The 55,678-nt window shown below is 53.4% G+C and carries 59 protein-coding genes and 1 other RNA gene (2 of these 60 cut by a window edge); 28 read left to right on the top strand and 32 right to left on the bottom strand.

The window, feature by feature from the left end:
- The 11 genes from murG to ligA form a co-directional block, all read left to right on the top strand.
- A protein-coding gene (gene murG / locus ACP9M6_RS11855) for an undecaprenyldiphospho-muramoylpentapeptide beta-N-acetylglucosaminyltransferase (protein WP_427451355.1) crosses the window boundary here: on the top strand, positions 1-496 show its final stretch. Its footprint begins 584 nt before the window's first position; 496 of the gene's 1,080 nt are visible here — the last part of the coding sequence; its start codon lies beyond the left edge, outside the window; it ends in the stop codon at positions 494-496.
- 7 nt (positions 497-503) lie between these two features.
- On the top strand, positions 504-1,934 hold the full coding sequence (gene murC, locus ACP9M6_RS11850) for a UDP-N-acetylmuramate--L-alanine ligase (protein WP_427451354.1): 1,431 nt from the start codon (positions 504-506) through the stop codon (positions 1,932-1,934).
- Positions 1,931-2,830 carry a UDP-N-acetylmuramate dehydrogenase gene (gene murB / locus ACP9M6_RS11845; protein WP_427451353.1) on the top strand — a complete coding sequence of 300 codons (900 nt, stop codon included), beginning with the start codon at positions 1,931-1,933 and terminating at the stop codon, positions 2,828-2,830. Before murC ends, murB begins: the two co-directional genes overlap by 4 nt.
- On the top strand, positions 2,824-3,759 hold the full coding sequence (locus tag ACP9M6_RS11840; RefSeq protein ID WP_427451351.1) for a D-alanine--D-alanine ligase: 936 nt from the start codon (positions 2,824-2,826) through the stop codon (positions 3,757-3,759). Before murB ends, ACP9M6_RS11840 begins: the two co-directional genes overlap by 7 nt.
- Positions 3,747-4,634, top strand: a complete 888-nt coding sequence (locus ACP9M6_RS11835) for a cell division protein FtsQ/DivIB (RefSeq protein WP_427451349.1) — start codon at positions 3,747-3,749, stop codon at positions 4,632-4,634. The genes ACP9M6_RS11840 and ACP9M6_RS11835 overlap by 13 nt, the downstream gene beginning before the upstream one ends.
- Before the next feature lie 2 nt (positions 4,635-4,636).
- Positions 4,637-5,908, top strand: coding sequence for a cell division protein FtsA (gene ftsA / locus ACP9M6_RS11830; protein WP_427451348.1), 1,272 nt, complete (start codon positions 4,637-4,639; stop codon positions 5,906-5,908).
- A 97-nt stretch (positions 5,909-6,005) separates the two neighbouring features.
- A complete protein-coding gene (gene ftsZ / locus ACP9M6_RS11825) occupies positions 6,006-7,442 on the top strand; it encodes a cell division protein FtsZ (RefSeq protein WP_427451346.1) in 1,437 nt (478 codons plus the stop codon).
- Between the two features lie 187 nt (positions 7,443-7,629).
- Positions 7,630-8,586, top strand: coding sequence for a UDP-3-O-acyl-N-acetylglucosamine deacetylase (gene lpxC / locus ACP9M6_RS11820; RefSeq protein ID WP_427451344.1), 957 nt, complete (start codon positions 7,630-7,632; stop codon positions 8,584-8,586).
- 109 nt (positions 8,587-8,695) lie between these two features.
- Positions 8,696-9,541, top strand: coding sequence for an outer membrane protein assembly factor BamD (locus tag ACP9M6_RS11815; protein WP_427451342.1), 846 nt, complete (start codon positions 8,696-8,698; stop codon positions 9,539-9,541).
- A gap of 3 nt (positions 9,542-9,544) precedes the next feature.
- A complete protein-coding gene (recN, locus tag ACP9M6_RS11810; protein WP_427451340.1) occupies positions 9,545-11,221 on the top strand; it encodes a DNA repair protein RecN in 1,677 nt (558 codons plus the stop codon).
- The gene (ligA, locus tag ACP9M6_RS11805) at positions 11,218-13,278 is read left to right on the top strand and encodes an NAD-dependent DNA ligase LigA (protein WP_427451339.1); all 2,061 of its coding nucleotides are present in this window, start codon (positions 11,218-11,220) and stop codon (positions 13,276-13,278) included. Before recN ends, ligA begins: the two co-directional genes overlap by 4 nt.
- Here ligA and ACP9M6_RS11800 read toward each other — a convergent pair.
- Positions 13,275-13,532, bottom strand: coding sequence for a putative quinol monooxygenase (locus ACP9M6_RS11800; RefSeq protein WP_427451337.1), 258 nt, complete (start codon positions 13,530-13,532; stop codon positions 13,275-13,277). The genes ligA and ACP9M6_RS11800 overlap by 4 nt on opposite strands.
- Before the next feature lie 3 nt (positions 13,533-13,535).
- Complete coding sequence (locus tag ACP9M6_RS11795) at positions 13,536-15,365, bottom strand: aminopeptidase P family protein (protein ID WP_427451335.1); 1,830 nt, start codon at positions 15,363-15,365, stop codon at positions 13,536-13,538.
- Between the two features lie 272 nt (positions 15,366-15,637).
- Between ACP9M6_RS11795 and ACP9M6_RS11790 the strand changes: the two genes are divergently transcribed.
- Positions 15,638-15,778, top strand: a complete 141-nt coding sequence (locus tag ACP9M6_RS11790; RefSeq protein ID WP_427451333.1) for a hypothetical protein — start codon at positions 15,638-15,640, stop codon at positions 15,776-15,778.
- 52 nt (positions 15,779-15,830) lie between these two features.
- Here ACP9M6_RS11790 and ACP9M6_RS11785 read toward each other — a convergent pair whose 3' ends face one another.
- Genes ACP9M6_RS11785 through ACP9M6_RS11775 form a run of 3 tightly spaced genes read right to left on the bottom strand, consistent with a single transcriptional unit; the run spans position 15,831 to position 20,518 of the window.
- Positions 15,831-16,706 (bottom strand): 50S ribosomal protein L11 methyltransferase, encoded by an 876-nt coding sequence (locus tag ACP9M6_RS11785; RefSeq protein ID WP_427451332.1) that lies wholly within the window; start codon positions 16,704-16,706, stop codon positions 15,831-15,833.
- Positions 16,703-18,154 (bottom strand): hypothetical protein, encoded by a 1,452-nt coding sequence (locus ACP9M6_RS11780; protein ID WP_427451330.1) that lies wholly within the window; start codon positions 18,152-18,154, stop codon positions 16,703-16,705. The genes ACP9M6_RS11785 and ACP9M6_RS11780 overlap by 4 nt, the downstream gene beginning before the upstream one ends.
- 9 nt (positions 18,155-18,163) lie before the next feature.
- The gene (locus ACP9M6_RS11775) at positions 18,164-20,518 is read right to left on the bottom strand and encodes an ATP-dependent helicase (protein WP_427451328.1); all 2,355 of its coding nucleotides are present in this window, start codon (positions 20,516-20,518) and stop codon (positions 18,164-18,166) included.
- A gap of 139 nt (positions 20,519-20,657) precedes the next feature.
- Here ACP9M6_RS11775 and ACP9M6_RS11770 point away from each other — a divergent pair, with 139 nt between their 5' ends.
- The gene (locus ACP9M6_RS11770) at positions 20,658-20,975 is read left to right on the top strand and encodes a hypothetical protein (protein ID WP_427451326.1); all 318 of its coding nucleotides are present in this window, start codon (positions 20,658-20,660) and stop codon (positions 20,973-20,975) included.
- Here ACP9M6_RS11770 and rarD read toward each other — a convergent pair.
- Positions 20,932-21,852, bottom strand: coding sequence for an EamA family transporter RarD (gene rarD / locus ACP9M6_RS11765; protein WP_427451324.1), 921 nt, complete (start codon positions 21,850-21,852; stop codon positions 20,932-20,934). The two genes, ACP9M6_RS11770 and rarD, sit on opposite strands and share 44 nt — an antisense overlap.
- A gap of 172 nt (positions 21,853-22,024) precedes the next feature.
- On the opposite strand from rarD, the gene rpsD reads away from it, so the two are divergent.
- Positions 22,025-22,645, top strand: a complete 621-nt coding sequence (rpsD, locus tag ACP9M6_RS11760; protein WP_427451323.1) for a 30S ribosomal protein S4 — start codon at positions 22,025-22,027, stop codon at positions 22,643-22,645.
- Positions 22,646-22,912: 267 nt separating this feature from the next.
- Here rpsD and ACP9M6_RS11755 read toward each other — a convergent pair whose 3' ends face one another.
- The 7 genes from ACP9M6_RS11755 to purC form a co-directional block, all read right to left on the bottom strand.
- Entirely contained in the window at positions 22,913-23,524 is a 612-nt protein-coding gene (locus ACP9M6_RS11755) for a hypothetical protein (protein WP_427451321.1), read from the bottom strand.
- 85 nt (positions 23,525-23,609) lie between these two features.
- Positions 23,610-23,936 (bottom strand): Grx4 family monothiol glutaredoxin, encoded by a 327-nt coding sequence (gene grxD, locus ACP9M6_RS11750; RefSeq protein WP_427451319.1) that lies wholly within the window; start codon positions 23,934-23,936, stop codon positions 23,610-23,612.
- A gap of 60 nt (positions 23,937-23,996) precedes the next feature.
- A complete protein-coding gene (locus tag ACP9M6_RS11745) occupies positions 23,997-24,236 on the bottom strand; it encodes a BolA family protein (protein ID WP_427451317.1) in 240 nt (79 codons plus the stop codon).
- The gene (gene purL / locus ACP9M6_RS11740; protein ID WP_427451315.1) at positions 24,236-26,446 is read right to left on the bottom strand and encodes a phosphoribosylformylglycinamidine synthase subunit PurL; all 2,211 of its coding nucleotides are present in this window, start codon (positions 26,444-26,446) and stop codon (positions 24,236-24,238) included. Before purL ends, ACP9M6_RS11745 begins: the two co-directional genes overlap by 1 nt.
- Complete coding sequence (gene purQ / locus ACP9M6_RS11735; protein ID WP_427451313.1) at positions 26,446-27,108, bottom strand: phosphoribosylformylglycinamidine synthase subunit PurQ; 663 nt, start codon at positions 27,106-27,108, stop codon at positions 26,446-26,448. Before purQ ends, purL begins: the two co-directional genes overlap by 1 nt.
- Positions 27,108-27,350, bottom strand: a complete 243-nt coding sequence (purS, locus tag ACP9M6_RS11730; RefSeq protein WP_427451311.1) for a phosphoribosylformylglycinamidine synthase subunit PurS — start codon at positions 27,348-27,350, stop codon at positions 27,108-27,110. Before purS ends, purQ begins: the two co-directional genes overlap by 1 nt.
- An 11-nt stretch (positions 27,351-27,361) precedes the next feature.
- Positions 27,362-28,150, bottom strand: a complete 789-nt coding sequence (gene purC / locus ACP9M6_RS11725; RefSeq protein ID WP_427454786.1) for a phosphoribosylaminoimidazolesuccinocarboxamide synthase — start codon at positions 28,148-28,150, stop codon at positions 27,362-27,364.
- Between the two features lie 181 nt (positions 28,151-28,331).
- Between purC and ACP9M6_RS11720 the strand changes: the two genes are divergently transcribed.
- Positions 28,332-28,652, top strand: a complete 321-nt coding sequence (locus ACP9M6_RS11720; RefSeq protein ID WP_427451309.1) for a DUF1476 domain-containing protein — start codon at positions 28,332-28,334, stop codon at positions 28,650-28,652.
- Between the two features lie 100 nt (positions 28,653-28,752).
- Here the strand turns inward: ACP9M6_RS11720 and ACP9M6_RS11715 are convergent, their stop codons facing one another.
- The 7 genes from ACP9M6_RS11715 to map form a co-directional block, all read right to left on the bottom strand.
- Entirely contained in the window at positions 28,753-30,207 is a 1,455-nt protein-coding gene (locus ACP9M6_RS11715; RefSeq protein WP_427451308.1) for a hypothetical protein, read from the bottom strand.
- Positions 30,208-30,318: 111 nt separating this feature from the next.
- Positions 30,319-30,783 (bottom strand): thioredoxin family protein, encoded by a 465-nt coding sequence (locus tag ACP9M6_RS11710; protein WP_427451307.1) that lies wholly within the window; start codon positions 30,781-30,783, stop codon positions 30,319-30,321.
- A gap of 137 nt (positions 30,784-30,920) precedes the next feature.
- Entirely contained in the window at positions 30,921-31,406 is a 486-nt protein-coding gene (locus ACP9M6_RS11705; protein ID WP_427451306.1) for a hypothetical protein, read from the bottom strand.
- Positions 31,407-31,726: 320 nt separating this feature from the next.
- Entirely contained in the window at positions 31,727-33,055 is a 1,329-nt protein-coding gene (purB, locus tag ACP9M6_RS11700; RefSeq protein WP_427451305.1) for an adenylosuccinate lyase, read from the bottom strand.
- Between the two features lie 78 nt (positions 33,056-33,133).
- On the bottom strand, positions 33,134-34,630 hold the full coding sequence (locus ACP9M6_RS11695; protein WP_427451303.1) for a spinster family MFS transporter: 1,497 nt from the start codon (positions 34,628-34,630) through the stop codon (positions 33,134-33,136).
- Positions 34,631-34,703: 73 nt separating this feature from the next.
- Entirely contained in the window at positions 34,704-35,384 is a 681-nt protein-coding gene (radC, locus tag ACP9M6_RS11690) for a RadC family protein (protein ID WP_427451301.1), read from the bottom strand.
- 3 nt (positions 35,385-35,387) lie between these two features.
- On the bottom strand, positions 35,388-36,209 hold the full coding sequence (gene map / locus ACP9M6_RS11685) for a type I methionyl aminopeptidase (RefSeq protein WP_427451299.1): 822 nt from the start codon (positions 36,207-36,209) through the stop codon (positions 35,388-35,390).
- A 144-nt stretch (positions 36,210-36,353) separates the two neighbouring features.
- Between map and ACP9M6_RS11680 the strand changes: the two genes are divergently transcribed.
- Positions 36,354-37,886, top strand: a complete 1,533-nt coding sequence (locus ACP9M6_RS11680; protein WP_427451297.1) for a L,D-transpeptidase family protein — start codon at positions 36,354-36,356, stop codon at positions 37,884-37,886.
- A gap of 26 nt (positions 37,887-37,912) precedes the next feature.
- On the top strand, positions 37,913-38,851 hold the full coding sequence (locus tag ACP9M6_RS11675; protein ID WP_427451295.1) for a D-Ala-D-Ala carboxypeptidase family metallohydrolase: 939 nt from the start codon (positions 37,913-37,915) through the stop codon (positions 38,849-38,851).
- Between the two features lie 10 nt (positions 38,852-38,861).
- On the opposite strand, the gene ACP9M6_RS11670 is transcribed toward ACP9M6_RS11675, so the two are convergent.
- From ACP9M6_RS11670 to ACP9M6_RS11640, 7 genes are all read right to left on the bottom strand, one after another.
- The gene (locus ACP9M6_RS11670) at positions 38,862-39,260 is read right to left on the bottom strand and encodes an acyl-CoA thioesterase (RefSeq protein WP_427451294.1); all 399 of its coding nucleotides are present in this window, start codon (positions 39,258-39,260) and stop codon (positions 38,862-38,864) included.
- A gap of 68 nt (positions 39,261-39,328) precedes the next feature.
- Entirely contained in the window at positions 39,329-39,559 is a 231-nt protein-coding gene (locus ACP9M6_RS11665; RefSeq protein ID WP_427451293.1) for a ribbon-helix-helix domain-containing protein, read from the bottom strand.
- Positions 39,559-39,789 (bottom strand): hypothetical protein, encoded by a 231-nt coding sequence (locus ACP9M6_RS11660; RefSeq protein ID WP_427451291.1) that lies wholly within the window; start codon positions 39,787-39,789, stop codon positions 39,559-39,561. The genes ACP9M6_RS11665 and ACP9M6_RS11660 overlap by 1 nt, the downstream gene beginning before the upstream one ends.
- Positions 39,790-39,915: 126 nt before the next feature.
- Positions 39,916-40,113 carry a DUF4169 family protein gene (locus tag ACP9M6_RS11655; protein ID WP_427451290.1) on the bottom strand — a complete coding sequence of 66 codons (198 nt, stop codon included), beginning with the start codon at positions 40,111-40,113 and terminating at the stop codon, positions 39,916-39,918.
- Positions 40,113-41,504, bottom strand: coding sequence for a class II fumarate hydratase (fumC, locus tag ACP9M6_RS11650; protein WP_427451289.1), 1,392 nt, complete (start codon positions 41,502-41,504; stop codon positions 40,113-40,115). Before fumC ends, ACP9M6_RS11655 begins: the two co-directional genes overlap by 1 nt.
- Positions 41,485-41,760, bottom strand: coding sequence for a hypothetical protein (locus ACP9M6_RS11645; protein ID WP_427451287.1), 276 nt, complete (start codon positions 41,758-41,760; stop codon positions 41,485-41,487). Before ACP9M6_RS11645 ends, fumC begins: the two co-directional genes overlap by 20 nt.
- 3 nt (positions 41,761-41,763) lie before the next feature.
- Entirely contained in the window at positions 41,764-42,336 is a 573-nt protein-coding gene (locus tag ACP9M6_RS11640; protein WP_427451285.1) for an SspB family protein, read from the bottom strand.
- A 99-nt stretch (positions 42,337-42,435) separates the two neighbouring features.
- Here ACP9M6_RS11640 and ACP9M6_RS11635 point away from each other — a divergent pair, with 99 nt between their 5' ends.
- Together ACP9M6_RS11635 and ACP9M6_RS11630 are read left to right on the top strand one after the other, a co-directional pair.
- The gene (locus ACP9M6_RS11635) at positions 42,436-43,824 is read left to right on the top strand and encodes a cytochrome P450 (RefSeq protein ID WP_427451283.1); all 1,389 of its coding nucleotides are present in this window, start codon (positions 42,436-42,438) and stop codon (positions 43,822-43,824) included.
- A gap of 86 nt (positions 43,825-43,910) precedes the next feature.
- Positions 43,911-44,207 carry a hypothetical protein gene (locus ACP9M6_RS11630; protein WP_427451281.1) on the top strand — a complete coding sequence of 99 codons (297 nt, stop codon included), beginning with the start codon at positions 43,911-43,913 and terminating at the stop codon, positions 44,205-44,207.
- A gap of 6 nt (positions 44,208-44,213) precedes the next feature.
- Here the strand turns inward: ACP9M6_RS11630 and ssrA are convergent.
- Positions 44,214-44,586, bottom strand: a transfer-messenger RNA (tmRNA) gene (gene ssrA / locus ACP9M6_RS11625).
- A 250-nt stretch (positions 44,587-44,836) separates the two neighbouring features.
- On the opposite strand from ssrA, the gene ACP9M6_RS11620 reads away from it, so the two are divergent.
- The 5 genes from ACP9M6_RS11620 (at position 44,837) to ACP9M6_RS11600 (ending at position 49,760) form a co-directional block, all read left to right on the top strand.
- Positions 44,837-45,736, top strand: coding sequence for a M20/M25/M40 family metallo-hydrolase (locus ACP9M6_RS11620; protein ID WP_427451280.1), 900 nt, complete (start codon positions 44,837-44,839; stop codon positions 45,734-45,736).
- Positions 45,733-46,884, top strand: a complete 1,152-nt coding sequence (locus tag ACP9M6_RS11615; RefSeq protein ID WP_427451278.1) for a hypothetical protein — start codon at positions 45,733-45,735, stop codon at positions 46,882-46,884. The genes ACP9M6_RS11620 and ACP9M6_RS11615 overlap by 4 nt, the downstream gene beginning before the upstream one ends.
- 12 nt (positions 46,885-46,896) lie before the next feature.
- Positions 46,897-48,021, top strand: a complete 1,125-nt coding sequence (locus ACP9M6_RS11610) for a M14 family metallopeptidase (protein WP_427451276.1) — start codon at positions 46,897-46,899, stop codon at positions 48,019-48,021.
- A gap of 213 nt (positions 48,022-48,234) precedes the next feature.
- Positions 48,235-49,029 carry a thymidylate synthase gene (locus tag ACP9M6_RS11605; RefSeq protein ID WP_427451274.1) on the top strand — a complete coding sequence of 265 codons (795 nt, stop codon included), beginning with the start codon at positions 48,235-48,237 and terminating at the stop codon, positions 49,027-49,029.
- Entirely contained in the window at positions 49,026-49,760 is a 735-nt protein-coding gene (locus tag ACP9M6_RS11600; RefSeq protein WP_427451273.1) for a hypothetical protein, read from the top strand. The genes ACP9M6_RS11605 and ACP9M6_RS11600 overlap by 4 nt, the downstream gene beginning before the upstream one ends.
- Positions 49,761-49,774: 14 nt before the next feature.
- On the opposite strand, the gene ACP9M6_RS11595 is transcribed toward ACP9M6_RS11600, so the two are convergent.
- Positions 49,775-50,107: a zinc ribbon domain-containing protein YjdM gene (locus ACP9M6_RS11595; protein ID WP_427451271.1), complete on the bottom strand. Its 333-nt coding sequence runs from the start codon at positions 50,105-50,107 to the stop codon at positions 49,775-49,777.
- A gap of 81 nt (positions 50,108-50,188) precedes the next feature.
- Between ACP9M6_RS11595 and ACP9M6_RS11590 the strand changes: the two genes are divergently transcribed.
- The gene (locus ACP9M6_RS11590) at positions 50,189-51,568 is read left to right on the top strand and encodes an amidohydrolase (protein ID WP_427451270.1); all 1,380 of its coding nucleotides are present in this window, start codon (positions 50,189-50,191) and stop codon (positions 51,566-51,568) included.
- Here ACP9M6_RS11590 and ACP9M6_RS11585 read toward each other — a convergent pair.
- From ACP9M6_RS11585 to ACP9M6_RS11575, 3 genes are read right to left on the bottom strand one after another with little or no spacing between them, the layout of a single operon-like run.
- The gene (locus tag ACP9M6_RS11585; protein WP_427451268.1) at positions 51,513-52,253 is read right to left on the bottom strand and encodes a glycosyltransferase; all 741 of its coding nucleotides are present in this window, start codon (positions 52,251-52,253) and stop codon (positions 51,513-51,515) included. The genes ACP9M6_RS11590 and ACP9M6_RS11585 overlap by 56 nt on opposite strands.
- Positions 52,253-52,906, bottom strand: a complete 654-nt coding sequence (locus ACP9M6_RS11580) for an SRPBCC family protein (RefSeq protein ID WP_427451267.1) — start codon at positions 52,904-52,906, stop codon at positions 52,253-52,255. The genes ACP9M6_RS11585 and ACP9M6_RS11580 overlap by 1 nt, the downstream gene beginning before the upstream one ends.
- A gap of 17 nt (positions 52,907-52,923) precedes the next feature.
- Positions 52,924-53,490 (bottom strand): hypothetical protein, encoded by a 567-nt coding sequence (locus tag ACP9M6_RS11575; RefSeq protein WP_427451265.1) that lies wholly within the window; start codon positions 53,488-53,490, stop codon positions 52,924-52,926.
- 30 nt (positions 53,491-53,520) lie between these two features.
- Here ACP9M6_RS11575 and ACP9M6_RS11570 point away from each other — a divergent pair, with 30 nt between their 5' ends.
- The 3 genes in view from ACP9M6_RS11570 to hflC are tightly spaced (at most 60 nt apart) and all read left to right on the top strand, a layout consistent with a single transcriptional unit that may run on beyond the window.
- Positions 53,521-54,060: a dihydrofolate reductase gene (locus ACP9M6_RS11570; RefSeq protein WP_427451263.1), complete on the top strand. Its 540-nt coding sequence runs from the start codon at positions 53,521-53,523 to the stop codon at positions 54,058-54,060.
- A gap of 60 nt (positions 54,061-54,120) precedes the next feature.
- On the top strand, positions 54,121-55,245 hold the full coding sequence (hflK, locus tag ACP9M6_RS11565) for an FtsH protease activity modulator HflK (RefSeq protein WP_427451261.1): 1,125 nt from the start codon (positions 54,121-54,123) through the stop codon (positions 55,243-55,245).
- Positions 55,245-55,678, top strand: the 5' end (the start) of a protein-coding gene (gene hflC, locus ACP9M6_RS11560) for a protease modulator HflC (RefSeq protein WP_427451259.1). Its footprint extends 466 nt past the window's final position; only the first 434 of its 900 coding nucleotides appear in the window; the start codon lies at positions 55,245-55,247; the stop codon falls past the right edge of the window. Before hflK ends, hflC begins: the two co-directional genes overlap by 1 nt.

Raw genomic sequence — 55,678 nt, 5'->3', positions numbered from 1 at the left:
TTTGTCAAAAGTGTTACCGAAAGCTATTTGTTCTCTCCCGATTGAATTGAGAGAGCAGTTGCATGTAACTCAACAAGTCACATCTGACGAGATACTGAACGCCCGACGCGCGTATAATACTTTTTGGGTTTCTTATAACTGCGAAACCTTCTTCTCCAACATCGAAACCCACCTCGCCGCCGCGCATTTTGTTATTGCACGGGCAGGCGCATCTTCCGTTTCGGAAATCGCGCTAATGGGAAAACCGTCCCTCCTTATCCCGCTCGCCATTGCGATGGATGATCATCAGACCGCCAATGCAAGGTCACTGGAGCGCCTTGGCGCTGCCGATATTCTGCCCGAATCGGAGTTTACGCCAAAGGCTGTCACCGATATTTTGCAGGACCGATTAAATGATTCGAACTGGCTTAACTCCGCCGCCGCTTCTGCCCGTACCCTCGGGCGTCCGAATGCGGCCCACGATCTTGCACAGCTGGTCATCCGCGCCGTCAATTAGGACTAAAATGCCCGATACAAATTTGAAGCAGGCGGCTCTGGCCACCAAGGTCCCATTCGATCTCGGCCCGATACATTTTGTCGGCATTGGCGGCATTGGTATGTCCGGCATCGCGGAGGTCATGCTCAATTTGGGCTATCAGGTTCAGGGCTCTGATGCGCGGGAGAGTATCAATACGGAACGGCTCAAACGGCTCGGCGCGACGATTTTCATCGGCCAGAAAGCCGAACAGGTTCACGGGGCAGGGGCAATTGTCATGTCCTCTGCTATCAAAGCCGATAATCCCGAATTGATGGAAGCCCGCGCCCGCGCCATTCCCGTTGTGCGACGGGCCGAAATGCTGGCCGAGTTAATGCGCCTGAAGTGGACCGTTGCTGTCGGCGGCACGCATGGCAAGACGACGACGACGACGATGATTGCTGCGCTGCTGGAAGGCGGCGATCTCGACCCGACTGTTATCAATGGAGGGATCATCAACGCCTATGCATCCAATGCGAAATTGGGATTGGGCGATTGGATGGTAGTCGAGGCGGATGAGAGTGACGGGACGTTCCTGAAACTGCTCCCCACCGTGGCCGTCGTGACAAATATCGACCCCGAACATATGGAACATTACGGCGAGTTCGACACACTCCGCGCTGCCTTTGATCAATTCGTTGAGAATCTCCCATTCTACGGGTTTGCCGTTCTCTGCATTGACCATCCCGAAGTACAGGCGCTCGTCTCGCGTATCAGTGACCGTCGTGTTATCACTTATGGGTTCAACCCACAGGCAGATGTCCGCGCAGAGAATTTGCGCTTGGAAGCCACAGGTTCACGTTTTGATGTCGTCTTCCGTGGGCCGGACGGTGAAGAAGATCGCTGGCCTGATTTGTTTCTCCCCATGGCGGGCAAACATAATGCGCAGAATGTCCTCTCCGCGATTGCCGTCTCCCGCGAACTCGGCTTGGGCGTAGAGAAAGTTCGTGCGGGGTTAGAGAGTTTTGCAGGGGTGAAACGCCGCTTTACACATGTTGGAGAGTGGAACGGTGTCACTATCATTGATGATTACGGTCATCACCCCGTCGAAATTGCCGCCGTCTTACAAGCCGCCCGTCAGGTTGCAAAAGGCAAAGTCCACGCCGTCATGCAACCACATCGCTATTCCCGCTTGCGTGATTTGTTCGAAGACTTTTCGACCTGTTTTAATGATGCGGATAATGTTTATCTCGCGGACGTTTATGCGGCGGGTGAGCAACCGATTGAGGGGATTAGTTCGCCGGCCTTAGCCGAATCCCTGAGAAGTCACGGTCACCGCGATGTCGGTCTGACGTCTAAAGCGACATTAGCAAAAGACCTCCACCCGCATCTGGAAGAGGGCGATCTCATCGTCTGTCTCGGCGCGGGCGACATCACATATTGGGCGGCGGAATTGTCGGATAACTTGGCTAAGCTGTGAGCCTTTTAGACCGCTTACCTGAAGTCCGAGGAAGCCTTCGCGCGGATGTTCCGCTCGCCCCCTTCACATGGTTGCGGGTCGGCGGGGCTGCCGAAGCGCTGTTTATGCCGAAGGATGAAGCCGACCTCGCGCATTTTTTGAGCTCTACGCCCGATGATATTCCTGTGCAGGTCTTGGGCGTGGCGTCCAACACATTGGTGCGGGACGGGGGCGTCAAAGGTGTCGTCATTCGTTTGGGACCTACCTTTGGAAATGTCGAAACAAAAGGTTTGCGAGTTACGGCGGGAACGGCTGCGCTTGACAAAACGGTCGCCAAGAAAGCGGCGATAGCGGGCATTGCCGGACTCGAATTTTACGCGGGCGTTCCGGGCACAATTGGCGGGGCGTTGCGTATGAATGCGGGATGTTACGGTTCTGAGACGCAGGACGTATTGGTCAGTGCCGTCGCGCTCGACCGAACCGGGCGGCGGCAGGTTATGGATCTTGCGGAGATGAACTATAGCTATCGCCAATGCGGTGCGCCGGGCGACCTGATTTTTACGGAAGCTGTGTTTGAAGGCACGTCCGACACCCCCGAAAATATTCTAGCGCGCATGGACGAGATCACCGCGAAGCGGGAGAGCAGTCAGCCTATTCGCGAGAAGACGGGCGGCTCTACATTCAAAAATCCCGAGGGATACTCCTCTTGGAAACTGATAGACGCCGCGGGTTGTCGCGGGCTGCGCGTTGGCGGTGCGCAGATGAGCGAACAACATTGTAACTTCATGATCAATGCGGATTGCGCGAGCGCAGCGGATTTGGAAACTTTAGGCGAGACCGTGCGGGCGAAGGTTTTGGAAACGCAAGGTGTGGAGCTGAACTGGGAAGTCCGAAGGATTGGAGAACGGGCATGTTAAAGGTTGCTGTCCTGATGGGAGGCTTGTCTTCTGAACGCGAGGTCTCACTTGTCTCCGGAACCTCTTGTGCGATTGCACTGCGCAATTGTGGCTATGATGTCACAGAAATCGACGTCACTCATGCCCTTTGGGAGCAGCTTAAATTCGCCGATCCCGATGTTGTCTTCAACGCCCTCCACGGAGATTGGGGCGAGGATGGCCGTGTTCAGGGTGTGTTGGATATGTATGGCAAACCTTACACACATTCCGGAGTCATGGCGTCGGCGCTGGCTATGGATAAACACCGCGCGAAACATGTCTTGAAATCCGTTGGGATTACGGTGCCGGGGGGTGGATTGTTTGACCGTCTTGAAGTTGCCGAAGCCCATCCTATTGCCACACCTTATGTCGTGAAACCCAACGGGCAGGGGTCTTCTAAATCTGTTTATATCATCCACGGGGAACAGGATAACCATCGCGCCGCGATCAGAGCCGATATCGAAATGGGGGAGCAGGTTGTCGTTGAAAGCTACATCCCCGGACGCGAACTCACCGTTGCGGTCAAAGACGGCGAAGCGATTTGCGTCACTGAGATAATTGCCGCAGAATCGGAAAATGGTTGGTATGACTATGATGCCAAATATGGGGAAGACGCCGCGACTCACCAATGTCCTGCTGACCTAGCGGACTATGTGACGGACCTTTGTCTCAATTGGGCCGCAAAAGCGCATAAAGCCCTCGGCTGTCGCGGTGTTTCCCGCGCGGATTTCAGATTTAATGATGAAAATTGCACGCCGGCCAATGTGGTAAACAAAATCGTAATGCTTGAAGTGAATACTCAACCCGGAATGACCCCGACATCGCTCGTGCCTGAACAGGCCGCCCATGTCGGGATCGATTTTGACCAGCTTTGTCGCTGGATGGTTGAGGACGCTTCATGGCCAAGGTGAGCAAAGGAAATTCTAAATTCGCCACGATGCGGCGCGTGAGCCCGCTCAAGCCGGGCTTGCGCGGATCGCAGAACTGGATGGCCGCGAAAGTGCGCGCCGCGAAACATTCTCCCAAAGCGATGATGCGCTTTCTGATACGCGTGATTGGAACATTTCTTGTTCTGATCTTTATCGCGCTCTGGCTCGGTGGATTTCTGCCCGCCATCAAGAAAAACACGAATGACTGGAAAATCGAACGCCTGATGGCGATGGGGTTCGTGGTTGAGCAAGTTGATGTGATGGGCGAGGGGCGTTTGAACGAACGCGATATCCGCACCGCGGTGCAGATCAATCGCGGCAGCTATTTCTTTGGCGTAGACCTTGAGGCCGCCCGTGCCCGCACGGAAAGCCTGCCTTGGGTTGACCGTGCCGTTGTGCGCCGTCTCTGGCCGAACCGGATTGTCGTACAGGTCGTTGAAACAACTCCCTATGCGCTCTGGCAGGATGAGGGGCAGTTGCACCTGCTCTCGGATTCCGGTGAGGCGATTGTTCCCGTTTCTCAAGTTGCGTCCGTTCCGACGGGTTTGAAAACTTATGTCGGAAAAGCGGCACCTGCCGAAGTCAAAACAATTGAAGCTCTTATACAGCCGCATGACGGTATCTGGACCCGTGTCGAAAGTCTCGTGCGTTTCCCCTCAGGTAGATGGGATCTGCATATGAAGAACGCGACGGTTGTTCGCTTGCCGGAAACCGAGATCGAAACCGCGCTCTCACGCCTTGTCGCTCTGGATCGCGAGACTTTCATTTTGTCACGTGAAGTCGGCACGATTGATATGCGTCTAAAGGATCGCATTGGCTTGCTGGCCAAGCCTGAAGCCGAAGCGCAGTCCTCCTAAACGTGTTTGGGGGACCCACGAAAAGACAACCGGAAACGGTCTGCGTTCTCGACATTGGGTCGAACAAAGTCGTGTGCCTGATTGGGCGCGAAGAACCCGGATTGGGTGTGCGTCTTATCGGGTCGGGCTTTGGTGTGTCTGCTGGGTTAAAAGGCGGCGCAGTTGTCGACCTTGAAGCGGCTGAAATCGGTATTCGGTCTGCTGTTGAAAAAGCGGAACGTGCAGCAGGTGTTACGGTACAGGATGTCTGCGTGAATGTGGCCCTGCGGTCCCTGCGATCGAAGCATATGACGGTACAGACTGAATTTGCGAGCGGCGCTGTCGCCGACCGTGATCTGAAACGTGTCCTAAATTCGTCCATGTCGGGCTTGGATCAAGCTGAAAACGCAATCCTTCATGCGATCCCATTGAACTGGCAGGTCGATGATGAGGACGGCATTCGGGATCCACGTGGTATGTATGGTCAAAAGCTGGGCGTGGATATGCACTTCATCATGGCAGGTATCGGCCCCTTGCGAAACCTCGCACACTGTATTGAACGCTGTCATCTGACCATCCGGTCTGTGACGGTTAGTCCTTATGCGGCGGCCCTGTCGGTCCTGACAGAAGATGAGCGTGACCTCGGCGTGACTCTCATTGATCTCGGGTCGGGCATTACCTCTGCCGCCGTGTTCCGTGATAATACGCTGGTCCATGTCGACGCGCTAAGTGTCGGTGGACGGAATATTACGTCCGATCTCGCACGAGGACTCTCCACTCCTTTTGAGGCGGCGGAACGGATCAAGATGATTTACGGCTCCTGTCTGCACGGGGCAAATGATGACCATCACCAGGTTCCTTGCCCACCGATTGCGGCGCAGGACGAGTTGCATCACGAACCGCGTTCCCTCGTCACAAATATTATTCGGTCACGGGTCGAGGAGACTTTGGAGTTATTGCGGGAGCGGATCCACAAAGCGGGCCTCGAAACCTATTCAGGACGGCAAGTCGTCCTGACGGGGGGAGGGGCGCATCTGAACGGTATCCGCGAACTTGCCACACATGTTCTCGGCAAGCGCGTCCGCATCGGTCATCCGCATGGCGTGTTCGGATTGTCCGAAGAATTAAGCCAGCCGGATTTCGCCGTTGCGACGGGGCTTCTCAAGAATGTTTTCGATGACCGGCCCGAAGTTGTCACCGGCCCGCCCGACCTCTCGGGGCGTCGTATCCGGACGCAGCGCTATACCGGCAACGCGCTCGGGCGGTCCGTTCAGTGGCTTCGTGAGAATTTTTAGGCCAAACTGCGCTAAAAGTTAACGCGGTTAACAAGCTCTTAAACCTTTCCCGCGATGGTCCGATTCACACATCATTGACCATAATTTGGGTGCCGCCATGCCGATTAACTTTACACTTCCAGAGTCTGTTGAACTCAAGCCACGTATTGTCGTTATCGGTGTCGGCGGGGCAGGCGGCAATGCCGTCAACAACATGATCGAAGCGGGTCTCGACGGTGTCGATTTCGTTGTGGCCAATACGGACGCACAAGCACTCGCGCTCAATGCAGCAGATCGTAAAGTCCAAATGGGCGGTGGTATCACTCAAGGCCTTGGTGCTGGCATGCGCCCTGAAGTGGGTGAGCAATCTGCGGAAGAATCCCTTGATGAAATTCTGGAACATCTCGACGGCGCGCACATGCTCTTTGTCGCCGCCGGTATGGGCGGTGGTACAGGAACAGGTGCTGCACCTGTGATCGCGCGTGCGGCCCGCGAACGCGGTATTTTGACTGTTGGCATCGTCACGAAACCGTTCATGTTCGAAGGCTCCCGCCGTATGAAGCTGGCGGAGCAAGGTATTGAAAACCTCTATGCTTCTGTCGACACAATGATTACAATTCCGAACCAGAACCTGTTCCGCGTTGCGACAGAGCAAACGACAATGTCCGATGCGTTTGCGATGGCAGATGAAGTCTTGCATTCCGGTGTTCGTGGCGTCACGGACCTGATGGTTGTGCCGGGTCTTATAAATCTTGACTTTAACGATGTTCGCACAGTTATGGACGAAATGGGTAAGGCCATGATGGGCACAGGTGAGGCCACGGGTGACCGTCGGGCTGTAGAGGCCGCTGAGTCTGCCATTAACAACCCGCTTCTTGACGATGTATCCCTTAAAGGTGCGAAGGGCGTGCTGATTAACATTACGGGCGGAAGCGACCTCACACTTTACGAAGTTGACGAAGCGGCACAATTAATTCGCAACCAAGTTGATGAAAACGCCAATATCATCGTTGGGTCGGCGCTCGACCATGATCTGAACGGCATTGTCCGTGTTTCCGTTGTCGCGACTGGCGTCGACGCCGTGGAAAAGTCAGCAACGCCACCTGTTCCATTTGCGACAGCCCGCCCTGAACCCGTTACCGCTCCAACAAAGGTTGTTGAACTTGGTGTTCATGAGCGTGCACAAGAAGCCGCTGCTGCCGAAGCGGAAGCGCGTCGGGCTTATCAAGAGTATGAGTTTGACGAAGAAGAAGCGCGTGTCGCCGTGAATGCGCCGCCGCCTTATGTTGCGCCGAAGCCATATCCGCCAAAAATTCAGCCTGAAGAAACAGCCGCCTATGCACCGGCACCCGTCGCCCCGGGCCCAGCGCCAATTCCTGAGGCGGCACCTGCCAGCCCGGCGCGTAGTCCGTTCGGTTTCTTTGGTCGTCGCAAGGCTGCGCCTGCACCGCGCCCGCAAGTTGAGACTCGCCCTAAACCTTCGGGTGACCTTTTCGGGAATGATCAGGATGATGAGTTGGAAATCCCAAGCTTCCTTCGCCGCCAAAACCGATAGGGAAATGTCAGGCCGCAAGGCTTGCACAAAAATTAAGCAACTTTAAGAAGGCCGCCTCTTTCATGGGGGTGGCCTTTTTGTCATGTTGTGAAACAATCCGACATAGAGCGTTTCTTGTTGCAATTCGTTCGCACATATAGCTTGTTAACGTAACATTCGTCATAAAACGGACAGAAAGGACATTCAGATGCGCAATATGAATATCCCCATGCCTCCCCATCCCACCTCACATATTCGTCGGCAATCGACCCTCAAATCCCCCGCTCTGACAGCGAGCGTTGCTCTACATAGTGGTGAACATACGCGATTGGCGTTAAAACCCGCACCTGTTGGATCAGGCCTGAATTTCGTCCGAACGGATATCACAGACCGTGACAACGTAGTTCCGGTTAGACCTGATCTTGTCACGGGTGTTCGGAATTGCACGACTTTATCCAATGCTGCCGGTGTATGCGTTTCGACAATTGAGCATCTTTTGGCGGCACTTTCTGCCGCAGGTATTGATAATCTTGATATTGAATTAGACGGGCCTGAATTGCCCGCACTGGATGGGTCTGCGGAACCATTCTTGCAACTGATTGAGCAAGTCGGCGTTCATCGTCAACCTGCACCGCGCCGATATGTGAAGGTCTTGAAGACGCTAGAGGTATCGTCCGGTGATAGTTTTGCGCGAATTGAACCTTGTGAGCAGTTAGAGCTCGACGTGACGATTGATTTTCAAGAAGCGGCAATAGGCCGTCAACGTCTGGAAATTGTACCGAATGTTCGATGCTTTCGCGAGCGCATCGCGGGCGCACGGACATTTGCCAGATTACACGAAGTGGCAGCTCTGCAGGCCGCAGGCCTGTCAAAGGGCGGATCATATGATAATGCTATCGTTGTGGACGAAGATAAGATTCTAAATCCATCAGGTTTAAGGTTTGAGGATGAATTTGTACGACACAAAGCCTTGGACCTTCTGGGTGATCTCTATCTCGGCGGGCCTATCCTCGGGCGCGTGACGACGGTGAAGCCGGGACATGGCCTCAACCATGACCTTTTGATGAAGCTTTATGGGACCCCAGACGCCTGGACCTTCATATCCGTACCAATGGAAAATGCGGAGGTGGGCACTGTTCCGGAGCTGAAATCCATCCCGGCCTAACGCTTTTCTCACTTTCACCCGTGTTACGAAGTCTCTAAGACATTTCAGAAATGAAGAGGAACCTGACTCGTCAGGGACCAATTTTGGAATAAGCTCGACAGGTCCGTCCATGTTCAATGCGAAAACTCTCAAACGTGCAGCCTTCCTTGGCCTAGCGCTCACCCTGACGGCTTGCGGCTCGCTGGGTGGCAATAAGAAGGAGACGCTGGCCTATATCGAACGTCCGGCAGAGCTGATTTATAATCAGGCCGTCGACCAATTGGAACGTCGTGATTGGTCCGATGCCAAGCTGCTTTTCCAAGAGGTCGAGCGTCAGCATCCATTCTCGAAATGGGCGCGTCGCGCCATGTTGATGAGCGCATACACGTCTTACCGCTCCGCCGATTATGATGAGAGCGTCGCGACAGCACAGCGTTTCATCAGCCTTCATCCCGGCTCTGACTCCGCGCCTTATGCCTATTACCTGATCGCGATTAACTATTATGACCAAATCTATGATGTTGGCCGGGATCAAGCGACCACAGTTGCCGCCGAAGCGGCCCTTCAGCAAATTGTTCGCCGCTATCCAGATAGCGATTATGCACGGGATGCGCGCCTAAAACTGGAACTCACGCAGGACCATTTGGCGGGTAAGGAAATGTCCATTGGGCGTTACTATCTCAAGGAAAATCAACAACTTGCAGCGATTAATCGGTTTAAGAATGTTGTCCAGAATTATGAGACAACCTCTCAAACAGAAGAGGCTCTTCACCGCTTGGTGGAGAGCTATGTTTCTTTGGGAATTATCCAAGAGGCCAAGCTCGTCGGTTCTGTTCTGGGCTATAATTATCCAAACAGTGAATGGTATAAAGACAGCTATGATCTCCTTGAGAGTTACGGCGTCAATCTGGATGATGAAATCACAAAACCACGCAAGCAGGGATATTGGACCCGCTTGAAAGAGCGTTTGTTCTAAGTCGTGCTGAGCGGGCTGTCGGTACGCAATGTCGTCCTGATCGAACAGCTCGATCTGGATTTTTCGAAAGGGCTAACGGCCCTGACGGGTGAAACAGGCGCGGGTAAATCTATCCTTCTAGACTCGCTCGGCATGGCAACCGGGGCGCGGTCAGACCGAGGTCTTGTGCGTTCCGGCACGGATAAAGCGCAATGTACGGCGAGCTTTACTTTAAACACTGAGCATGCCGTTTGGTCGATCCTGTCAGACCAGGATATTGACTTTAATCTGAATGAAGACCTGACACTGCGTCGGACGGTCAATGTTGATGGGCGCAGTCGCGCGTTTGTTAATGATCAGCCCGTCAGTGTGAAACTCCTTTCGCAATTGGGTGGCAAACTGCTCGAAGTCCACGGACAGCATGACGGGCGTGGCCTGTTGGATGCGACGACGCATATCACGATGTTGGACCAATTTGGTGGGTATTCGACTGATTTAGCTGAATTGCGCAAAGCGCACACTGTTCGTCAGGAGACGAAACGCGAATTAGACGCGCTCATTGCGTTGCAGGCTAAAGCGGGGGAAGATCGTGAGTTCCTCGAACACGCCATCGCGGAGCTAGACCGTCTTGACCCACGTGAAGGTGAGGAAGCCAAACTCGCAGAGGAACGCAAGTTTCTGCAAGGGGCAGAGGGCGCATTGACCGAATTGACGGCTGCGCAGGACGCATTGGGTGAGGACGGCGCGTTTGAGGATCGCCTTTCCACGGCTTTGGCAGGCATAGAACGTCTTCGGACTAAATTCGGGGAAGGCGAACTTTCTGCCGCTAAATCCTTACAAATTGCGGCAGAGGCCTTGGAACGAGCGATGTTGGAGACACAGGAAGCCCGGGAGGCCGTGACGATGGCAGCACAGAGCTTTGATGTGGAGCCCGGACGTTTGGAAGAGAGTGAAAAGCGGCTTTTCGCGCTTCGGGCGGCCGCGCGTAAATATGGGGTCCCCGTTGAGACACTCGCCGCAAAACGCGCAGAATTTGCAGCAGAAATGGAAGCGGTGGATAATGTTGTCCTAAATATTGAGAAGACCCGACAAAGAGCAATAATTGCGAAGACAGCCTATGACAAAGCGGCGTCAGCCCTCACAAAAGCCCGTCAAAAAGCTGCTAAAACGCTGGATGCAGCGGTAGCGGTCGAACTGCCGCCCCTGAAGATGGAGCGCGCACAATTCCGGACGGATATTCAGCCGACGAGCGAGAGCGCAAACGGCGTAGATCAGGTCCGCTTTCTCGTCTCGACAAATCCCGGAACAGCGATCGGTCCGTTGGACAAGATCGCATCAGGCGGTGAAATGGCGCGATTTGCGCTGGCGATCAAAGTCGCGCTAGCGGGAAAGAACGACGCCGTCATGGTGTTCGACGAAGTTGATCAGGGCGTTGGCGGTGCGGTCGCGGCAGCCGTCGGTAAACGGCTCGCGCGGTTGTCTGAACATGCGCAGGTCTTCACGGTCACGCATAGTCCCCAGGTTGCTGCCTGTGCCAATAGTCAGTTTCGGATCGAGAAAACCTCAATCGGCGAGACGACAACCACGAGCGTGACACCTATCCTAGACAGTGAGCGCGAGGAAGAAATCGCACGTATGTTGGCGGGCGAAACGATCACGCAAGAGGCGAGGGCGGCCGCGCGTCAGCTGATGGCGTCGTGACAGAAGATGCTATCAAAAAACGGTTGGCCTTCCTCGCACGAGAGATCAAAGCTGCTGACGCGCTCTATTATCAGGACGATAATCCGGCACTAACCGACGCAGAATATGATGCGCTTCGCCGTGAGAACCTCGCATTAGAAAAAGAATATCCTCATCTGATCCGAAAGGACAGTCCGTCAAAATCTGTCGGCGCAAAACCGACCGGTAAGTTCGGGAAAATCAAACATAGCGTCCCGATGCTCAGTCTCGATAATGCATTTTCTGATGAAGATGTCGTGGACTTCGTGGCGCGGGTGAAACGCTTTCTCAATCTGCCGGATGAGACGGAAATGTTCTTTACGGCAGAACCAAAAATTGACGGCCTGTCCGCGGCGCTACGGTATGAGGGCGGCAAACTCGTCTCTGGCGCGACGCGCGGGGATGGGCGTGTGGGCGAAGATGTGACTGCCAATCTCTCGACTCTAGACAATGTGCCCAAGACGCTTTCAGGGGAGGGTTGGCCTGAAGTGTTGGAGGTCCGCGGAGAGGTCTATATCTCCCACGCGGAATTTGCTGAGATGAATGCGGCGCAGGTTGCGGCGGGTAAATCTGAGTATAAAAATCCGCGCAATGCAGCGGCGGGGAGTCTCCGCCAGATCGACCCAAATATAACTGCGTCCCGACCGCTCAAATTCTTCGCTTATACCTGGGGAGAGGTCAGTGTGCCTTTCGCAGAGACCCAGATGGAAGCAGTTAAGCTGTTTGGGGATTGGGGATTTTCTATCAATCCACAAATGCGGAAGCATGATGGCCCAAAGGAGATGGTTGAGCATTATCAAACCATCCTTTTGGCTCGCGCGGGACTTGGGTACGATATCGATGGGGTTGTCTATAAGGTCGATAGTCTCCCTTTGCAGGAGCGTCTTGGTTTCGTTTCCCGCGCACCACGCTGGGCGATTGCGCATAAATTCCCCGCTGAAAAAGCGATTACGACAATTGAGTCGATTGATATTCAGGTTGGTCGAACAGGCTCCCTCACGCCTGTTGCGCGTTTGGTGCCGATTACAGTTGGCGGGGTCGTTGTGTCGAATGCGACGCTACATAATGCCGATGAAATCGAACGCTTGGGCGTGAAAGAAGGGGATATGGTCGAGATACAACGGGCCGGGGATGTCATCCCGCAGATTTTACGAGTCGTCGAAATTGGTGGGGGGCAGCCCTTCAAATTCCCGACCAACTGCCCGGTTTGCGACGCCCCCGTTTCCGCCGATATTGACGAGAAGACGGGACGGCAAGATGTCGTCCGTCGATGTACAAATGGCTTGTTCTGTCCGGCACAGGCCGTTCAGGGCCTCATTTATTTCGTGTCGCGTCCCAGTTTTGACATTGACGGTCTGGGCGAGAAACAGATTGAAGCCTTTTACGAGAAAGGTCTCGTCACAAGCCCAGCCGATATTTTTACGCTGCGAGATCGGAACGCCGAGATTAAACTGGAGACTTGGGAAGGCTTTGGAGAGACGAGTGCGGCAAAACTGTTTACCGCTATCGACTCACGTCGGACCATCGAATTTGAACGGGTTTTACGCTCACTCGGTATCAGACATATCGGGCAGGGGAATTCCCGCCTGATCTCCCGATATTTTGTGTCATGGGAAAGATTCCGGGCGGTTATTCCTGAATTGGAAAATGGTGAAAGCCAAGCCGTAGCAGGACTCCTGAATGTTGACGGATTAGGGCAGGCGGCGGTTTCTGCGCTGGCTGATTTCTTTGCATCAGACGCCAATTTGAAACTGCTGGATGACCTCGCGGCGCAACTCAATATTCTCGACGCCGAAGTCCCGACCTCCGACAGTCCTGTCAGCGGTAAGACCGTCGTCTTCACAGGCAAACTCGAACGGTTCTCCCGCGATGAAGCCAAAGCCCGCGCGCAGTCGCTCGGCGCGAAAGTCTCGGGCAGCGTATCGGGTAAAACGGACTATCTGGTGGCAGGTCCGGGCGCGGGATCGAAGCTGAAAAAGGCCGAAGCGGCTGGCGTGAAAGTGCTGACCGAAGATGAGTGGTTGGCGCTGATTGCCTAATAACTGCGCTTAAGATTACGCGTGATTTTAGCCCATTCTGTATAATTAGCCCGCTTAATATGCGCGTTGTAAGCGCGCTCATCATCAAAGGCTTCGTTGACGACATAGCGTCCCGAAATAGTTGGATGAGGTTTTACTTCGAAATAGTGGCAGCCAGGTTCCGCGCGGGTCAGTCGCGTATGCTCCGGCAAAGCGCGGGCAAAGGCCTCACGATCAGCTTCAGGTACATCAGCAAATCCGGAGATGATATACATGCTTTAAAGCGCCTGACACGCGGCTTGCAACCACGCCTTCACATCCCCCTCAACCAAAGGCCCAACCTTTGTCAAAACCTCTGCGTGATAGTCATTGATGTAATCCCGTTCGGCTCGCGTGAGCATATCCGTATCTATCAGGGTTTTGTGCAGAGGTGCCCATGTCAGGTTCGCAAAGCCCAGCATGTCCCGTTCGCCGCCTGATATCGGCGCGGCTTCTGTGACATATTGCAGGTTTTCAATCCGGATGCCGTATTCGCCGGTTTTGTAATATCCGGGTTCGTTCGACACAATCATGCCGGGTTCCAAGGCGACTCTGTTTGGCGCTTTTGAAATGCGTTGCGGACCTTCATGCACGCCGAGGAACACGCCAACGCCGTGACCTGTGCCGTGATCATAATCCAGTCCCGCCTGCCAGAGGGGGTGGCGGGCGAGCGCGTCAAGATTACTGCCTGTCGTCCCCTTTGGGAAGCGGACAGTCGCCAGTGCAATATGGCCTTTTAGAACGAGTGTGAACCGTTCCCGCATTTCCTGCGTGGGTTCACCAATCGGGACTGTGCGCGTGACGTCCGTCGTGCCGTCCGGATATTGTCCGCCACTATCGACGAGGAAGAGCGACCCGCGTTTGAGCGTTTGAACGGTTTTCGTGCTGGCGCGGTAATGGACAACGGCCCCATTACTGCCCGCGCCTGAAATCGTTTCAAATGAGATATCGCGGATGGAATTGTCGTGGCGACGGAATTGTTCCAACTGCATGGCGGCGTCGATCTCGTCCACGTCACCGGATTGCGCCTTTGTGTCGAGCCAGTGGAGAAATTTCGCGAGCGCTATGCCATCACGGATATGAGCAGCAGATGTGCTGGCTATTTCGGCTGCGTTCTTTTTCGCTTTTGGCAGGGCGACCGGGTCTTGAATGGATTTTACCGTCGCGCCTTTGGCTTTCAGGGTTTCCACATGCCAAGCGGAAGCCGTGTTGGGGTCCGCGATCACGGTTTTTCCGGAGAGGGCGCTCATCGCGTCCTCCAGTGCCTTCTCAGATTGGAGACTGACTTCATTCCCTAAATGCTGACGAACAGGATCTGAGAGTTTTTCCGGCGCGATGAAGAGTTGCGTTTGTCCGGATTTATCAATGATGGCGGTCGAGAGGGGAAGGGGCGTGCATTTCACGTCGCCACCACGAATATTGAGCAGCCATGCGATAGAGGACGGCGCGGTGATAAGTGCTGCGTCTGCGCCTGAGGCTGCTATAGAGCGTCCAATTTCAGCGCGTTTCTCGTGATGTGATTTTCCCGCAAATTCTTGTGGCTGAATGCTGACTTGCGTTAGGGGAACGGATGGGCGGTCGTCCCACGCCGTATCAATAGGGTTGTCCGACAAGGCGTGGGTTTCACCGCCCGCAAATTTAACCGCATCCTTAATTCGAGCCAGAGCTGCAGGACTGTGGAGTCGCGGGTCAAATCCGACGGTCTGACCCTTTTTAATATTTGCGCGTAACCAAGTGGCCATGCCGCCGCCTTCTAATTTTGTGAAGGTGAAGAGGCTCTCCTCCACTTGCTGGCGGACCTGCAATGTATAGCGCCCGTCTACGAACATAATGGCTGCATCTTTGAGAATAATGGCCGCACCTGCGGACCCGGTGAAACCACTCACCCACATGAGGCGTTCGTTACAATCCGGCAGATATTCATTTTGATACTCGTCTTCATGCGGGACCAGAAATGCATCCAGACCCAACGTCTCCATCTGCGCGCGCAGTTTTGGCAGGTTCTTACGTCCAAATTCCGGACCTCCTGTCACGTCAAATGTCTGAAAGCTGTCTGGGATATGGTTCATAGGATTGGGCCTGATTTGCGTTCGCGGCGTCTTGAAATCTCAAAGACAGGTTAGGCATCGGGTGGATTCAAGGCAAACGGTTTCCTGACCCGATCTATTTGCCACGGATATTAGTGAATTGACGAAACGTTAAAAAGTTTGCTTTTCAGTCACAGCAATTTTGCATAGCTCAAAGAACCAAGTGGTGGTTCCGCATTTTTCATTCGACCCTAAATAGCCTTCATCGAAATCAGGATGGGAATAAGCCCAATCCTCGCGAGATGAGAAAGACAATGACAACACAATTAAACGGAACAGAATTTGTAACCCTGACTGACACAGCTGCGCGCCGCGCAACGCCGTCACCGGTCCGTACAACAATCGCTCTCCGCCGTGATCAGCGCCGCGTTCGTCGCGCTAACCGCGCGATCTAGAGCATCAGATATTCTGATTTAAAAGCCGTCTCGTGGTTACGAGGCGGCTTTTTTATTGAGCCTTTATAGCGAGGAGGGACGTCCAGCCTTCAATACTGGATTGCGGCGTGACCTTTAATCCAGCCTTCTCAAAACACCTGGCAACTTCCTCTGCTTTCTCATCCAGAATGCCTGAGAGGACAACCGTCCCATCCGGCGCGGTGGCAGACACGATATCTTCGGCCAATCCCATTAGCGGCCCTGCGAGAATATTTGCGAAGATTAAATCGAATTGACGGCTTTTAAGCGCTGGACTGTCAAACCCATCCGCAACATGTGCGGATATCCGTCCAGGAACTGCGTTCTCTGTCGCGTTCTGTTCCGTTACCATAATGGCGTCGTGATCAATATCTGTTGCGATGATATTAGCTGCCGACAGTGTTTTAGCGGCTGCAATGGCCAGAATGCCTGCGCCGCAACCTAAATCTAAGATCCGGTTAGGGGCGAAACCTCTGTCGAGGCGTTCGCTGAATATTTGAAGACAACCCGCTGTGGTCCCGTGATGTCCTGTCCCAAATGCAAGGCCGGCTTCAACGTGGATAGCTATTTTATCCTCTGGAATTTTGTCACTATCATGTGCGCCGTGGACGAAAAACCGTCCGGCTATGACGGGTGGTAGTCCTGATTGGGTTTCACTGACCCAATCCGTTTCCGGTAACTGATGTATTTTGCTGTCGAACCCTGAGAACGCATCCAACGAAGCTAGTACCGTCTCTGCGTCTGTTTGTGATTGAAAGAGCGCCTGAACCAGCATTTTGCCAGAGGGTGCATCAAATATCGTCACGCCCAGCGCCGACATCTCGCCCTCCATGCCGAGCGCATCGGCAAGGTCAAAGGCAATGTCCGGCGTTGTGATAATGTCCAACGCAAAAGGTGTGGTAAGGGTCATTTCCCCTGCCTCTTTGCGGCTTCGCCTTTTAGGGGCTCACCGCCAATATTTTCATTGATTGGGATTTTGCGCCGTAAGTTTTTCCCGCGAAGCGCATCACTGCTCAAGCCGCGGCAATTCTCGACATGAAGCTGTCCTGACTTCGCACCGCAGAGCATATAAGCGACGAGTTCCGGTTGTTTGACATGGCCGTTATGCGCGAAGAGCGGGTCTACAAAGCCGCCTACGAACGGGAAAACGGGCCCTGAAAATTGAACGCGCATATCTACAATATTAAACCCCAAGAGATCAATGAGGCGGTTGCGCTCGGTCTCAACCGACATGTCCAGAGCATTGCTATCACCGCGGTCACTGCGCTCTAATAGCTGTTTGTAAAACGGAACGAGTTCGTAACTCAGGAAATCATTGATTTCCGACATGGCAATAATCGTCGGGCGTTCCTCATCCGCATAAGGTTCCGGGACGACACGATCATTGAGTGATATATCAGACAGGGACAGGAGCGGTACCTGATTGGCCAGCATAAAGAATTGCGTGCCTTTAATCATATCATCATAAACATTGCCTCGCCCGTCCGTCATGGCATCCCGCATAATGTCAAAGGCGATTTTCGAGCCTAGCGATTCTGTGACAAAGGCAAAGGGATCCGTTTCAATATCACGCAAAGACGCAATTTGACAGATGTCGATGTGATTTACACGGTCGCCTTGCTGTTCAAATCCAAAGCCTGAGGCGTCCAGTGCGGCACTACACATCGCGCCGCGAACCGCATTGCGAATTTGCTCTCCCGCAGGGCCGAGATAGAGGACGGCGTCAGAAAAGCCGTAGTTAACGAGTTTATCCTTCAGGCGGCCATTATATTTTGTGCGCAAAGAGGCGAACATGCCCGTCTCATTCTGGCCAATTGCGTCTTGTCCCACATGTGGGCGTTGTAAGGCCTCCCAGAAAATATCGTCCCAAAACACGCGGTAAATGACATATTCGATATCGCTGTCCACGGGCAAAACCTGACGGTCCATGCAGACGAGCTCATCCAAGCTGAGCGTCGAACCGGGGAGCGTTGTTTTGTAAGTCCGTTTTTTGACTTCCGTGATAGTGATGGAGTTAGACAGCTCGACATCTTCGTCTTTTCTGGCTCGTCCACATTGACTCGCGACGGCTTTTTCTTCGACGGTCTGCCCGTAAGCATCCGCCACACCCGTAATGAACGCATTAGCGAGAGGTGCGTCTTCCGGGTTTTCGACATATCCGATCCCATGAAGATACATAATATTGACGCGTTTTTTCCGACTGTTCGGGGCACTTTGGGCTAATCGTTCCAGCCCGACAAAAGCGCCGTTATTGTCCCGGTCAGAGGATAGCGCATTGATGTCCAGAACCTCGAATTTTGTTGAGGCGCATCCCGTGAGGCAAAGGGCGATAAGAACGATAAAGAGTGAGCGTAACATTTCGACGTGTTAGGCCCGTTCCACAAAGCCGTCCAACACCTTTTTCTCTCCGGCCTTGTCAAAGCTAACGGTGAGTTTCGTCCCGTCTGCGGCTGTGACATCACCATAGCCAAATTTCTGGTGAAAAACGCGCTCGCCGATTTTGTAATTCGAGGATTTACCCTTGGCCGGACGCCGGACGGCATGGCACTCTATATCTTTCGGCGCGCGTCCGAAGCTCTTGCTCTTATTCTGTTGGAAACGCTGCCAGCCCGGTGAGACGCGGCTGTTTTGCGCGTCTGAGAAACTGCGCGAGAAATTGCTCGCAACTCGTTCGGCGACTGCGCCACTATCATGTAAGCCGGAGTCACTTTGCGCTTCAACGTGCGCGGGCGGGAGTTCGTCTATAAACCGCGACGGGAGTGAGGACTGCCAACTGCCATAGACTTGGCGATTGGCGGCGAAATATATCTTCGCCTGTTCACGGGCGCGCGTAATCCCGACATAGGCGAGGCGGCGTTCTTCTTCTAGGCCGGCCATACCGGACTCGTCCAATGATTTCTGCGACGGGAACATGCCTTCTTCCCAACCGGGCAGGAAGACGAGCGGGAATTCGAGGCCTTTGGCAGAGTGGAGTGTCATCAGAGAGACTTCATCTTCTTGCGCGCCCGTGCCCTTATCGACATCCAGTACAAGGCTGACATGTTCAAGATAGGCGGGGAGCGTATCAAACTCACCCATGGCCTGAATGAGCTCTTTTAGATTTTCCAAACGCCCTGCGGATTTGGCGTCTTTATTATCCCGCCACATTTGGGTGTAACCGGACTCGTCGAGAATTTGTTCAGCTAAATCCGTATGTTTTAGATCGCCAAGCCGGGCCCGCCAACGGTCGAGGTCGAGGCAGAAGGACCGCAGGGACGTGCGGGCTTTCCCGCGGATTTCATCTGTCTTGGTGAGTTCACGCGTGGCGGCTTCAAGCGGCACGCCCATGGACCGTGCGGCGCGTTGCAGTTTCTGGATCGAGGTTGCGCCAATCCCGCGCTTGGGCGTGTTGACGACGCGTTCAAAGGCGAGGTCATCCGTGTTCGAGACGAGCAGGCGCAAGTAAGCATGTGCGTCACGGATTTCTTGCCGCTCGAAAAAGCGGGGGCCGCCAATGACTTTGTAAGGTAGGCCGATTTGAATGAAGCGTTCTTCGAAACTACGCATTTGGCGGGAGGCGCGAACGAGAATGGCTACATCCTTGTACTTACGACCTTGCGACCGCCAATTTTCAATTTCTGTGCTGATGATGCGGGCTTCGGCCGGGGCATCCCATACGCCCACGACCGAGACTTTATGGCCGCCAGAGTCTTCGGTCCAAAGCGTTTTGCCGAGACGGTCTTCATTCGCAGAAATCAGGCCGGAGGCGGCCGCGAGGATATGTTCTGTCGACCGGTAATTGCGTTCCAGCCGGATGACTTTCGCACCGGGGAAGTCCGTTTCAAAACGCAGAATATTGTCCACTTCCGCGCCGCGCCAGCCATAGATCGACTGATCGTCATCCCCGACCACGCAGACATTATTCGACCCTTGGGCCAACAAGCGGAGCCAGAGATATTGGCAGACATTCGTGTCCTGATACTCGTCGACGAGGATGTAGCGGAATTTGGAGTGGTAACGGGATAGGACATCAGGATTGTTCTGAAAAATCGTCAAATTGTGCAACAGCAGATCACCAAAATCCGCCGCGTTCAAAACTTTCAACCGATCCTGATATGTCTTGTAGATGAGTTGTCCCTTGCCCTCGGCAAATTGCTGTTTGTGGCCGGGACCTAACTTGCCCGGTGTCAGACCTTTGTTTTTCCACCCATCAATGAGTGACGCCATATAGCGGGCGGTCCATTTCTTATCATCAATTCCTTCCGCTTTGATGATCTGCTTCAGCAGACGGATTTGATCATCTGTGTCTAAAATGGTGAAGTTGGATTTCAGCCCAACGAGCTCCGCATGGATGCGCAAAATCTTCGCAGCAATGGAATGAAATGTACCAAGCCAAGGCAGGCCTTCCGTTGTCTGACCCAACAGTCCTGACACACGGTGGCGCATTTCCCGCGCGGCTTTATTCGTGAAAGTCACGGACAGAATTTGCGACGGATAGGCCAGTTTTTGGTTTAGGATATGGGCGAGGCGACAGGTAAGGACTCGAGTTTTCCCCGTACCCGCTCCCGCCAAGACCAAGAGCGGGCCTTCCGTTGTTTTCACAGCATCCGCTTGTTCCGGATTTAACCCTGCAAGGTAGTCTGCAGGTTCAGCCGCCCCGGGACGCGTTGGCATCGCCATTTGCGAAATACTGCGCGAGCTGGGCGGCGGGGGCGCGGGACGAAAGGAATCAGGTTTGGACATCGCAGTGAACATAGGTGCAACATGTGAGTTTGGCTATGGGCGGTATGTATCGCAATCGTGGTCTTACAGTCTAACAAATGAATAAGGTTTTGAGCTTTGCGCTCTTTACTCGCATTTCAATCTCCGACAGGAGGCTCCTATGAAATATCTTGGTTATCTCATTCTTCTGGCGGGTGTCTTGGCGGGCTATCTGGGTCTTCGCGTCTGGCTTGTCTTCGTTCTGGCGTTCCTGTCGACTTTCGCCTTTGCCTCGGCGCGGCGCAATGTTCTCCAGAACACGCCGCAAGCGCCGGACAAGAATATGGTACTAGACGGGATGTTTCTGTTCTTCTCGCAAATCCTCGTGCTGTTCGCCGTCTATCTGCTGGGCGTGTTCATCGCGAGTCCGGGCGGGGACCTCTTCGCGGATTTCCTCAGCGGGAAACGGGTCGGACCTGACGCCGGGATGACCGAATAGCGTCATAGGCAAATACCCCGACGCCGAGCCAGATAAAGCCGAAACAGAGGGCATGGGCCAGTGTGAACGGTTCGCCGAAATAGAGCGCACAGCCGAACTGCATAGTCGGGCCGAGATATTGGAGGATGCCAAGCGTCGAGAGTTTGATCCGCCGCGCGGCAAAGGCGAAAGCGAGAAGGGGCAGCACGGTCAGTGGCCCCGCCAGAACGAGTAGAATATCCGTCTCAAGCCCCGCATTATTCCACGCCAGACCGTTCTGTTGCGACAGATAATAGAGCGTTCCGATCGCTGGGAGTAGCAGAACCGTCACTTCGATGAAAAGCCCGGGCATCGCGCCCACGACGATATATTTCCGCAAGACGCCATAGGTCGTAAAGGTCACGGCGAGGATGAGCGAGATGGCCGGAAAGACGCCGCCCTTGAAGGTCAGAATGGCGACGCCGATACAGGCAAAGGTAATGGCGAGCCCTTGCAACGCGCTCAGTTTTTCCTTGAAGAACAGCACGCCGACCAGCACGTATAGGAGGGGATTGATATAATAGCCGAGACTGCCTTGGAAAATTTGCTCCTGTTGAATAGCCCATATATAGACGCCCCAATTGATCGCGAGAGCGATGGCGGCAATCGCCAGAAGGATAACGGTTTTGGGCGTGACGAGTGCTTTTATCGTTTCCGCAATCTGCTTCCGAAACAGGAGAATCAGAAGACCGAAGGGCAAGGACCAAACAATACGGTGGGCGAGGATTTCAAGTGCGGGCACATGTTTCGTCGCGACGAAATAGATGGGAAACAGGCCCCAGATCGTATAGGCAGTCAGTCCTGCAATCAGGCCGGCTCTGCCTTCATTTGTTTCGGGCTGTGGGGTTGGTCCGGCCATGCTCGCGCCTTGTCACGGTCTGGCCGCTTTGCCAACTGAAAACAGGATGTTGACTTGAAACGGAGATCCGCTAGATAGCGCGTCTATTACGAGCAGGGGTGGTCCCGTCGTTGTAATCGCTACCTCAAGGTGAGGTGAGCCGGGCCACGTCAAACAGAAAGGACGCGACACTATGTCAAAGCGTCAGAGTGCAAAATATAAAATCGACCGCCGTATGGGCGAAAATATCTGGGGACGTCCAAAATCGCCCGTGAACAAGCGTAGCTATCCTCCGGGACAGCACGGTGCGAATGCCCGTCGCGGTAAAATGTCTGATTTCGGTACGCAGCTCCGCGCCAAGCAGAAGCTCAAAGGCTATTACGGTAACATCACGGAAAAACAGTTCCGCAAGACTTATGACCAAGCCACACGGATGAAGGGCGATGCGTCCGAGAACCTGATCGGCCTGCTGGAGCGTCGTTTGGACGCCGTTGTATACCGGTCCAAATTTGTCCCAACTGTCTTTGCCGCACGTCAGTTCGTCAATCACGGTCACGTCTTGGTCAATGGTAAGAAGGTCAACATCCCGTCCTACCGTTGTAAAGAAGGTGACGTTGTCGAAGTTCGCGAAAAGTCCCGCACAATGGCACTGGTCTTGGAAGCTCTCGAGTCGTCCGAGCGTGAAATTCCGGACTACATCTCTGTTGATCCAAAGGGTATGCAGGCGACATTCGTTCGCACGCCGTCTTTCGACGAAGTGCCTTATCCGGTCCAAATGGAACCAAATCTGACGGTGGAATTCTACTCCCGCTAGGGAGCTCACCTCAGACCAAATTCAAAGCCCGCTGCGCGAAAGCGTTGGCGGGCTTTTTATTGTCTGGACCAAACGACGCGGTACGTAATCTCTGGCCCCGGTAAGGTCACTGTATCTTCGAAATGGTAAAAGCCGTTTTGTGGGAAGGCAAACTCGCGCACACCCGCTTGTCCCTGCATGATGGTCACAGTTTTCGCTGTAATTGTTATGAAAATTACTCTATTAAATTGTAAACCCTTAATGAGTGGGTTTGTTAATCATGCGGGCTCAGCTTCGTGCCCATATGATACGATAATTCTCATTTGGATTGGGAAGTTGAACACGTTCCTGAAAATAGTAAAAACCGGTATTGGGGAGCATAAAGCTCTGCGTCCCACGCGTTCCGTCAATACGGATGGTTTTCTCGCTCACGACTTGGCACTCGAAAATTTCAACAATCCAAAGCCGTCGACATTGTCGGATCGCCACATCCATTTTCGCGCCTTTTGGTAGATTATACCGAACTTCGACGCTCTGACCGGCTTGCATATAGGCGCGCTCCAGCTGGAACATATCGATATAAGGGCCGATTATAGACCCGAAAATACTGTCGCGTTCCAATCCGGCTTTTGCGGGTCGCGCTGTGTCACTGGAGGCGAGTTTGATGATTTGAGACGGATTAAAGAAGGCGGGAATATAATGCAGCCCGACATAGATCATCAGGCCGCCAAACAGTAATGATAGACCCGAGAAGATTGACCGCAGATATCCCATCTGCTTCCGCTGTCGCGCCGCAGTCCGGTCATTGAGGTATTCCGCGTGAAACCCTCCGATACCGGCTTTTCGTTTTGATTTGTGGTTAATTCCGAACCGCGCCATCGTCCGTCCTCCTTCTGCCATGCCCCCCCGGCACAACTTGATGCGAAGGTAATAGCAGAGACGGGTTAGCGTCGGTTTAAATGAGGATTAGCGTTTGGTTTACCGTCTAAGCGGCTGTTTCAACACCTTTTTCTGTGAGCATTGTCTTCAACTCACCATTTTCGAACATCTCGCGGACGATGTCACAGCCGCCAATGAACTCACCTTTGACGAAGACCTGCGGGATTGTCGGCCAATTATTAAACTCTTTGATGCCCTGACGAATCTCCATGTCTTCTAGGACATTCACACTCGCGTAGTTGACGCCGAGATAGTCAAAGACCTGGACGACGGTGGAAGAAAAGCCGCATTGCGGAAAAACGGGTGTGCCCTTCATATAAAGCACGACGTCATTCTCGCTGACGGTTTTCTGAATTTGCTCTTTGGCAGACATATCGGTTTCCCTGTTGTTTCAATCGGGATGTGGGGGTGGGGCGAGGGGAGTTCAACCCCGTTACGGGGTGCGCGTTTCCAAAGCCAGTGCATGTAACTCACCATCCGCGCCGTCCATCTTGCCCTTCAGGGCGGCATAGACGAGTTGGTGCTGTTTCACGCGGTTGAGGCCTTCAAATTCGGAGCTGACGATTACGGCTTTCCAGTGATTATTGTCTCCCGCCAAATCGATCATCTCGACTTCGGCATCGGGCATGGCCTCTTTGATCATAGCTGCGATCTTATCGCCTGCCATTGCCATTACGCGTCTCCGTTCATGAGATTGGGGAGCCATGCCTCATTAGCCGCGCGGAGCTTTTCCAGCGAGACGTCGAACGCGCCGTCCGCTTTGATCCGGTCCCCCCCGACGGAGCCGACGATTTGGGCCTCAATGCCCTTAGCTTTGGCGGTCGCAATAACGGGGTTTACCGAGTTTTCTTCCACAGCGAGGAGGTAGCGGGCCTGATCTTCACCAAACAACCAACCATGAGTCTTGCCATTGGTCGGCGCGACGATGTGCATCCCTTGTCCTGAGGCAAAAGCCATTTCGCAGGCTGTTACTGCTAAGCCACCATCAGAACAGTCGTGGACTGCGTTGACGCGACGGCCACGAATGAGCTTGCGCACATAATCACCGTTCAGCTTTTCCGTCGCGAGATTGACCGGCGGCGGCGCGCCGTCTTCACGGGACAGTATTTCGGAGAGATAGATAGAAGAGCCGAGCCAGCCTGTCGTATCTCCGATGAGGATCAGCGTATCGCCAGCTTTGGCGCCCTTGAGCGTCATGTGTTTTTCGAGATCGGGGATAAGTCCGACGCCACCCACAGCCGGGGTTGGCGGAATGGCTTGACCATTGGTTTCATTATAGAGCGAGACATTTCCGGACACGACGGGATAGTCAAAAGCGTGGCACGCTTCGTTCATACCCTCAATCGCGCCGACAAATTGGCCCATGATTTCGGGCCGTTCGGGATTGCCGAAGTTCAGGCAGTCTGTGATCGCAATCGGGTCTGCGCCAACGCAGGTCAGGTTGCGCCACGTCTCGGCTACGCATTGTTTTCCGCCTTCATAAGGGTCTGCATAAACATAACGGGGTGTACAATCCGTCGTGATGGCGACGGCTTTCTTGGTGCCGTGAACGCGGACAATCGCGGCGTCCCCACCGGACTGGCTACTATCGACCGTGTCGGTCATGACGTGGCGATCATACTGCTCCCAAATCCAGCGTTTGGATGCGATGTCCGGCGAGGTCATAATGCGGAGCAGGGCGTCATTATAGTCCTGCGTTTCGTGAATATCGCGAGCTTCCAGCACCTCGCGCGCATCCGTTTTTACATGTGGACGATCATAATTTGGCGCGTCATCGGCCAGCGGCGCAATTGGAATATCACAGACCTTCTTGCGCTTATGTTTCAGGACGAGGTTACCCGTATCGGTCGTCTTCCCGATCAGAGCGACATCCAATTCCCATTTTTCGAAAATGTCATAGGCCAGCTTTTCCTTGCCCGGCTGAATGACCATGAGCATGCGCTCTTGGGATTCTGAGAGCATCATCTCGTAAGCCGTCATATTCGGCTCACGCTGCGGGACTTTGTCGAGGTTGATTTGAATGCCTACGCCGCCCTTATCCGCCATCTCAATGGAGGAGGAGGTGAGTCCCGCCGCGCCCATATCTTGAATCGCGATAATCGCATCTGTCGCCATGAGTTCGAGACAGGCTTCAATCAGGAGTTTTTCTGTGAACGGGTCGCCGACCTGAACGGTTGGGCGTTTCTCATCACTATCATCGTCAAATTCCGCAGACGCCATGGTCGCGCCGTGAATGCCGTCGCGGCCGGTTTTGGAGCCGACATAGAATATGGGATTACCGACACCCTTGGCAGCGGAGAGAAAGATATTATCGGCTTTCGCAAGACCAACACACATCGCATTGACGAGGATGTTGCCGTTATAGCCCTTATGGAAATTCGTTTCCCCGCCAACCGTTGGTACGCCGACGCAATTACCGTAGCCTCCAATGCCCGCCACGACGCCACTGACAAGTTGCTTTGTCTTCCAATGGGTGGGTTCCCCAAAACGGAGCGCATTCATCAGTGCAATTGGACGCGCGCCCATCGTAAAGACATCGCGCATGATGCCGCCAACACCCGTCGCGGCGCCTTGATAAGGCTCGATGTAAGACGGATGATTATGGGACTCCATTTTGAAAATAATCGCGTCGCCATCATTAATATCAATGACACCCGCATTCTCACCAGGGCCTTGGATAACCCGGTCACCCGTCGTCAGGAATTTCGCGAGGTGTCGGCGGGAAGATTTGTAAGAACAATGCTCCGACCACATGACAGAGAAAATACCCAGTTCCGTCAGGTTCGGCTCCCGCCCCAAACGGTCCAAAATAATGGCATATTCACTCTCGGATAGGCCATGCTCGGCCACAATCTCGGGCGTAATTTCACTTTTCTTGGCCATCAGATTGACTCAATAATAGATTTGAACAGGCCTAGCCCGTCTGTGCCGCCATGCATGTCGTCTATGGCGCGTTCGGGGTGGGGCATCATGCCGAAGACATTGCCAGCCTTGTTGACGATACCCGCGATGTCATTCAGCGACCCGTTCGGGTTACTGACATAGCGGAAGGTCACACGGCCTTCTTTTTCAATCCGGTTAAGGGTGTCCTTATCCGCGAAATAGTTCCCGTCATGATGGGCGACAGGGAAGGTGACTTCGGATTTTGGCGCATAGTGTTTCGTATAACGCGTATTTGCATTTGCCACTGTCAGGCGTTCCGGACGACAGACAAATTTCAGATTTTTATTCCTCATCAATGCACCCGGTAACATTCCGGCTTCGGTCAGAACCTGAAAGCCATTGCAGAAACCTGCAACGGGCAGACCCGCCTCAGACTTGGCCTTAATGTCGCGGACTATGGGCGAGCGGGAGGCAATCGCGCCGGAGCGCAGATAATCACCATAGGAAAACCCACCGGGCATGACGACGAAATCTATCCCGTCGGGTAGCTCGGTCTCGCGATGCCAGACCATGATGGGCGCACGGCCCGTGACTTTTTCGAGGGCCACCGCAGCGTCGCGGTCGCAATTCGAAGCGGGGAAGCGGATGACGGCGGTTTGCATTATGGTTGCATCTCGATGCGGTAATTCTCGATCACCGTATTGGCGAGGAGCTTCTCGCACATCTCTGTGACGCGGGCTTCTGCGGCCTCTGCATCTTCGCCGTTCAGCGTGAGTTCGATGACTTTACCCTGCAACGCATTCGTGACTTCATCAAAGCCGAGATCGTTGAGGGAGCGGGCAATGGTCCGGCCCTGTGGGTCAAGGACGCCGGGTTTCAGGCCGACATATACGAGTGCTTTCATGGGTCTAGTTCCTAATCATCATTCGAGACGACCGAGAGTTTCGGCGCGGATTTATTATTGGCTTCTTTCAGGATGCCGAGGCGTGTGGCGACTTCGGTATAGGCTTCAGTCACTTCGCCGAGGTCGCGGCGGAAGCGGTCTTTGTCGAGTTTTCTATCCGTCTCGCGGTCCCACAGGCGGCAACTATCCGGGCTGATTTCATCGGCAAGGATCACCTGATGCGCGGTGACGCCATTGTCCATTTGAACGTCCAAGCGGCCAAATTCGATTTTGAAGTCTATAAGCTTAATCCCGATCCCGCCAAACATACCTTGAAGGTAATCATTGATACGAAGTGTCATGGCGATCATCTCGTCCAATTCACCGGGTGTGGCCCAACCGAATGTGTGGATGTGATCCTCCGAAATCAACGGGTCGCCAAGGTCATCACGCTTCAGGCAGAATTCAACAACAGAGCGGGGGAGTTTTGTACCTTCTTCCATGCCAAGCCGTTTAGCCATCGTTCCAGCTGCAACATTGCGGCAAATAACTTCCAGCGGGATGATTTCCACCTTCTTGATCAACTGCTCGCGCATATTCAGGCGTTTGATGAAATGGGTGGGGATACCAATTTCCGCGAGGCGCATCATGACGAATTCGCTGATGCGGTTGTTCAACACGCCTTTGCCGTCAAGAACAGCCTTTTTCTGCGCGTTAAAAGCTGTCGCATCATCCTTGAAATATTGGACGAGTGTACCCGGTTCAGGTCCTTCATAGAGGATCTTGGCCTTGCCTTCGTAAATCTGCTTGCGGCGGCTCATCATTTGACTCCGACTGCGACACCGAGTCGTGACCCCGCGCCAGTTATGCGTCCCCTTAACCTTTGCTTGACGTGGCGACAATGCACGCAAGCGCACTATTTGGGGATTTAACAGCTTGAAGAGGGCCGTCGTCGACCATAGATGAGAGGTAACAGATACGCCTGCCTATAAGGACATGAACATGAGCACTTTTGATGAACGCAGCAATGCACAGGAAACCAAATTCGTTCTCGACGCCGGGAAAGAATTCAAGGCCGAAGCCAAACGCAACAAAGCCCTCGGTCACTGGGCGGCCGGCCTGATGGGAAAATCCGATGCGGAAGCCGATAAATACGCGCTGGAAGTCATCATGGCTGATATGGAAGAGGCCGGAGATGACGATGTCTTCCGCAAGCTGCGCAAGGATCTAACAGCGGCAAATTGCGATATGTCTGATAAAGCTATTCGGGATCGTATGGCGATGGAGTTGAAAGCCGCACGTGAAGAGGTGTATGGCGTTTAAGCATGCAAGGCTTCGGAGATTAAAGAATTATATCAAGATAGGGTAATAGCTCTAGACTGGCGCAAAATTGCGCCAGTTTTAATCACAGAGTTCCGGTCCTTTACTGGAGTTCCGGACGTGCTCCACACGTTGTCGTACTGCGTTTCGTTCCTTTCCCTTTACCCTCTTGAATATCAGCGGGAAAATCGCCCAAATCTCCACCAAGCGAAATGACGTCTTGCATTCCATCAGAGACGGCCAAATTGTAGCTTATACCCGTTTCTTTCACGTCGGCTGTTCCGGCATTTCCCCTGACAACCCAGCGCGCGCAGCTCTCGACAAAATCCAGTTTAAGGTCTGCGGGATCGGCATCTGAGCCCCCATCTTGCGGAGAAATGGCAACGATGAGCTGCGCCACCTCGTCACTTTCTGACTGAAAAACATTCGCATTGAGTGTGAAGTCTTCGCCGGTCCCGTTTGGCGTCAAGTCGAGCGCGAGTTCAATAGTTTCAACATTGGAAAATGTTGTCACACCGCCATTCGAAAGTAGGTCTCCGGACTGATCTTCATCCAGATTTACGCCTGCGCGTATCAGCTTTTCGATAAAGCCTACTTCCTCGCCGGATGTGTTTAAAAGCGTAGCCTCCACATGATATTCCATACCCGCAACACTTTCAGGATCAGCGAAGGTGACAAGCGATTTGAATGTGCGGCCCAGAAATTTTGGTGTTTCTGCACTTAGGACAACGAGCGGCATTGCGTTGGCCCGATCCGTAACTACCCCGTTAAGCGTTAATTTGGCATCGGGGTCTGTTGTGCTTGCATTTGCAACGAGTCTGATATCCCCACGATTGGTCTCTGCGAAGCGAAGACGTCCGATTTGCAGCGTAGGTTCCTTTCCACCAAATTGCGTATTCGAGGAGGAAGTCGTTTGCGTTCCGGCCAGAGGCCCCTGAATGGAATTTGTCTTGAGGCCAATCAGCCGCAATATCGAACCGTCAGCAAGCTCGAAGCCGGATGTTTCGTCACCACCTGATTCAGCGGTTCTTTCAGAGTACTCAGACTCCAGATCGAGTGTGTCCGGCGCGGGACCTTCAAACGGTTCTTCGAATATAAGACCTTCAATGCAAGTGTTTAGATCGTTCTGTGCTCCGTCATTGGCTTTGAACCTCAGCAATACATCACCATCATTTTGCATGAAGGCTCTCGCGCGAATATCTGTTTCACCTATTTTGACAGCTTCCCCGCTTTCCCCTAATTGACGAATATTGACCTGAGTTCTTCCACAGGGTGACTTGAAACTTAGCCGATCAGCACCATTCATACTTTCGGCAGGGAGAGGTATTGTAAGTCGTGTCGCAGACGGTTCGGAGATTGTTGATGCAATCGTTTGATCCTCTCCAGTAGGGGATTTTATGGCGAAGATTAATTCTATATTTGTATAGCCAATCTTCACTTCCTGCGCATTTGCACTCGGTATCCAGCCGGATTTGAATGTGTCTATAGATAGGCTCGTCGGCGCGTTAAGCATAGCTGCCGAAGCTAAAAGTCCTGAGAGAATGGATAAATGTTTCATGATCGCCCTTTTTAAAACAAGGCGACATCCATATTAAAAATCTTGCGCCGCCACTCACTTTTTTAAAAATGACATCCAGTCTGTAAAGGCAAAATTCACACCATAAATATGTTATATCGGATTATTCGGTTCCGGACAGGTCAGATCAAAGGTTTGCGCATTCTGCTGTGCTGCACCTTGTAAATTACGGATGTGCATCGCCATCGACTCGGCGTCATAATTCATGTTCACGCAACCGAGAGTTTGCTTTGTATCGCCGTCAATAATGGCCGCAAATCCCGTCACACCCAGCCACATATTATATTGCTGGACAATCCCGCGATCAAAAACGGCATTGGCATTATAGTCGCCCGACCCACCGGAAATATCGATGCGTAAATATTCGATACGGGGATCGCGCAGGCGGTTGAGGGCTTCATCCAGAAGCGGATTGACGACCTTGCACGGCGCACACCAATCGGCGTGGAACATCACCACATAGACGTCGGGCGTTTGCACCGGATAAGCTTGGCTATTGCCACCTAAACCAAGCGCAAGAAACGCGGCGGGTAGAACGGTTTTCAGAAGATGTTTCATGCGGGTGCTCTAACATGTGGCTATGAATATGACCTGAAAATTTCACTCACGATTGGGTGAGGGGATAAGGCTGTCAAACATAAGAAAAGCCCGAAACCATAGGTTCCGGGCCTCTCCCTAGACATCGTTATCGAAACTTACTTTCCGAAAGGATCGACATTATGCGGTGCGGGGCACTGCGTTGTTTTTGTCGAGATCGACGCACGGCTCATGTAAGCAGAACCTGTAGATGTTGCGGCCATCTGACGGATTTTTTCAGCCATTTCATTGGCGGAGAATGTCGAGTTGACACAACCGATGACACGCTTTGACTCGGCGTCAACAACAGCGGCGAAACCGGGCAGGCCGACCCACTGGTTAAAGACTGGAACGATGTCGCGGTCAAAAGCGTCATGTGCGCCTTTTTCCCATTTTGCTGCATTGGATGTGTCGATGACGACTTCCTCTGCATTGACGCCGGACATGGAAAGCGCAGCGGCGAGCTGTCCGTCCAGACGGGCAGAGTTGTTATCCTGTGCATTACGGAAATTGACGACGTAAACGTCAGGGTTAGCCGCGAAAGCTGGTGCGGCGAAAGCTGTTGTGACCACGGCTGCGGCCAAGACTGTAGTGAGAAGTTTCATGATCTGATCCTTTGTCTCAGGTTGTTTGTTTCTAGGGTTCGCGTTTGTTTTTGTTATGGGCCGATGTGTAACGACCATTGGTAAACGTTCCCCAAATTCCGCGTTAAGAGACGGTTTAGGATGGTTGCTGAAACTGTTAAGATGAGTGTTAGGGTGCTGAAATATAAGCTGAATATTTTTTTCAGTCGAAATCAGATATGGTTACCCTGCGGTTAAAGTGCGCAGGCTGCCATGAGGCTTCAGCAAATTTTAAGGTCATAATGACCGGACTCTGACGAATTGGTCAGAGTGTTTAACCAAAGGTAAGCAGAAATCGCGTTCTATTCGCCGAAAACACGACTGAAAATCGTGTCGACATGTTTGAGGTGGTACACATCATCAAACATATCGCGGATTTGATCCTCTGAAAGGAGGGCCGTCACCTCTTCATCCTGCAGGAGGAGATTGAGGAACGCCCCGTCACCCGCATCACCGGAAGTCCTGAACATCTCCCACACCTTCATGGCATTACGTTGGACGAGACGGTAGGCGCTCTCGCGTTGTTCTCCGGCCTGTGTCAGCGCGAGGAGAAAGCGTTGCGAATTGTGTAGCCCACCGAGGCGGTCCATATTCTTGCGCATTTGATCCGGATAGACGACGAGATTTTCGATCACGCCCGCCAAACGGTACAGGGCGAAGTCGAGATGAACGGTCGAGTCCGGCCCGATCCCGCGCTCGACAGAACTGTGCGAAATATCGCGTTCATGCCAAAGCGCGACATTTTCCATCGCCGGCATGACCGCCATACGGACGAGGCGCGCGAGACCCGTCAGATTTTCCGTCAGAACGGGATTGCGCTTATGCGGCATGGCAGAGGAACCTTTTTGGCCCTTGGAGAAGAACTCTTCGGCTTCTAAGACTTCGGTCCGTTGCAAGTGACGAATTTCAACTGCGATGTTCTCAATGGAAGAGGCAATAACGCCCAGCGTCGCGAAATAGGCCGCGTGGCGGTCGCGCGGGATGACCTGGCTGGAGACGGGCTCAATCGCGAGGCCCATTTCTTTCGCGACATGTTCTTCGACGGCCGGATCGATATTCGCGAAAGTGCCAATCGCGCCGGAAATGGCGCAGACGGCAATTTCCTTACGGGCTTGGACGAGGCGTTCGCGTCCGCGTGCGAACTCGGCATGAAAGCGCGCGAGCTTGACACCAAAAGTTGTCGGCTCGGCATGGATGCCGTGACTGCGGCCAATCGTGATCGTCTCTTTATGTTCCTTGGCCCGCTTTTCCAGCGCGGCCAGAACGCGATCCATCCCGATGAGGAGCAGGTCTGTCGCGCGGGCCATCTGCACGGACAGCGTCGTGTCGAGAATATCGGATGAGGTGAAACCCTGATGCACGAACCGCGCATCCTCTCCGATGAAACTGGCGAGATGGGTCAGGAATGCGATGACGTCATGTTTGACCTCACGCTCGATCTCGTCGATTTTGGCGACATCGAATTTGGCCGACCCGCCGCGCTTCCAGATGTTTTCTGCAGCTTCCTTTGGGATTACGCCCAATTCGGCCAACGCGTCGCAGCCATGCGCTTCGATTTCGAACCAAATTCGGTATTTCGTGGCCGCCGACCAGATGGCCGTCATTTCGGGGCGGGCGTAACGTTCGATCATGCCAAAAAACTTTCTGAGACTCACCTATATATATGCGCCGCCTTGGACATCAGGCGGCGGGTCAGGTCAAGGTGTCGACTAGCTTTCGTTGCGGGCTTCTGAGGCCGCCCAGTCCTTTGGCAAGGTCACGCGGACCAGCATGTAGAAGATGAAAGCCAAGATATAGGCGCCGAATGTAACATACATGGCAAGGCGTGTAGCCTCCAACTCCACATTGCCCGCACCCAGAAAGACATCGATCATCGCGCCCGCAAATGTCGGTCCGCCGCCCAGTGCGATCATGTTCAGCACAAAGAAAAAGAGCGCCGTCGACATTGCGCGGAGTTTGATCGGCGCGAGGGTCTGCGCAATCGCAAAGCTCGGTCCCAGATAGACGCCGAGGCAGAGTTGCAGCGCTGCGCCTATGACGAGATGCATGACGACGGTTGGCGCCCAAAAGGTTGCGATTGCGAGCGGAAAGGCCAACAGGATCGAAATCGCGGGAATGGTGCCATAGGCGCGGATATCCGTCTTGGACCGCCAATCGACGAGCTTTGCCCCGAAATAGGTCCCTGCCACGTAGAATGTCCCGTTAATTATCCCGATCCAGATAATGATCGTTCGGAAACTGAACTCCGGATCGAGGAGGCGAAGATATTTCGTCTGAAAGCCGGAGACGGCGTAACTGGCAAAACTCGCAAAGGCGATGCCCAGCGCCATCCACCACCAACTTTTGATCTTGAGAATTGTCATCACACCAGGTTGAAGTGTGAGAACAAACATCATGATAATGAAGAAGGATGATAAAATTGCATAAATTGGAAGCACTTTCCCCGAGAGAATTCCAAGCCCTAATATTGATAATAATCCGCCAAATATGATGAAGCGTGGAAGAAGATTGGCCTGTTTCCATGAGTCAGTTATAGGGATATAGCCGGACGGAAGGGTGCTGGCTGACTCCATCGCGCCGCGCCGCGGCTCACGAATGACGAGCTTCACAATAAATGCCAGCACTACGCCCGTCACACCAAGGATGATAAAGATGCGACGCCAGTTCACCTCATTCGGGTCGGCGCCGAGCAAGCTCGCTGTCAGGAAATAGGCCGACATAATCCCAAGCGGAATGCCGAGCGAGTATATTCCAAGGGCTCCAGCGCGTTCTGTCTTCGAATAAAAATCTGAAATCATGGAGTGAGACGGTGGACTGCCACCGGCTTCACCAATCCCGACGCCAACACGGGCGAGGGCGATATGCATGAAGTTTTGTGCGAAACCCGTTAGCGCCGTGAACCCACTCCATGTTGCCAGTGCGAGAGAGAGCAGAGTCACACGGTTCATCCGGTCGGCGAGGAAGGCCAAAGGAATCCCCAGAATTGTGTAAAACGCTGCAAATGCCAATCCGATCAGCAGGCCAAGTTGTGTATTTGTGAGGTCCAGGTCCGCTTGAATGAACGGGGCAAGTATACCCACGATTTGGCGATCAATGAAGTTGAACCCGTAAACAAGGGTGAGCAGCAGGAGGACGAGAGTCCGATAACCTTTTTTCGGTTTAGCCGGTGTGTCCGGTACCGATGTCACAACAGATTCGTCGTTCATCTCATTCCCCTAATTTTTTGCTACAGGACAGGAAAGGGGTGAGGGGGTCAAGCCTTGCCAGGATTAAACTCGTTCACATTAACCCCAGCATTTTAAAACTCGCAATATCCTCACGCCCGATAATCAGATGATCGTGGACTGTAATCCCCACAGCTTTGGCCGTGTCGATGACGAGGTTTGTCATCTCAATGTCGGCGTGGCTGGGTGTGGGGTCGCCGCTCGGGTGGTTATGCGCGATGATGATGGCGGTGGCTTCCAGCGCCAGACCGCGTTTCACGATTTCACGTGGATAGACGGGGGCGCGGTCAACTGTACCTTGGCCGAGGACTTCATCTGCAATGAGACGGTTTTTACGGTCGAGGAAGAGGACACGAAATTGCTCAACGGATTCGAACTGCATCGCCGTGCGGCAGTAATCGAGCAGGGCAGGCCAACTTGACAAAATAGGGCGATTGAGCAGGCTTTTCCGCCCCATATGGATAGAAGCGGCATGAAGCAATTTGAGGTCCAGCGCAGTCTTCTCACCGATACCTTTGACGGAGGTCAGGCGGTGGAAATCCGCCGCGCAAACTTCGGATAAATTACCGAAGGTCCGGATGAGATCTTTCGCGATGGGTTTGACGTCACGACGCGGAATGGAATTGAACAGGAAGAGTTCCAGCAACTCGTAGTCCTGCAAGGCCTCAGACCCGCCAGATTTAAACCGCGCCCGTAAGCGGTCGCGATGGTCAAGATAATGCGGCTTTTCCGTCACGTCTTAGGAATAAGGAGGGCGATGCAAGCCGGTAGGCGAAGTTGTGAAAATTTCGCAACCGTCTTTCGTGACGCCAATCGAATGTTCAAACTGCGCGGTCAGTTTCCGGTCGCGCGTCACAGCCGTCCATCCATCGGAAAGGATTTTTACATCCGGACGCCCCAGATTAATCATCGGCTCAATCGTGAAGAACATGCCTTCGCGCAAGGTTTCGCCTTCGCCCTTGCGACCGTAATGTAGGATATTCGGGCTGTCATGGAACAGCTTGCCCAAGCCATGCCCGCAGAAATCGGTGACAACGGAACAACGTTCGCCTTCGGCAAATGTCTGGATGGCATGACCAATATCGCCCGTTGTCGCACCGGGTTTCACGGCCGCAATGCCGAGCATCAGCGAATCATAAGTAATGTTTATCAGGCGTTCCGCGCGGCGGTTTATCTCGCCCACGGCATACATACGCGACGTGTCTCCATGCCAGCCATCGACAATGACGGTGACATCGATATTGATAATGTCGCCGTCTTTCAGGGCTTTGTCATTTGGAATACCGTGGCAAACCACGTGATTGATCGAGGTGCAGAGCGAATGCTGATAGCCGCGATAGCCGAGTGTGGCGGGCAGGGCCCCATTATCCACGATAAATTCATAGGCCGCGCGGTCCAATTCTCCGGTGGTTACGCCCGGCTTTACCAGACCTGCCAGCATGTCGAGGCACTGCGCCGCCAGATGTCCAGCTCTGCGCATGCCCGCGAACCCATCGGCCCCGTGGAGTTTAATCGCCCCGTCACGGAGTTCGGGCGCGTCTGCTGCATCAATATAATTCATAACCCGCATATAGCGGTGTCGCGGGGGCACGGCTAGGGGCGATGTGACGCCAAATTGGGACGTGTAAAATCCTGTTCCGCGCAGCGCGTTTCTCTGTATAGCGAAAGTTCAGGGTGTGTCCTGAATGCGAAAATTGGGCCTGACATGAAACAGTTTTTACTCCCCGCCGCCTTGCTCTCTTGCGTGATGGCAAGTCCGCAATTTGCACCGGACGCGGCGGCGCAAAGCGCTGCAACACCAGCTACGGCCTTGCTGGCCCCGAAGGCGACATCCGGGTTTCTCGCCAGTCGCCAGGGGCAGGTTGTTTGGGACGACGACCGCATTGCAGCCCTTCGTTTGGCGCTGGAGGGCTTGGCCGCGCACGGCCTGACGCCGTCCGATTATCATCTCGACGCTTTGTCTTTATCCGCAGGTCTGGATCGCGACCGCATGGCGACGGATGCCTGGTTCTCCGCGGCGGCACATATGCTGTCCGGCAAACTGGATGCCGTTTCTGTTGAACCGGACTGGACGGCGGTAAAGCGGTCTGCGGACCTACAGAGCATTCTGGCGCAAGCCCTTGAGACGCGAAACGTCGGCGACAGTTTGAACGCGCTAGCCCCGAAACAGGCTGGATATGCGGCCCTCATGGCCGAATATAAATCGGTCACGCTGCAAGCCGCAATGCCGCAAACGACTGTTACGCCCGGCGAAGCCCTCAAACCCGGCATGTCAGGTCCACGCATAAAATTGCTCCAACAGCGCCTCGCAGAATTGGGTCACCTCGACAGAACTGTTTTCGAAGGTGTCATGGATTCGGAAACAGTGACGGCTTTAAAGAATTTTCAAGCGGCGTCCGATTTGGACGATGACGGCGTGGCCGGGGCCGCGACCGTAAGGGCTCTCAATCGGGGTTTCATTGAGAAAATGAACCAGCTTCGAGTCAATCTGGAACGCTGGCGTTGGTTGCCGGACGATTTGGGCCGTAGACATCTGCGCGCGAATATCGCCGGCTTTAACGTGACGGCTTGGGAAGACGGCGTGCAGCAACGGTCTCATCTGACAATTGTCGGAAAGCCTTATCGCAAGACACCCGTCTTCTCGGATAAAGTCAGTTACATCGTTCTCAACCCTTGGTGGGAAACACCGCGCTCATTGGCGACACGCGATAAATTGCCCACATTCCGTAAAGATCCCGCAGCTGTGGAACGGCTCGGCTTTCAAATATTGGACCGCGACGGGTCAGTTGTGAAAGGCTCATCCATCGATTGGAACGCGGTCAGTCCTTCCAATTTCCCCTATCGGATCCGGCAAGCCCCCGGTCCGCTAAACGCATTGGGGCAGGTCAAAATCATGTTTCCAAATAAGCACAATGTCTATCTGCACGATACACCGACGCGTGGCTTATTCGCCCAGCGTCAACGCGCTTTTTCTTCCGGTTGCCTGCGGACGGAAAAACCGTTGGAGCTCTCCGCATGGTTACTCGAAGGGACACCGGATTGGAATCTTGACCGGATCAATAAGACTGTCGCAACGGGCAAGGAAACACGCGTGAACCTGAGCGAAAAGGTCGATGTGCACATCCTCTATTTCACTGTGGTAAGCGAGGGCAAGGCGGGCATCCGGTATCTGGATGATATTTATGATCGTGATTCTGCCGTTCTGGCGGGATTGAACGCGAAACCCCGGACCCGTTGAGGTTTGTTCTAAGGATTTTAAACAGCATGTTTCAGTGCGTTAAACTGTCTCTCCTTTACGCCTCTGTTGCAATTGCGACCTGTATAAGCTCGCCCGCCGCCGCGCAGTCTTCTGACATGCGCGCGTCTTTCACGATCGGCTTCCAGGGAGTGAAGAGCGACCTGACCGTGATGATGGCAACGGTTATGCCGTCTTCCAATTTTGTCGTGGAAACACAGGCCGATGTCGAGGCTTCTATTGGAACTGTGACGCGTTCAGGCAAAACCGTGACGTGGAAAGCGCCTGCCACGCCCGGACGCCATGAACTGACATTCCGGCAAAATGGCGAGGCAATCACGCTCCATGTATTTGTTCTCACGCCATTTAAGAACGGCACCGATGTCTCTCTGAACGGCTATAAAATCGGCGAATATCGCAAAACACTGTTCCGCGGAATGCAAAGTTACGCAGAGCCCATGGGCTTTATTGACCTGTCCCACGGTCCGGCGGATTTGAAAATCTCACCGCATTTTACGCTGGGGCAGTTTATCTGCAAACAACAGCCCGGTCATGACCCGACCTATCTGCTCGTTAATCCCGCGACCCTCATCAAGCTGGAAACGCTTCTTGAGGCTGCGGATGCGAAAGGCTGGAAGGCGGACACGCTTCATATTATGAGCGGATTTAGAACGCCGCATTATAACCGTTCAATTGGCAATAAGACGACATCCTCACGTCACCTTTATGGCGGGGCGGCGGATATCTGGTTGGACGGCGACGGCGATGGCCGAATGGATGATTTGAACGGCGACGGCTTGGTCAATAAAGATGACGCGCGTACGCTCGCGAAACTGGCGGAGAAATTGGCTTCAAAAGGCGGTCGCAATTGGCCGTCCGGCGGTGTCGGGGTTTACGGCGCGAATTCAGCCCACGGTCCGTTTGTCCATATTGATAGCAGAGGGTACCGCGCCCGTTGGGGGCATTAGAAGGTCAGGATTAACTGGCGTCAGAACCACTCTTCCAAGTCGCATATTTGCCGTGACGGACGGGACGTCCGTTATCATCGACATTGACGAAAACGATTTCATCAATACTGACAATTTCCTGTTTCGTGTGTTTGATGCGGACATGACACTCGACTGTAATGGTGGATCTTCCAACGTTTACGGTCTCGACGCCGATCTCCACAACATCCCCTTGCACCGCAGGTGCGAGAAAATTGAGTGCCGACATGGATTTCGTGACAAGGGTTTGCGTCTCCATTTGACAGGCGGCATATACCCCACATTCCTCGTCAATCCATTCGAGCAGCCGTCCTCCGAAAAGCGTATTACGGGAATTCAGATCGCCGGGTTTGACGACTTTACGTGTGCGGAATTTCAATCTGTCACTCATGGCCATGGATGTGATATGCCGTGTTCCAGCCCGTGGGCCAAGAAAAATGAACGTGATTAAAACAAGCCTTAATCTTTGCCCGCCTGTTGTGCGGCAACACGCTCCAGACACCAGACCCGCAAGTGACTCGCGAGGTTTCGTGTTGGACCGCCTGCCATCCGCTCGTCATCGCGGGCGCGGATAAAGCTTGCGAAACTACCGCCGTCTCTTTCAACGGCGGCATCTATCACAGCCCAGAATTCGGGCTCCAGGGCAACGGACGTTTGATGCCCGTAGAGCGAGATGGAGCGTTTCTTCATTACTCTTCGTTGGATGCCGTTTTATTTGAGTCGAGATTAGCTTGAAGCTTTTCCAGCATCTTGGCCTTGCGGCTTTTCTCGGTGTCTGTTGCGCCGCTGACGACTTTATTTTCCGCCGCGCGCTGGTCCTTGGCCCCACGCGAAAGGGACTTTTTGGGCGCGCCGAAATTTGCATTATTCCCGCCGCCCTTGCTAAATTTAGAAGCATCCGGTGTAGAGTTGTCACCCATAATTTTGACTCGCTTTTGCTAGAGAGGCGCGGTTTTATCAAACGCCTGAGTTGTAAAGCTCGGCGAGGTAACTGTCCCGCATTGACTTCATTTCCTGTCATAGCAGGTTCGCTACACTATAACACCCTATGTCTCATCTTGTGGGTCTATTTCGCGTTTATGCGCGTCCAGTTTGTCTTGGAGTTTTTTAGTGAGCTCCGCTGCGCGCTCTTTTTGTGGTTTTGACGCGCCATATTTCACGCGATTGGACGCGGCGCGTTTCACTTTAGAATGACGTGCCGCGGCCTTTTTGGCTTTGTTGAAATTGACGATATCGCCAGTCATTAGCGTGGCGCGATCATGAGTTCGGGGCGAACGACTTCGTCAAATTCCGCTTCCGTCACAAATCCGAGCGCGACAGCTTCTTCGCGTAGGGTTGTGCCGTTCTTATGCGCGGTCTTGGCGACTTTTGTGGCATTGTCATAGCCAATTGTCGGAGCCAGCGCCGTGACGAGCATGAGGGAACGCCCCATGAGGTCAGCGATGCGGTCTTCATTCGCCGTGATGCCGACCACGCATTTATCGGCAAAGCTGCGCGACGAGTCGGCGAGGAGCGTGATGGATTGCAACATGTTATGGGCCATGACCGGCTTATAGACGTTCAATTCAAAATGACCCTGGCTACCCGAAATCGTCATGGTCGTATTGTTCCCCATGACTTGTGCGCAGACCATTGTCAGGGCTTCGCACTGCGTCGGATTGACTTTGCCCGGCATGATGGAACTGCCCGGCTCATTCGCGGGCAGGGAAATTTCGCCCAGGCCTGAACGCGGGCCGGAGGCGAGGAAGCGGATGTCATTCGCGATTTTAAACAGGCTGGTCGCGACCGTGTTCAAGGCCCCATGGGCAGAGACAAAGGCGTCATGCGCGGCGAGAGCTTCGAACTTATTCTCCGCCGTGCGGAAGGGTAGGCCCGTATAGCTGGCGACTTCAGACGCAAAGTCTTCGGCGAAACCTGGTTTCGCGTTTAGGCCTGTTCCAACGGCCGTGCCGCCTTGGGCAAGGGGGTAGAGTTCTTCCAATCCGCGCTTCACCCGTGCGATACCGAGATCGAGCTGCGCGACATAGCCGGAAAATTCCTGCCCCAATGTGACGGGTGTTGCGTCCTGAGTGTGGGTGCGGCCGATCTTGATGATCTTTGCGAAACTTTCCGCCTTATCGTTCAGCGCATTTCGTAGAACTTGAAGCTGCGGGAGGAGTTCATGCGTGATCTGCTCCGCCGCTGAAATGTGCATGGCGGTCGGGAATGTGTCGTTCGAAGATTGGCTGCGGTTCACATGGTCATTGGGGTGAACGGGCGATTTGGAGCCGATGACGCCGCCGAGAATTTCGATGGCTTTGTTTGAGACGACTTCATTTGTGTTCATATTGGACTGTGTACCCGAACCCGTCTGCCAGACAGAGAGGGGGAAGTTGTCGTCCAATTTACCTTCGGCCACATCGGATGCGGCTTGAACGATTGCGTCCTTAATTTCGGCTTCCAGATTATCCGCCTTATGGTTCGCAATCGCGGCCGAGCGCTTGATAATGCCGAGCGCCCTGATGAGTGCAGGCGGCATGGTCTCTATCCCGATGGGGAAGTTAATAAGCGAGCGGGCTGTCTGCGCACCGTAATATTTATCAGCAGGTACGGTGAGTTCGCCGAAGGAGTCGGATTCAGTACGGAGGTTGGTCATAATAAGCGGTCTTTCGGAAAAAGAGATAGATAGAAGGTCCGAGGCAAAGGAAAAATGCCACTAAGCCGAGATAGCCATTATTCGTCAGCCACATAGTTAAGTACACGATTGGAATAACTGAAACAAAACTGCCGAAGCAAACCCATTTCGCCAGCTTATTTGTCCAATTTGGTTTTTCGTTACGAGCAACAAACCAAGGGTTGCGCTCATAGACTTGCCAATAGGGCGCTTTTGCAAACAAAAACGGCTTCAGCATAGCTTACTTCTTCCGAAAGCTATCCAGGCTCACAACCTTTTCACCGTCATTATCCGGCTTGTCCCCGTCATCATCCTTATCCGCTTTCGCAGGTTTAGCTTTCCCCAGTGATTTCGTCATCGGTGCGCCGAGGGCTGTGCTGGGATTTGCGGCGGGCTTCGCAGGCGCGATTTGTGCGATAGGTTCGCTGCCCTTGCCGCCCACGCCGTCCATTTCTGGAGGTGGATCGAATTGCAGGGCGAAGCCAACACTCGGATCGTGGAAGCGGGAAATCGCGTGATAGGGGACTTTCAGATATTTCGGGATGCCGCCAAATTTCAGCGTGACTTCGAACTCATCCGCATATGCGTTCAGATCCCAATATTGATGTTCCAGAACAATCGTGATTTCTTCGGGATATTTCTTGGACAGTCCTTCGTCGATTTCAACGCCGGGATAGCGGGTCAAAAAAGTGATGTAGAAATGATGTGCGCCCGGCAATCCGTCTTCGCGAATAACGCGGCGTATCGCATCGCGGACGACACCCCGCAGGGCGAGTTGCGTCATTTGCTCGTAATTCATCAGGTCTGAACTCATGCACATACAGTAACCCGCCCAAAGCGGATATCAACAGTCATAAAGCCGCGATTGCGTGTTTTTTAGTTCATCCTTCCGTGTTCAGGCGTATGAAAAGGCATGAGCACCCCAACCGCAACTCAATCACCCGCCGTGAAAATGGACGGGTTCTTCTATCCACCGCACGCCAAGCCGTTGAAAGGCGATGAGGGATTTATCCATGCGACGTGGAAGTTCCTTCGGAATCCGGTCGAGGGATTCGGTCCGCTCGCCTATAATCAACCCATCGTCAGTGTCCCGAATTTCGGCAAGAAACTCCACGTCATCACGGACCCCGAAGGTATGATGCAGGTCCTGCAGCATGAGTCGAAGAAATTCACGAAAACCGCGATTGATGCCCGCATTCTCGGCCCTGCCACGAAAGAGGGCTTGCTCTCGGTCCACGGCGAGCAGTGGAAGCGCCAACGCAAAGCCGTCGCGCCGATGTTTCGTAAACGCCATATGGAAGACCTCGCGCCGCTCATTGCGGAAACGCTCGATTCGTTCTGCGACGGATTGGACGCAGAGCCGGACGTCGAGTTGAACGCGGCGATGGCGGAATTGACATTCGATGTTTTGGCCAAGGCATTACTCGGCGACCCACAAGGCTTAGATGGTGAGCGATTAAAATACGCGACGCGCAATATGGTCACGAGCGCGGGGACATTGCGCCCAGATGATCTTATCCCGTTTCCCGCCTGGGTCCCGCGTCCAATTTCGCCAAAAGGGTCGCGGGCGTTGAAAAAGTTGAAAAAGGCCGCGGATGAATTGATTGCACAGCGAAAAATTGAGCCTGTTGAAGATGATCTCGTGAGCCTCCTCATCGCTGCGCGCGACCCGAAAACGGGGGAGGGCCTCTCTGCGCGTGAACAGCGCGACAACCTGATCGGGTTTTTCATCGCGGGGCACGAAACGACGGCTTTGACCCTGACTTGGGCGCTTTATCTCGTCGGGATGCACAGACCAACTTTGGAGCGGATACGCGAAGAGGTCGTGGCGGTCTGCCCCGAAGGCAATATCGCCTATGACCAAATGTCCGAGTTGAAATTCACGCAGGCGGTCATTGACGAAACCATGCGCCTCTATCCACCCGCGCCGATGTTGAACCGTCTCTGTCATGAGGACACGGTCGTATCGGGGCGGGAGATTAAAGCGGGCGACAGTTTCCTGCTCTGTAACTATGTCATGCATAGGACAGATCGGCTCTGGGATAATCCGCTGGCCTTCGATCCGGATCGCTTTCTGCGCGACCCAAGCCTAAAAGCCAAAGGTGCGCCCTATATGCCTTTCGGCGCAGGGCCGCGCATCTGCGTCGGCGCGGCCTTTGCCACGATGGAAGCGGTCATGAGCCTCGCGCGGCTGGTGAGGGATTATGATGTGGAGATACCAAGTGATTGCTATCCGAAACCGTTAATGACGGTTACATTGAGGCCGGAAGGTGGAGTACCTGCGCGGATGGTGAAGCGATGATCTCTGCTTGGAGACACCATTCAGTTAAAATTGCAAGCCCGGACGGAAGGCATAGGGCTGTCATAAATCGGTTATATGAGATCGCAATGGGGGCTCCGACATCTGGAGAACTATCTTTAGATGATCTGCCGCTTGGCCCAGGGTTTGGGCCGTCTGCAGTCTGGTCGACTGACTCAAAGTTTCTTGTTGTTCCTAGATGGATAAGGAATGCTCAAATCCTGAGTTTGATAAATGCCGATACAAAAGAGATGCGAATTGGAACAACGCGCTTTAGTGTTTTGGAGCTCGAAGCGCTCGAAGGAAAGAAGCTTACTGGTGTGAACAGTCCTATCTATCAACCGACGCTCATCGAAATTGATATAGCCACGGAATTTAAGCTTTAAGAAAAAAGTGGGGAGTTCCTGTTGCCAGCTACTCCCCGGAGCCCGCCTAGGGGTCTGATGCCCTAGGAGTTAAGTCGGATTGTCCGAACAGCTTACGCTGCTAGGGCAAAATCCTCAGAATAATTGTCATTAGCAATTATAATAGTTGAGCATTTATCGGTGCTCACACGAACGAAAGCTAACATCTTTAGACGTCTGTCGATCCTATTTCGACCCCACTGAAAAGCCCTCTCCCATCCGTGGAGACGGGGGAGAGCTTAATGGTGGAGTCGCCGGGTACCGCCCCCGGGTCCAGTCCGCTTATTACATGCGCGTTTATCGTCATATCTGGCAAGCCAGCCCATAACATATGCGCCGATAAGGCTTTGATTTCAAGGTCTGACCGTAGGATTGTCACAGGCGATTGCGAGGGGTAAGTCTTCGTTAGTAAGGAGAATCCAATCCCCGATATTCGCACGACATCCATTCTGACTTACCTCGAACAGCTTGTCGCCTTTGATACGCGCAACGGCTCGGGCAATGAGATAGTCTGTGTCCGGTATCTGGAAGAAGCCCTGAAAGCTTTTTCGCCCGATAGTCTTCATGTCGGAGAGGTTGCGCGTTCCCGGGGGAAATCAAATTCCGGTTATGTGCTGGCAAGCTGGGGGCAACCGAAAACGGTTCTGAATGTTCATATCGACACCGTGCCAAGCGGGGCGGGGTGGACGGGTGATCCGCTGACCCTCCGTCATGAGGGTGACCGCGTCGTCGGCCTAGGGACGAGTGATATTAAAGGCGCTGCGGCCTGTATTCTCGGTGCGTTGGAAGCGGTGACACCCAAAGATGTCGCCATCCTGTTTTCTGGCGATGAAGAGCATGGCAGCGAGGTTATGCCTGCCGTCATCGCGGATGGACGTCTGACCGGTATTGAAACCGCTATCGTTTGCGAACCAACCTCCTGTCATGTTGGGCGAACCCATCGTGGAATGTTAGCGATTAGCGCAGAGTTTCAGGGGGTTGGTGGGCATAGTTCACTTGCAGATGTCACTGCGAGGCCTCTGCTGGAAGCTGCGCGTCTGGCCGCAAAGGTCGGCGATTATGCGGACGCAAATCTCGATTTTGGTGTCGACCCCTTCAAGGGCCTCTGCGTGAATATTGGCGAGATTGAGAGTGACGGTGCATATAATGTCATCCCGACCCTCGCAAAACTCTGGCTCTCCCTCCGCCCGCCACCCGGCGATAATGTGCGGCAGCGGGAGGCGGATATTTACGCATTGGCGAAAGATGCGACACTGGACACAATTGTTGCATTTGAACCCTTCGCAACGAAAGACATTTCCGTTTTCTCCAAAGTCTTTGGTGACACCGAAATTGTCGATCTACCCTATTGGACCGAGGCGGCGATGACGAGCGAGGCGGGCATCAACACCGTTGTCTACGGTCCCGGTAATCTGGAACAGGCTCATAAGCCGAATGAATATGTCGAGATCGCGCAACTGGAAACGGCCGCGCGGCGTTACGCCGTTGCGCTGCAAGGTGTGCTGTCATGAGTGTTCGCGAAACCGTCCTGCAAAGCCTCTCCGCCGTCGGGGCTCAACGCGACGCGCAATATTATGCGGAATTGTTTGCGCAGCAGGATGCCGAGACATTTGCCATGCTCGTCCTCGACCCGCGTTGTCTCAATAATCCGCTGCTGGAGGCGATGACGTCCGCCCTGCGCATTCTCTCCAACCTCCAACTCAGTCCTATTCTCGTCATCGGCGCGATGGAAGATAATCCGACTTCCGTGAAGTTTCAGGCGCAACGCCTGTCGCGTGACTTGGACCGTTCGGGTGTAAAAAGCGCGAAACTCAATACGGCGAGCTATGGCCTGATTGCCGAAGTCCGGCGGAAAGCACGGAAAGGCATTGTGCCGATTCTGGAAATGACAGAACGGCGCGGGCAGATGAACTTGTCCAAATTGGTCTCTGAATTGAAACCGAACAAGATCATCTTTCTGCAACCATCCGGCGGACTGAACCATAACGGTATCCGCCGCGAAACGTTGACGATTGCGGATTTGCCGGATTTCATGGAGACCGAGAACTTCTCCGCCGGACAAGTGCGATTTTTGGATTGCGTCTTAGATCTAGATAAGACGGCAGAGTCTGGTCGTAGCTATATTATTGCTTCGCCTCTAAACCTGTTAAGCGAGCTGTTCACCGTGCGCGGGTCAGGCACGCTCATCCGCCGTGGTGCGGAAATTTTAAGGGGGGAGAGTTTCGATGCTTATTCGAAACCTGGCCTGTCCAAAGCTATGGATGAAGCATTCGGCAAACGCCTCAATCCCGCTTTTTTCGACACGCCGCTCCTAAAAGGTTTCATTGAATCCGATTATCGCGGTGGGGCACTGTTTAAGACGCTGGCGACCGACTCAGGCGAGCTGACTTATCTTTCAAAGTTCTTCGTTACACGAGAAGCGCGGGGTGAAGGAATTGCCCGCGATATTTGGGATGCGGCCTGTGCGGATATTCCCGCCTTTGTCTGGCGTTCCCGTCTCGAAAATCCGTTCAATTTCTGGTACATGAAACAATGCGACGGTATGCAACTGTCCGAGAATGACGGCGGGGCTTGGCGTGTGTTCTGGAAAGGGTTAGACGCCGCGCTCGTACCGGATGCCATCGCCGCCGTCACATCCGCTCCCGATGATTTTTCCTGATAGGATTTTACAATGACCGTTCACATTAATGCCGCTTTTGACTCTGGTAATATCATTGTTGAAAATGCGGATAATGCTTCGGATATCCGCCTGTCCATCCGTAAGGATACGAACTCGCATTTCTACCAATGGTTCTATTTCCGCCTAACGGGTGGCAAAGACACGCCCTGCACGCTGCGCCTGACCAATGCGGCGGATGCGGCGTTTAAGGGCGGTTGGGAAGACTATAAAGTCGTCGCGAGTTATGACCGCGAGGAATGGTTCCGCGTCGCCGATACGCGCTATGAAAACGGTCATCTCGTCTGGGACCACACGCCGGAAACGGACTCCGTTTATTACGCTTACTTTGCGCCTTATAGCATGGAACGTCATGCCGACCTGATCGCGGATTGTCTCCAACATGACGGTGTCTCGCTGGAGGTTCTCGGGACGACTGTCGAAGGGCAAGCTATGGATTGTCTCTCCGTCGGAGAGGGAGACAAAACGATCTGGGTCATTGCGCGTCAGCATCCGGGTGAGAGCATGGCCGAATGGTGGATGGAAGGTTTTCTCGCACGCCTGCTGGACAGCGAAGATGCTGTCGCAAAACAGCTGCGCAAAGATATTACATTCCGCATCGTCCCAAATATGAACCCGGATGGTAGCCGTCACGGGAACCTCCGCACGAATGCTGCGGGGGCGAACTTGAACCGCGAGTGGGGCGTCTCGACGCCGGAAAAATCACCGGAAGTGCATTGCGTGATTGCCGCCATGGATGCGGATAAGCCTGTCCTTTGCCTTGATGTCCACGGCGACGAAGCGTTGCCCTATAATTTCATCGCGGGTGCGGAAGGCATTCCAGGATATACGCAGAAACAGGCGACAGACTTGGCCGCGTTTCTCACGGCTTATAAAAAAGCGTCACCTGATTTCCAGACGAAGGTTGGCTACGGTCTCTCCGCGCCCGGCACGGGCAACCTGACCATGTGCACGAATTTCACCGCGCATCGTTATGACTGTCTCGCCATGACACTGGAAATGCCGTTCAAAGATAATGCGGATGCACCGGATGAGTCGGTTGGCTGGAGCCCGGATCGTTGCGCGGAATTAGGTGCGGCCATGTTGGATGCAATGGCGGATGTTATAGGCCAGCTTTAGAAAATTTTGGGGTCACGGCTTTCGCCGCAACCCCTACGCCGGAATGAACGCCCCGTCAGTTACCGCCGTGGATAGAGGATAGATGGGAAACCGATCCTCTGTTCTGTGTCTAAGACCTGTTGCAGAGTTGGTCTGTAACGCGCGTCACACTGAAAACCAGATTTGTCCACAAGCTGACTCGCCGACTCGGTAGAGACGGGTTAGATAAATTTCATGCAGCAATATCTCGACCTTCTTCGCCACGTTATGGAAAACGGAACGGACCGGATGGACCGGACGGGTACGGGCACGCGCGGCGTGTTCGGGCATCAGATGCGGTTTGATCTGGCGGACGGTTTCCCTATGGTTACGACGAAGAAGCTGCACAAAAAGTCCATCGTGCATGAGCTTATCTGGTTCCTCGCGGGTGATACGAATATCCGGTATTTGCAGGAGAATGGTGTCAAGATCTGGGATGCGTGGGCGGACGAGAGCGGCGATCTCGGTCCGGTCTATGGGAAACAATGGCGGCGTTGGGTTGGACCTGACGGCACGGTGATCGATCAGGTCAAAAATGTGGTCGAGGCGATCAAGATCAATCCTGCCTCACGCCGTCACATTGTCAGCGCATGGAACCCTGCCGATGTCGATGATATGGCGCTGCCGCCGTGCCACTGCCTGTTCCAATTCTTCGTCGCGGATGGGAAGCTGAGTTGTCAGCTCTATCAGCGCAGCGCGGATATTTTCCTAGGCGTCCCGTTCAACATCGCGAGCTACGCGTTGCTTACACATATGATGGCGCAGGTATGTGAGTTGGAAGTTGGCGATTTTGTGCATACATTCGGCGACGCGCATATATACGCGAACCATTTCGAGCAGGTGGAGTTGCAGTTAACGCGCGAACCTATGGCGTTGCCGAAGTTGAAGTTGAATCCCGATGTGACGGAAATTGACGGTTTTACGTATGAGGACGTGAAGATTTTGGGGTACAAAGCGCATCCGCATATTGCCGGGAAGGTTGCGGTTTGAAGCTTTCTATCCCTCAAAAACAACTAATTTTGTTGAAATTGTCAGATGAGTTTGAAAATTTGCCAGATTTTGGCGATAATCCAATTTATGACCCCAAAGCTCCCCAGATATTGTGGCTCGCAAGAGTTGGAGCTATGATAAGAAAGGTTAGTCTCTCTAACGGAGCGGGTTTCAAGGCTTCAACAGAGACTATGTTTAACTCCTATATGTGGGTTGACGGATTAAGAGGTGCTTTGTCTAGCGTAAGAGATGTTATTGAGGACCTTAAATTAGAGCTTGAACTTGAGGGACGAGACGAGATTGGAAACATATATAAAGCTGGCTCAGAATTCGACTATTTCAAAGACTTGAAGGTGATTTTTAGTCAAGCGAAACGGAAAATTTTTTTGATTGATCCCTATTTTGGAGAAGACGCTTTTCGAGATTATTTTTCTGATTTCAAAGGCGAATACGAACTGAGTATCTTATCGCAAGGTTCACAAGCCAAGCAACTTCAACCTTACGCAGACAAACACAAGAAACAATTTTCCTCATCGATAAATTTACGAACAAGCAAAAAGGCGCATGACAGAGTTTTTTTCGTTGATGGTACTGACGGATGGATAACTGGAGGTTCGATTAGTGACGGCGGAAAGAAACCGTCTTACATTATTCCCATGCACCCGCATCTAGTTGCCGAGAAACAAAATCTCTATAATGAACTTTGGGATAAAGCGGCAGTAATTGTTTGATTATATGCAGTATTTTAAGCCTTCTTCACAAACTCTGTCTTCAATTTCATCGCTCCAATCCCGTCAATTTTACAATCAATATCGTGGTCTTCGTCAATCAGCCGGTTGATCCGGACCTTCGTTCCGACCTTTGCGACTTTCGACGTGCCTTTGACTTTCAGGTCTTTGATAATCGTGACCATATCGCCGTCCTGCAGGACGTTTCCGTTGGCATCTTTATAGACCCGGGCACCAGGAGCGGGCAGTTCGGGGTTCCATTCATGGGCGCATTCGGGACAGACGAGTAGCGCACCGTCTTCATAGGTATAGGCGCAATCACATTCGGGGCAGGGCGGGGTTTCAGACATCGCAAGACTTTCAGTTAGGTCTCACGCCTTGCATCAAGCGCCATTCCGCGTCATCAGAAATTTAAGAGAAAAGAGGACATTATGAAACGTATTCTAGCAACCACAGCGGCCATTCTTGCCTTAGGCACATCTTACGCGGCCTCTGCCGATGATCTGACGACGGCGGTTGTCGATGATTATGATTACGTCCTCGACCTTTATAAGCATTTTCACGAGAACCCTGAGTTGTCCCTCATGGAAAAGGAAACGTCAGCGCGGTTTGCGAGCGAGTTGAAGTCGCTTGGCTTTGATGTGACCGAGAATGTCGGCGATGATTGGGTGCGCGAGAAGGTCAAAAAGGATGTCGGTGAAGTTTTGCCCGGCGTCGGCGGTTACGGCGTTGTCGCCGTGATGAAAAATGGTGACGGGCCGACGGTTATGCTGCGCGCGGATATCGACGCGCTGCCGCTCCTCGAAAAAACGGGACTGCCCTACACCTCCAAAGCTATCGGTACGGATCATAAAGGCAACGAGGCGCCCGTCATGCATGCCTGCGCCCACGACAGCCACATGGCAATCGCTGTCGGCGCCGCGCGCCAGCTTGTCGAGATGAAAGACGAGTGGTCGGGGACGCTGGTCATAATCGGACAGCCCGCCGAGGAAATCGGGCTCGGCGCTTTGGCGATGTTGGAAGACGGCCTCTATAAAGAACATCCGAAGCCGGACTATGTCCTCGCGACCCATACGTCGGGTTGGGATGCTGCGGGCACGATCGCGTATACGTCCGGCTATGCGCTCGCCAATGTTGATAGTGTCGACATCACGATCAAGGGCGTCGGCGCGCATGGCTCCGCGCCGCATATGGGTAAGGACCCGATTGTGATTGGGTCGCAAATTGTGAATGCGCTGCAGACGCTTGTGTCGCGCGAAGTCAACCCGCTCGAGGCCGGCGTTGTGACGGTCGGTTCTTTCCAAGCGGGTTATAAGCACAACATCATTCCGGATGAGGCGAAACTGCTCATCACCGTGCGGTCCTATGACGACGGTGTACGAAAGACTTTACTGGACGGGATAGAACGTATTGCGATTGCACAGGCGCTGTCTGCGGGTTTGCCGGAAGACCTGATGCCAATTGTTGAGATGGAGAGCGACTATACGCCTTCCACCTTCAACGATCCCGAAATGACAACCCGCGTCATGAAAGCTATTGGTGAGTCTATCGGGACGGAAAAACTTGTAGAACGTCCTCCGAGTATGGGCGGCGAGGATTTCTCGCAATTCCATCGCTATGACCGTGATATCCCAACCTTCATCTTCTGGACGGGCGGGGCGGATGCCAAAGCGATGAAAGCAGCGATGTCGGGCAAGGGCGATTTGCCACCCGCAAACCATTCACCTTTCTTTGCCCCCGAACCGGAGGCATCTCTTACACTGGGTGTGCAGTCGATGACGGCGGGTGCGTTGGAGCTGTTTGAGGAATAGTCCCGTAATAACGGCGATAGAGTTGGGCGGGATGTTCGCCCAATTTATATCGTAAGAGGATGTTCAGGTTTCGAACTTGTGTGCGAAGATAGCCGTATTTTTTGAATCGTCTGGCCGATGTCGTAAGGGCTAAGCTCGATTTACGGACTTTCCCTTTCGCTTTTAAAGCGCTTCGAAGGGCGACATCCTCCAAGAGTGGATAGGTGCAGAGGTTTAAGTCTAGGGCTTTGTAGTTTCTCAAACGAAAAAAATATCCCTGATCCCCAAATGTCGTCAAGGCACTCTCAAATCGACTGAAAACTGAAAAAAGTTTCAGCCAGAAGGAACGATCTTTGAAACGAAGCGGGAAACAGCCCAGAGTTATGTTTTGGTTGGCGAGGAGACGCCGTATTTCGGCGACACTCTGAGTGTGTGGAACGCTATCGGTGTGAAGAACCCAAATCGTATTCTGGTTGGCTTGATCTATTCCTGCCGCAATCTGTGACCCCCGGCCTCTTGAGGCGGGGATGTAAGTCAGCGGGATTGAACCAGAATTGGAGAGCGTGTTCTGCGGCGGTTCTCGAACGACGCCATCACTCACGATGATCTCTGCCACGTCTAGAAAAGACAGCGACAGGAGCAAATTGGCGAGGGCAGGATCATCCTCATAGGTTGGAATAACGACACTGATCTCTGCATCCGTCATTACAAAGCCGGATCATCCGGCATGGCGACATTTTTCTGCAGGCTCATGGCCTGGTCGGCCTCTGCGACGTCGCGCAAATTTCGCAAGATTTCTGGAATACCGATGCCGACTTGTTTGCGAATAACCCGGTCAGGAATAGGAAAGTTAGGCTCAATGGCCGCTTGATAAATGACGCGCGTATCGGTCAGGGAGAGAGGAATAATGTCCCAACGGCCCTCTTGGACTTTCAAATCTCCGGATATTTTCGTAATTGTCATCACAAGGCCGTCGCGCTCATTGCCGGAATAGTCCGTGCGGAAGGTGGAATTGAATTTGGGGAGGTAGGGGCTGACGGCAAATTTCTGTTTGCGGATGTCCCAAGTTTTATCTTCCGCTTCTTCTAAGACGTCGCATTCGCGAATATCGCTAGATATTTCATACATCCGGTCACAGTCCAGCATGATCTCCCAAATGCGGTAGGCGGGAACCATGATATCTATACCGCCTTGAGAAATACTTGGTGAGTGCTCCCGTGTCTTGTCCTTCCAGACGGAAATAATGGCCTTGCCTCGTTCGAGTTGCTGAATTTCCGGGGGTGTTAAGTCAGGCTTGTCAAAAGCCAGAGCAGAGGTCGGCAGCATGAGGGAGAGGAGAAAAAATGCGGTACGGGTCATACCTGTTAGCTAATGCGTCACTCGTTATTTTGGAAATCACGTGGGTTCACATTCTTGCGCTCGAACCGTGACCGAACGATCCACCATATCACGACCGCGCCGAACATCTTTCCGATAATGCTCATCGTAATGTTGGGGCCGGTTAGTTGGTCAGGGCGGATTATTTCTGCGCCGTAGAGAAAGATGGTCGTGTCCAAAGGCGCGGCAATTGCGGAAGAGAGCAGGACGCGCGTGGACAGGCGGTATTTCGTGAAGGTGAACAGCGCCCAGTCCACCATCTCCGCAATCGCAAAGGCTCCGCCACTCGCCAGTGCTAGTTCCGGTCCGGCCGCCCATGCCGTCAAGGCAAGCGCGATCGCCATGGCGATCAAGACATAATGCCCAACTTCCCGCTGGGCAAAATCCCGCACGACGAGCACGAGACCCGTCACAATCGTCACAGGATTGAACGCCCATCCCGGCAGGACTTCCCACATCGGGGCCCATGTGAAAGACCAATTGATAAAGGGAATCAGCAGCACATAGATGACTGTCATGATGGGCAGGGCGAATTTGCTTCGGGGCTTTTCGGAATAGGTCGACATAAGGCAAGGGCTTAGGCTAGGCCTCCCGTCATGTCTACGAATCCCAAACTCTGCGCGGTCGTTGCGATGGACCGCAATCGCGTCATTGGCCGTGATGGCGATCTGCCGTGGCGTCTGCCGTCAGATCTCAAGCATTTCAAACGTGTGACTTTAGGTAAACCGTGCCTGATGGGCCGCAAGACGTGGGAAAGCCTGCCATTCCCTCTGCAGGGTCGTCCAAATCTCGTCCTAACGCGGGACCAAAATTATGACGCGCCAAAAGCTCAAATCTTTACTGATATGAGGGACATAGTTGGATGTGGGTTTGAACTTGCAGGCGCGAGTGGCTTTGACGAAGTCATGCTGATCGGCGGAGCCCAGCTTTACGGATCATTGCTTCGCCATTGTGACCGACTTTACGTGACACATGTTGACGCAGAGGTGTCCGGTGGCGACGCGCATTTCCCGATGATTGATCCCGGAATTTGGGAGGCCGTTTCGACACAAGGTCCTATCCAAGCGCCAAAAGATGACCACGCCTTCAGTATAACGATATATGACCGCAGACCTAAAGCGCTTTCTCGCACGTAAGAACCTTGAAACTGCGGTGAACCCGCTCCACATGTGCGTTAACTGATTTTCGGAGATGACATGCCAGATAATAATAGTCCGTGGGGCTCAAAGCCCGGCGGCGGAAAAGGACCCAACGGAAATGGCGGGAATTCGCCTTGGGGTAACGGACCAAAGCCAACCCGCCCGCAAAGACCCAATCGCGATAATGTAATCGAAGGGTTTAAAAACCGGACCCGCACAGGCGGTGGGGGCAATGGTGGCGGAAATGGCCAAATGCCGGATTTCAAAATCGGACCCTTTGGCCCCGTTGCAATTGTTTTGGGTGCTTTAGTCGTCTTCTTACTGAGCACAATGGTCTATACAGTCGACCAGACAGAGCGAGCGCTTGTTATGCGCTTTGGCGATTATGAGCGGACATCCGGTCCCGGGCTTCACTTTAAATTTCCAAATCCGGTTGAGACTCTCTATCGTCAGGAAACCGAGATTATCCGCAAAGACGATATTGGCGGAAACGACACAAAGTCTCTAATGCTGACAGGCGACGAGAATATCGTGGATATTGATTTTACCGTATTGTGGCGGATCAACAATCTCGCCGATTACTATTTCGAAATTGATGATCCGGAAGTCGCCGTCAAAGCTGTTGCTGAGAGTGCGATGCGCGAAGTCATCGGTAAAAACGAATTGCAGAAAATCATCACAACAGACCGTCTCGCAATTACAACGGCTGTTCGTGATTTGATGCAAACGACCTTGGATGAATATAAAGCCGGCGTTCGCGTTGTTGAGGTGCAGTTGCAAAAAGCGGATGCACCGGATCAAGGCGGCGTTGTTGCAGCCTTCCGCGATGTCGTGGATGCCGCGCAAGAGCGTGAGACAAGCATCAACCAAGCGATTGCCAAGCAGAATACTATCGTTCCGGAAGCCCGGGGTGAAGCCGCGCAAATCCTACAGGATGCGGAAGCCTATCGTGACCGTGTGATTGCCGAAGCCCAAGGTGAGGCCGAACGGTTCAATAAAATTTATGAAGAATACGCAAAAGCGCCTCAGGTCACGCGTCAGCGCCTCTATCTCGAAACGATTGAGGAAGTTTACGCCCCCGCCGAGAAGGTCATTCTTGACTCTGAAGGTGGCCAAGGTGTTGTGCCTTATTTGCCGCTTAATCAGCTTAACGGAAGTCCACGCACAGCAGGAGGTCAGTAATGTCTAACCGTCTTATCATTATCGCAGTCGCGGCTGTTGCTGCGGCCATCCTGATTTTCAGCTCGCTTTTTACCGTGCAAGAACATGATCAAGCGATTGTCTTCCAATTTGGTGAAGCCAAACGCGTTGAAAATCCTTGGGGTGAGGAAGCTGATGCGGGTCTAAAGTTTAAACTTCCTCCACCATTCCAGAATGTTGTAATGGTTTCTCGACGGAATCTAGAAGTTGACTTGCGTCCCGTTGAGTTGCTGGCCTCTGATCAGGAACGCCTTATCGTTGATGCTTTCGTGCGCTACCGGATTACGGACCCGATCCGTTTTTACGAAAAACTTCGGAATGAGCGCGGTGCGCAGGATCAGTTACAGGCTATCTTTGATTCGACACTGCGTGACGTTCTGGGTCGTGTTGATACGCCCGAAATCATTTCTGGCCG

This window comes from Litorimonas sp. WD9-15 (assembly GCF_050271975.1).
Taxonomy (GTDB): domain Bacteria; phylum Pseudomonadota; class Alphaproteobacteria; order Caulobacterales; family Maricaulaceae; genus Litorimonas.
Note: the sequence above shows the minus strand (reverse complement) of the source record. Positions and strands in the feature narration are given on the sequence as shown.

Excerpts from the sequence above, each read along its gene's own strand:
- ACP9M6_RS11790 (WP_427451333.1), top strand. The coding sequence starts at position 15,638 with ATGACAACACAATTAAACGGAACAGAATTTGTAACCCTGACTGACACA.
- ACP9M6_RS11670 (WP_427451294.1), bottom strand. The coding sequence starts at position 39,260 with ATGAGTGACAGATTGAAATTCCGCACACGTAAAGTCGTCAAACCCGGC.
- purL (WP_427451315.1), bottom strand. The coding sequence starts at position 26,446 with ATGGCCAAGAAAAGTGAAATTACGCCCGAGATTGTGGCCGAGCATGGC.
- ACP9M6_RS11615 (WP_427451278.1), top strand. The coding sequence starts at position 45,733 with ATGAGTGTTCGCGAAACCGTCCTGCAAAGCCTCTCCGCCGTCGGGGCT.
- fumC (WP_427451289.1), bottom strand. The coding sequence starts at position 41,504 with ATGACCAACCTCCGTACTGAATCCGACTCCTTCGGCGAACTCACCGTA.
- ACP9M6_RS11655 (WP_427451290.1), bottom strand. The coding sequence starts at position 40,113 with ATGACTGGCGATATCGTCAATTTCAACAAAGCCAAAAAGGCCGCGGCA.
- ACP9M6_RS11645 (WP_427451287.1), bottom strand. The coding sequence starts at position 41,760 with ATGCTGAAGCCGTTTTTGTTTGCAAAAGCGCCCTATTGGCAAGTCTAT.
- ACP9M6_RS11580 (WP_427451267.1), bottom strand. The coding sequence starts at position 52,906 with ATGACCCGTACCGCATTTTTTCTCCTCTCCCTCATGCTGCCGACCTCT.
- ACP9M6_RS11660 (WP_427451291.1), bottom strand. The coding sequence starts at position 39,789 with ATGGGTGACAACTCTACACCGGATGCTTCTAAATTTAGCAAGGGCGGC.
- ACP9M6_RS11800 (WP_427451337.1), bottom strand. The coding sequence starts at position 13,532 with ATGTATATCATCTCCGGATTTGCTGATGTACCTGAAGCTGATCGTGAG.
- rpsD (WP_427451323.1), top strand. The coding sequence starts at position 22,025 with ATGTCAAAGCGTCAGAGTGCAAAATATAAAATCGACCGCCGTATGGGC.
- ACP9M6_RS11675 (WP_427451295.1), top strand. The coding sequence starts at position 37,913 with ATGTTTCAGTGCGTTAAACTGTCTCTCCTTTACGCCTCTGTTGCAATT.
- ACP9M6_RS11590 (WP_427451270.1), top strand. The coding sequence starts at position 50,189 with ATGAAACGTATTCTAGCAACCACAGCGGCCATTCTTGCCTTAGGCACA.
- murC (WP_427451354.1), top strand. The coding sequence starts at position 504 with ATGCCCGATACAAATTTGAAGCAGGCGGCTCTGGCCACCAAGGTCCCA.
- ACP9M6_RS11635 (WP_427451283.1), top strand. The coding sequence starts at position 42,436 with ATGAGCACCCCAACCGCAACTCAATCACCCGCCGTGAAAATGGACGGG.
- ACP9M6_RS11630 (WP_427451281.1), top strand. The coding sequence starts at position 43,911 with ATGGGGGCTCCGACATCTGGAGAACTATCTTTAGATGATCTGCCGCTT.
- ACP9M6_RS11720 (WP_427451309.1), top strand. The coding sequence starts at position 28,332 with ATGAGCACTTTTGATGAACGCAGCAATGCACAGGAAACCAAATTCGTT.
- ACP9M6_RS11710 (WP_427451307.1), bottom strand. The coding sequence starts at position 30,783 with ATGAAACATCTTCTGAAAACCGTTCTACCCGCCGCGTTTCTTGCGCTT.
- grxD (WP_427451319.1), bottom strand. The coding sequence starts at position 23,936 with ATGTCTGCCAAAGAGCAAATTCAGAAAACCGTCAGCGAGAATGACGTC.
- map (WP_427451299.1), bottom strand. The coding sequence starts at position 36,209 with ATGAATTATATTGATGCAGCAGACGCGCCCGAACTCCGTGACGGGGCG.
- hflK (WP_427451261.1), top strand. The coding sequence starts at position 54,121 with ATGCCAGATAATAATAGTCCGTGGGGCTCAAAGCCCGGCGGCGGAAAA.
- ACP9M6_RS11665 (WP_427451293.1), bottom strand. The coding sequence starts at position 39,559 with ATGAAGAAACGCTCCATCTCGCTCTACGGGCATCAAACGTCCGTTGCC.
- ACP9M6_RS11785 (WP_427451332.1), bottom strand. The coding sequence starts at position 16,706 with ATGACCCTTACCACACCTTTTGCGTTGGACATTATCACAACGCCGGAC.
- rarD (WP_427451324.1), bottom strand. The coding sequence starts at position 21,852 with ATGGCCGGACCAACCCCACAGCCCGAAACAAATGAAGGCAGAGCCGGC.
- ACP9M6_RS11770 (WP_427451326.1), top strand. The coding sequence starts at position 20,658 with ATGAAATATCTTGGTTATCTCATTCTTCTGGCGGGTGTCTTGGCGGGC.
- ACP9M6_RS11715 (WP_427451308.1), bottom strand. The coding sequence starts at position 30,207 with ATGAAACATTTATCCATTCTCTCAGGACTTTTAGCTTCGGCAGCTATG.
- ACP9M6_RS11640 (WP_427451285.1), bottom strand. The coding sequence starts at position 42,336 with ATGAGTTCAGACCTGATGAATTACGAGCAAATGACGCAACTCGCCCTG.
- ACP9M6_RS11775 (WP_427451328.1), bottom strand. The coding sequence starts at position 20,518 with ATGTCCAAACCTGATTCCTTTCGTCCCGCGCCCCCGCCGCCCAGCTCG.
- ACP9M6_RS11585 (WP_427451268.1), bottom strand. The coding sequence starts at position 52,253 with ATGACGGATGCAGAGATCAGTGTCGTTATTCCAACCTATGAGGATGAT.
- ACP9M6_RS11840 (WP_427451351.1), top strand. The coding sequence starts at position 2,824 with ATGTTAAAGGTTGCTGTCCTGATGGGAGGCTTGTCTTCTGAACGCGAG.
- ACP9M6_RS11795 (WP_427451335.1), bottom strand. The coding sequence starts at position 15,365 with ATGAACCATATCCCAGACAGCTTTCAGACATTTGACGTGACAGGAGGT.
- ACP9M6_RS11755 (WP_427451321.1), bottom strand. The coding sequence starts at position 23,524 with ATGGCAGAAGGAGGACGGACGATGGCGCGGTTCGGAATTAACCACAAA.
- ACP9M6_RS11610 (WP_427451276.1), top strand. The coding sequence starts at position 46,897 with ATGACCGTTCACATTAATGCCGCTTTTGACTCTGGTAATATCATTGTT.
- ACP9M6_RS11570 (WP_427451263.1), top strand. The coding sequence starts at position 53,521 with ATGTCTACGAATCCCAAACTCTGCGCGGTCGTTGCGATGGACCGCAAT.
- ACP9M6_RS11605 (WP_427451274.1), top strand. The coding sequence starts at position 48,235 with ATGCAGCAATATCTCGACCTTCTTCGCCACGTTATGGAAAACGGAACG.
- ACP9M6_RS11680 (WP_427451297.1), top strand. The coding sequence starts at position 36,354 with ATGAAACAGTTTTTACTCCCCGCCGCCTTGCTCTCTTGCGTGATGGCA.
- ftsZ (WP_427451346.1), top strand. The coding sequence starts at position 6,006 with ATGCCGATTAACTTTACACTTCCAGAGTCTGTTGAACTCAAGCCACGT.
- purQ (WP_427451313.1), bottom strand. The coding sequence starts at position 27,108 with ATGCAAACCGCCGTCATCCGCTTCCCCGCTTCGAATTGCGACCGCGAC.
- purC (WP_427454786.1), bottom strand. The coding sequence starts at position 28,150 with ATGAGCCGCCGCAAGCAGATTTACGAAGGCAAGGCCAAGATCCTCTAT.
- ACP9M6_RS11595 (WP_427451271.1), bottom strand. The coding sequence starts at position 50,107 with ATGTCTGAAACCCCGCCCTGCCCCGAATGTGATTGCGCCTATACCTAT.
- ACP9M6_RS11835 (WP_427451349.1), top strand. The coding sequence starts at position 3,747 with ATGGCCAAGGTGAGCAAAGGAAATTCTAAATTCGCCACGATGCGGCGC.
- ACP9M6_RS11815 (WP_427451342.1), top strand. The coding sequence starts at position 8,696 with ATGTTCAATGCGAAAACTCTCAAACGTGCAGCCTTCCTTGGCCTAGCG.
- lpxC (WP_427451344.1), top strand. The coding sequence starts at position 7,630 with ATGCGCAATATGAATATCCCCATGCCTCCCCATCCCACCTCACATATT.
- purS (WP_427451311.1), bottom strand. The coding sequence starts at position 27,350 with ATGAAAGCACTCGTATATGTCGGCCTGAAACCCGGCGTCCTTGACCCA.
- ACP9M6_RS11705 (WP_427451306.1), bottom strand. The coding sequence starts at position 31,406 with ATGAAACTTCTCACTACAGTCTTGGCCGCAGCCGTGGTCACAACAGCT.
- ACP9M6_RS11575 (WP_427451265.1), bottom strand. The coding sequence starts at position 53,490 with ATGTCGACCTATTCCGAAAAGCCCCGAAGCAAATTCGCCCTGCCCATC.
- ACP9M6_RS11745 (WP_427451317.1), bottom strand. The coding sequence starts at position 24,236 with ATGGCAATGGCAGGCGATAAGATCGCAGCTATGATCAAAGAGGCCATG.
- ACP9M6_RS11695 (WP_427451303.1), bottom strand. The coding sequence starts at position 34,630 with ATGAACGACGAATCTGTTGTGACATCGGTACCGGACACACCGGCTAAA.
- purB (WP_427451305.1), bottom strand. The coding sequence starts at position 33,055 with ATGATCGAACGTTACGCCCGCCCCGAAATGACGGCCATCTGGTCGGCG.
- ACP9M6_RS11780 (WP_427451330.1), bottom strand. The coding sequence starts at position 18,154 with ATGTTACGCTCACTCTTTATCGTTCTTATCGCCCTTTGCCTCACGGGA.